60 protein-coding genes (2 of these 60 cut by a window edge) are annotated in these 54489 nt (G+C 66.3%); 28 read left to right on the top strand and 32 right to left on the bottom strand.

The features are described from left to right. On the top strand, nucleotides 1-948 hold the 3' portion of the coding sequence (locus ACIBCN_RS04330; protein ID WP_396990011.1) for a hypothetical protein. It extends 186 nt beyond the left edge of the window; only the last 948 of its 1134 coding nucleotides appear in the window; the start codon falls outside the window, past its left edge; the stop codon is at nucleotides 946-948. A gap of 9 nt (nucleotides 949-957) precedes the next feature. Here ACIBCN_RS04330 and ACIBCN_RS04325 read toward each other — a convergent pair whose 3' ends face one another. Beyond that, nucleotides 958-1908, bottom strand: coding sequence for an AEC family transporter (locus ACIBCN_RS04325; protein ID WP_396990010.1), 951 nt, complete (start codon nucleotides 1906-1908; stop codon nucleotides 958-960). A gap of 3 nt (nucleotides 1909-1911) precedes the next feature. Beyond that, entirely contained in the window at nucleotides 1912-2601 is a 690-nt protein-coding gene (locus ACIBCN_RS04320; RefSeq protein ID WP_396990009.1) for a TetR/AcrR family transcriptional regulator, read from the bottom strand. A gap of 99 nt (nucleotides 2602-2700) precedes the next feature. Here ACIBCN_RS04320 and ACIBCN_RS04315 point away from each other — a divergent pair, with 99 nt between their 5' ends. The 3 genes from ACIBCN_RS04315 to ACIBCN_RS04305 all read left to right on the top strand — a co-directional run bounded on the left by ACIBCN_RS04315 (nucleotide 2701) and on the right by ACIBCN_RS04305 (nucleotide 6572). Continuing rightward, on the top strand, nucleotides 2701-3378 hold the full coding sequence (locus ACIBCN_RS04315) for an NAD(P)-dependent oxidoreductase (protein ID WP_396990008.1): 678 nt from the start codon (nucleotides 2701-2703) through the stop codon (nucleotides 3376-3378). A 93-nt stretch (nucleotides 3379-3471) separates the two neighbouring features. Beyond that, nucleotides 3472-4119, top strand: coding sequence for a hypothetical protein (locus ACIBCN_RS04310; protein WP_396990007.1), 648 nt, complete (start codon nucleotides 3472-3474; stop codon nucleotides 4117-4119). A gap of 242 nt (nucleotides 4120-4361) precedes the next feature. Then, nucleotides 4362-6572: an MMPL family transporter gene (locus tag ACIBCN_RS04305; RefSeq protein WP_396990006.1), complete on the top strand. Its 2211-nt coding sequence runs from the start codon at nucleotides 4362-4364 to the stop codon at nucleotides 6570-6572. Here ACIBCN_RS04305 and ACIBCN_RS04300 read toward each other — a convergent pair. Both ACIBCN_RS04300 and rpsA read right to left on the bottom strand, forming a co-directional pair. Continuing rightward, the gene (locus ACIBCN_RS04300; RefSeq protein ID WP_396990005.1) at nucleotides 6559-7131 is read right to left on the bottom strand and encodes a TetR/AcrR family transcriptional regulator; all 573 of its coding nucleotides are present in this window, start codon (nucleotides 7129-7131) and stop codon (nucleotides 6559-6561) included. The genes ACIBCN_RS04305 and ACIBCN_RS04300 overlap by 14 nt on opposite strands. Before the next feature lie 163 nt (nucleotides 7132-7294). After that, complete coding sequence (rpsA, locus tag ACIBCN_RS04295; RefSeq protein ID WP_396990004.1) at nucleotides 7295-8773, bottom strand: 30S ribosomal protein S1; 1479 nt, start codon at nucleotides 8771-8773, stop codon at nucleotides 7295-7297. 245 nt (nucleotides 8774-9018) lie between these two features. Here rpsA and ACIBCN_RS04290 point away from each other — a divergent pair, with 245 nt between their 5' ends. After that, nucleotides 9019-9867 carry a class I SAM-dependent methyltransferase gene (locus tag ACIBCN_RS04290; RefSeq protein ID WP_396990003.1) on the top strand — a complete coding sequence of 283 codons (849 nt, stop codon included), beginning with the start codon at nucleotides 9019-9021 and terminating at the stop codon, nucleotides 9865-9867. A 7-nt stretch (nucleotides 9868-9874) separates the two neighbouring features. On the opposite strand, the gene ACIBCN_RS04285 is transcribed toward ACIBCN_RS04290, so the two are convergent. From ACIBCN_RS04285 to ACIBCN_RS04270, 4 genes are all read right to left on the bottom strand, one after another. Then, nucleotides 9875-10474 carry a hypothetical protein gene (locus ACIBCN_RS04285; protein WP_396990002.1) on the bottom strand — a complete coding sequence of 200 codons (600 nt, stop codon included), beginning with the start codon at nucleotides 10472-10474 and terminating at the stop codon, nucleotides 9875-9877. A gap of 102 nt (nucleotides 10475-10576) precedes the next feature. After that, nucleotides 10577-10729 (bottom strand): toxin-antitoxin system HicB family antitoxin, encoded by a 153-nt coding sequence (locus tag ACIBCN_RS04280; protein WP_150407577.1) that lies wholly within the window; start codon nucleotides 10727-10729, stop codon nucleotides 10577-10579. Nucleotides 10730-10734: 5 nt separating this feature from the next. Then, nucleotides 10735-11619, bottom strand: coding sequence for an SPFH domain-containing protein (locus ACIBCN_RS04275; RefSeq protein ID WP_396990001.1), 885 nt, complete (start codon nucleotides 11617-11619; stop codon nucleotides 10735-10737). A 114-nt stretch (nucleotides 11620-11733) separates the two neighbouring features. Then, nucleotides 11734-13089, bottom strand: coding sequence for an FAD-binding oxidoreductase (locus tag ACIBCN_RS04270; protein WP_396990000.1), 1356 nt, complete (start codon nucleotides 13087-13089; stop codon nucleotides 11734-11736). 71 nt (nucleotides 13090-13160) lie between these two features. Between ACIBCN_RS04270 and ACIBCN_RS04265 the strand changes: the two genes are divergently transcribed. Beyond that, the gene (locus tag ACIBCN_RS04265; RefSeq protein WP_396989999.1) at nucleotides 13161-14081 is read left to right on the top strand and encodes a LysR family transcriptional regulator; all 921 of its coding nucleotides are present in this window, start codon (nucleotides 13161-13163) and stop codon (nucleotides 14079-14081) included. A 121-nt stretch (nucleotides 14082-14202) separates the two neighbouring features. On the opposite strand, the gene ACIBCN_RS04260 is transcribed toward ACIBCN_RS04265, so the two are convergent. The 4 genes from ACIBCN_RS04260 to ACIBCN_RS04245 all read right to left on the bottom strand — a co-directional run bounded on the left by ACIBCN_RS04260 (nucleotide 14203) and on the right by ACIBCN_RS04245 (nucleotide 18064). Then, entirely contained in the window at nucleotides 14203-14955 is a 753-nt protein-coding gene (locus tag ACIBCN_RS04260; protein ID WP_396990191.1) for an amino acid ABC transporter ATP-binding protein, read from the bottom strand. A gap of 29 nt (nucleotides 14956-14984) precedes the next feature. Beyond that, nucleotides 14985-15944, bottom strand: a complete 960-nt coding sequence (locus tag ACIBCN_RS04255) for an amino acid ABC transporter permease (RefSeq protein ID WP_396989998.1) — start codon at nucleotides 15942-15944, stop codon at nucleotides 14985-14987. 3 nt (nucleotides 15945-15947) lie between these two features. Then, the gene (locus tag ACIBCN_RS04250) at nucleotides 15948-16808 is read right to left on the bottom strand and encodes an ABC transporter substrate-binding protein (protein WP_396990190.1); all 861 of its coding nucleotides are present in this window, start codon (nucleotides 16806-16808) and stop codon (nucleotides 15948-15950) included. A gap of 182 nt (nucleotides 16809-16990) precedes the next feature. Then, a complete protein-coding gene (locus tag ACIBCN_RS04245) occupies nucleotides 16991-18064 on the bottom strand; it encodes an isocitrate/isopropylmalate dehydrogenase family protein (protein ID WP_396989997.1) in 1074 nt (357 codons plus the stop codon). A 329-nt stretch (nucleotides 18065-18393) separates the two neighbouring features. Here ACIBCN_RS04245 and trxA point away from each other — a divergent pair, with 329 nt between their 5' ends. Further along, a complete protein-coding gene (gene trxA, locus ACIBCN_RS04240) occupies nucleotides 18394-18768 on the top strand; it encodes a thioredoxin (protein WP_357391371.1) in 375 nt (124 codons plus the stop codon). 55 nt (nucleotides 18769-18823) lie between these two features. Here the strand turns inward: trxA and ACIBCN_RS04235 are convergent, their stop codons facing one another. The 6 genes from ACIBCN_RS04235 to ACIBCN_RS04210 form a co-directional block, all read right to left on the bottom strand. Beyond that, complete coding sequence (locus ACIBCN_RS04235; protein ID WP_396989996.1) at nucleotides 18824-19255, bottom strand: 2-keto-3-deoxygluconate kinase; 432 nt, start codon at nucleotides 19253-19255, stop codon at nucleotides 18824-18826. Between the two features lie 499 nt (nucleotides 19256-19754). Next, entirely contained in the window at nucleotides 19755-20249 is a 495-nt protein-coding gene (locus ACIBCN_RS04230) for a beta-class carbonic anhydrase (RefSeq protein WP_396989995.1), read from the bottom strand. Nucleotides 20250-20471: 222 nt separating this feature from the next. Then, a complete protein-coding gene (locus ACIBCN_RS04225) occupies nucleotides 20472-20780 on the bottom strand; it encodes a hypothetical protein (protein WP_396989994.1) in 309 nt (102 codons plus the stop codon). Nucleotides 20781-20809: 29 nt separating this feature from the next. Then, the gene (locus ACIBCN_RS04220; protein ID WP_396989993.1) at nucleotides 20810-21610 is read right to left on the bottom strand and encodes a hypothetical protein; all 801 of its coding nucleotides are present in this window, start codon (nucleotides 21608-21610) and stop codon (nucleotides 20810-20812) included. A gap of 54 nt (nucleotides 21611-21664) precedes the next feature. Further along, complete coding sequence (locus tag ACIBCN_RS04215) at nucleotides 21665-22504, bottom strand: SGNH/GDSL hydrolase family protein (RefSeq protein ID WP_396989992.1); 840 nt, start codon at nucleotides 22502-22504, stop codon at nucleotides 21665-21667. A gap of 245 nt (nucleotides 22505-22749) precedes the next feature. Further along, nucleotides 22750-23337, bottom strand: a complete 588-nt coding sequence (locus tag ACIBCN_RS04210; protein ID WP_396989991.1) for a TetR/AcrR family transcriptional regulator — start codon at nucleotides 23335-23337, stop codon at nucleotides 22750-22752. Nucleotides 23338-23414: 77 nt separating this feature from the next. Between ACIBCN_RS04210 and ACIBCN_RS04205 the strand changes: the two genes are divergently transcribed. The 3 genes from ACIBCN_RS04205 (at nucleotide 23415) to ACIBCN_RS04195 (ending at nucleotide 25316) form a co-directional block, all read left to right on the top strand. Beyond that, nucleotides 23415-24068, top strand: a complete 654-nt coding sequence (locus ACIBCN_RS04205; protein WP_396989990.1) for an O-methyltransferase — start codon at nucleotides 23415-23417, stop codon at nucleotides 24066-24068. 53 nt (nucleotides 24069-24121) lie between these two features. Beyond that, on the top strand, nucleotides 24122-24583 hold the full coding sequence (locus ACIBCN_RS04200) for a GNAT family N-acetyltransferase (RefSeq protein ID WP_396989989.1): 462 nt from the start codon (nucleotides 24122-24124) through the stop codon (nucleotides 24581-24583). Nucleotides 24584-24959: 376 nt separating this feature from the next. Next, nucleotides 24960-25316 (top strand): hypothetical protein, encoded by a 357-nt coding sequence (locus ACIBCN_RS04195; protein WP_396989988.1) that lies wholly within the window; start codon nucleotides 24960-24962, stop codon nucleotides 25314-25316. A gap of 467 nt (nucleotides 25317-25783) precedes the next feature. Here the strand turns inward: ACIBCN_RS04195 and ACIBCN_RS04190 are convergent, their stop codons facing one another. Next, complete coding sequence (locus ACIBCN_RS04190; protein WP_396989987.1) at nucleotides 25784-26785, bottom strand: helix-turn-helix domain-containing protein; 1002 nt, start codon at nucleotides 26783-26785, stop codon at nucleotides 25784-25786. A gap of 166 nt (nucleotides 26786-26951) precedes the next feature. Here ACIBCN_RS04190 and ACIBCN_RS04185 point away from each other — a divergent pair, with 166 nt between their 5' ends. Further along, a complete protein-coding gene (locus ACIBCN_RS04185; protein ID WP_396989986.1) occupies nucleotides 26952-28313 on the top strand; it encodes an FAD-binding oxidoreductase in 1362 nt (453 codons plus the stop codon). 119 nt (nucleotides 28314-28432) lie between these two features. Further along, complete coding sequence (locus ACIBCN_RS04180) at nucleotides 28433-29167, top strand: SDR family NAD(P)-dependent oxidoreductase (protein WP_396989985.1); 735 nt, start codon at nucleotides 28433-28435, stop codon at nucleotides 29165-29167. Nucleotides 29168-29458: 291 nt separating this feature from the next. Here the strand turns inward: ACIBCN_RS04180 and ACIBCN_RS04175 are convergent, their stop codons facing one another. Together ACIBCN_RS04175 and ACIBCN_RS04170 are read right to left on the bottom strand one after the other, a co-directional pair. Beyond that, nucleotides 29459-29740: a hypothetical protein gene (locus tag ACIBCN_RS04175; RefSeq protein WP_396989984.1), complete on the bottom strand. Its 282-nt coding sequence runs from the start codon at nucleotides 29738-29740 to the stop codon at nucleotides 29459-29461. Then, nucleotides 29737-30084 (bottom strand): hypothetical protein, encoded by a 348-nt coding sequence (locus ACIBCN_RS04170; protein WP_396989983.1) that lies wholly within the window; start codon nucleotides 30082-30084, stop codon nucleotides 29737-29739. The genes ACIBCN_RS04175 and ACIBCN_RS04170 overlap by 4 nt, the downstream gene beginning before the upstream one ends. Before the next feature lie 620 nt (nucleotides 30085-30704). On the opposite strand from ACIBCN_RS04170, the gene ACIBCN_RS04165 reads away from it, so the two are divergent. The 4 genes from ACIBCN_RS04165 to arfB all read left to right on the top strand — a co-directional run bounded on the left by ACIBCN_RS04165 (nucleotide 30705) and on the right by arfB (nucleotide 35229). Beyond that, complete coding sequence (locus ACIBCN_RS04165) at nucleotides 30705-32063, top strand: transposase (RefSeq protein ID WP_396989982.1); 1359 nt, start codon at nucleotides 30705-30707, stop codon at nucleotides 32061-32063. A gap of 59 nt (nucleotides 32064-32122) precedes the next feature. Next, nucleotides 32123-33892 (top strand): helix-turn-helix domain-containing protein, encoded by a 1770-nt coding sequence (locus tag ACIBCN_RS04160; protein WP_396989981.1) that lies wholly within the window; start codon nucleotides 32123-32125, stop codon nucleotides 33890-33892. A 134-nt stretch (nucleotides 33893-34026) separates the two neighbouring features. Then, the gene (locus ACIBCN_RS04155; RefSeq protein WP_396989980.1) at nucleotides 34027-34443 is read left to right on the top strand and encodes a hypothetical protein; all 417 of its coding nucleotides are present in this window, start codon (nucleotides 34027-34029) and stop codon (nucleotides 34441-34443) included. Nucleotides 34444-34800: 357 nt separating this feature from the next. Beyond that, a complete protein-coding gene (gene arfB / locus ACIBCN_RS04150; protein WP_396989979.1) occupies nucleotides 34801-35229 on the top strand; it encodes an alternative ribosome rescue aminoacyl-tRNA hydrolase ArfB in 429 nt (142 codons plus the stop codon). Between the two features lie 31 nt (nucleotides 35230-35260). On the opposite strand, the gene ACIBCN_RS04145 is transcribed toward arfB, so the two are convergent. Beyond that, entirely contained in the window at nucleotides 35261-36064 is an 804-nt protein-coding gene (locus ACIBCN_RS04145) for a HEAT repeat domain-containing protein (protein ID WP_396989978.1), read from the bottom strand. 171 nt (nucleotides 36065-36235) lie between these two features. On the opposite strand from ACIBCN_RS04145, the gene ACIBCN_RS04140 reads away from it, so the two are divergent. Further along, a complete protein-coding gene (locus tag ACIBCN_RS04140) occupies nucleotides 36236-37159 on the top strand; it encodes an alpha/beta hydrolase (protein ID WP_396989977.1) in 924 nt (307 codons plus the stop codon). A 73-nt stretch (nucleotides 37160-37232) separates the two neighbouring features. Here ACIBCN_RS04140 and ACIBCN_RS04135 read toward each other — a convergent pair whose 3' ends face one another. Further along, complete coding sequence (locus tag ACIBCN_RS04135) at nucleotides 37233-37616, bottom strand: winged helix-turn-helix transcriptional regulator (protein WP_396989976.1); 384 nt, start codon at nucleotides 37614-37616, stop codon at nucleotides 37233-37235. 159 nt (nucleotides 37617-37775) lie between these two features. Here ACIBCN_RS04135 and ACIBCN_RS04130 point away from each other — a divergent pair, with 159 nt between their 5' ends. Next, complete coding sequence (locus ACIBCN_RS04130) at nucleotides 37776-38504, top strand: alpha/beta fold hydrolase (RefSeq protein ID WP_396989975.1); 729 nt, start codon at nucleotides 37776-37778, stop codon at nucleotides 38502-38504. A gap of 245 nt (nucleotides 38505-38749) precedes the next feature. Then, nucleotides 38750-40228, top strand: coding sequence for an amidase (locus ACIBCN_RS04125; protein ID WP_396989974.1), 1479 nt, complete (start codon nucleotides 38750-38752; stop codon nucleotides 40226-40228). Nucleotides 40229-40604: 376 nt separating this feature from the next. On the opposite strand, the gene ACIBCN_RS04120 is transcribed toward ACIBCN_RS04125, so the two are convergent. Further along, nucleotides 40605-41738 (bottom strand): FAD-dependent oxidoreductase, encoded by a 1134-nt coding sequence (locus tag ACIBCN_RS04120; protein WP_396989973.1) that lies wholly within the window; start codon nucleotides 41736-41738, stop codon nucleotides 40605-40607. A 290-nt stretch (nucleotides 41739-42028) separates the two neighbouring features. Next, nucleotides 42029-42418: a hypothetical protein gene (locus ACIBCN_RS04115; protein WP_396989972.1), complete on the bottom strand. Its 390-nt coding sequence runs from the start codon at nucleotides 42416-42418 to the stop codon at nucleotides 42029-42031. A 269-nt stretch (nucleotides 42419-42687) separates the two neighbouring features. Between ACIBCN_RS04115 and ACIBCN_RS04110 the strand changes: the two genes are divergently transcribed. The 3 genes from ACIBCN_RS04110 to ACIBCN_RS04100 all read left to right on the top strand — a co-directional run bounded on the left by ACIBCN_RS04110 (nucleotide 42688) and on the right by ACIBCN_RS04100 (nucleotide 44363). Beyond that, complete coding sequence (locus ACIBCN_RS04110) at nucleotides 42688-43107, top strand: hypothetical protein (RefSeq protein WP_396989971.1); 420 nt, start codon at nucleotides 42688-42690, stop codon at nucleotides 43105-43107. Between the two features lie 280 nt (nucleotides 43108-43387). Next, a complete protein-coding gene (locus tag ACIBCN_RS04105) occupies nucleotides 43388-43894 on the top strand; it encodes a DUF1772 domain-containing protein (protein WP_396989970.1) in 507 nt (168 codons plus the stop codon). Between the two features lie 70 nt (nucleotides 43895-43964). Beyond that, nucleotides 43965-44363 (top strand): PPOX class F420-dependent oxidoreductase, encoded by a 399-nt coding sequence (locus tag ACIBCN_RS04100; protein ID WP_396989969.1) that lies wholly within the window; start codon nucleotides 43965-43967, stop codon nucleotides 44361-44363. Between the two features lie 11 nt (nucleotides 44364-44374). Here the strand turns inward: ACIBCN_RS04100 and ACIBCN_RS04095 are convergent, their stop codons facing one another. The 5 genes from ACIBCN_RS04095 to ACIBCN_RS04075 form a co-directional block, all read right to left on the bottom strand. Further along, nucleotides 44375-44731 (bottom strand): DUF2834 domain-containing protein, encoded by a 357-nt coding sequence (locus tag ACIBCN_RS04095; RefSeq protein WP_396989968.1) that lies wholly within the window; start codon nucleotides 44729-44731, stop codon nucleotides 44375-44377. A 125-nt stretch (nucleotides 44732-44856) separates the two neighbouring features. Beyond that, nucleotides 44857-45675, bottom strand: a complete 819-nt coding sequence (locus ACIBCN_RS04090) for a YceI family protein (RefSeq protein ID WP_396989967.1) — start codon at nucleotides 45673-45675, stop codon at nucleotides 44857-44859. Next, nucleotides 45672-48269 (bottom strand): MFS transporter, encoded by a 2598-nt coding sequence (locus ACIBCN_RS04085; protein WP_396989966.1) that lies wholly within the window; start codon nucleotides 48267-48269, stop codon nucleotides 45672-45674. The genes ACIBCN_RS04090 and ACIBCN_RS04085 overlap by 4 nt, the downstream gene beginning before the upstream one ends. Before the next feature lie 10 nt (nucleotides 48270-48279). Then, nucleotides 48280-48774: a MarR family winged helix-turn-helix transcriptional regulator gene (locus ACIBCN_RS04080; RefSeq protein WP_396989965.1), complete on the bottom strand. Its 495-nt coding sequence runs from the start codon at nucleotides 48772-48774 to the stop codon at nucleotides 48280-48282. Between the two features lie 194 nt (nucleotides 48775-48968). Continuing rightward, the gene (locus tag ACIBCN_RS04075; RefSeq protein ID WP_396989964.1) at nucleotides 48969-49775 is read right to left on the bottom strand and encodes a helix-turn-helix domain-containing protein; all 807 of its coding nucleotides are present in this window, start codon (nucleotides 49773-49775) and stop codon (nucleotides 48969-48971) included. 113 nt (nucleotides 49776-49888) lie between these two features. Between ACIBCN_RS04075 and ACIBCN_RS04070 the strand changes: the two genes are divergently transcribed. Next, nucleotides 49889-50743, top strand: coding sequence for an oxidoreductase (locus ACIBCN_RS04070; RefSeq protein ID WP_396989963.1), 855 nt, complete (start codon nucleotides 49889-49891; stop codon nucleotides 50741-50743). Further along, a complete protein-coding gene (locus ACIBCN_RS04065) occupies nucleotides 50740-51438 on the top strand; it encodes an SDR family NAD(P)-dependent oxidoreductase (protein ID WP_396989962.1) in 699 nt (232 codons plus the stop codon). Before ACIBCN_RS04070 ends, ACIBCN_RS04065 begins: the two co-directional genes overlap by 4 nt. A 65-nt stretch (nucleotides 51439-51503) precedes the next feature. Here the strand turns inward: ACIBCN_RS04065 and ACIBCN_RS04060 are convergent, their stop codons facing one another. Beyond that, on the bottom strand, nucleotides 51504-52217 hold the full coding sequence (locus tag ACIBCN_RS04060) for a TetR/AcrR family transcriptional regulator (RefSeq protein ID WP_396989961.1): 714 nt from the start codon (nucleotides 52215-52217) through the stop codon (nucleotides 51504-51506). Nucleotides 52218-52327: 110 nt separating this feature from the next. On the opposite strand from ACIBCN_RS04060, the gene ACIBCN_RS04055 reads away from it, so the two are divergent. From ACIBCN_RS04055 to ACIBCN_RS04045, 3 genes are all read left to right on the top strand, one after another. Continuing rightward, on the top strand, nucleotides 52328-53065 hold the full coding sequence (locus ACIBCN_RS04055) for a hypothetical protein (RefSeq protein ID WP_396989960.1): 738 nt from the start codon (nucleotides 52328-52330) through the stop codon (nucleotides 53063-53065). 127 nt (nucleotides 53066-53192) lie between these two features. Further along, nucleotides 53193-53387 carry a hypothetical protein gene (locus ACIBCN_RS04050; protein ID WP_396989959.1) on the top strand — a complete coding sequence of 65 codons (195 nt, stop codon included), beginning with the start codon at nucleotides 53193-53195 and terminating at the stop codon, nucleotides 53385-53387. A gap of 40 nt (nucleotides 53388-53427) precedes the next feature. Then, complete coding sequence (locus ACIBCN_RS04045) at nucleotides 53428-53631, top strand: hypothetical protein (protein ID WP_396989958.1); 204 nt, start codon at nucleotides 53428-53430, stop codon at nucleotides 53629-53631. A gap of 175 nt (nucleotides 53632-53806) precedes the next feature. Here ACIBCN_RS04045 and ACIBCN_RS04040 read toward each other — a convergent pair whose 3' ends face one another. Then, nucleotides 53807-54157 (bottom strand): hypothetical protein, encoded by a 351-nt coding sequence (locus tag ACIBCN_RS04040; RefSeq protein ID WP_396989957.1) that lies wholly within the window; start codon nucleotides 54155-54157, stop codon nucleotides 53807-53809. A 61-nt stretch (nucleotides 54158-54218) separates the two neighbouring features. On the opposite strand from ACIBCN_RS04040, the gene ACIBCN_RS04035 reads away from it, so the two are divergent. Beyond that, nucleotides 54219-54489, top strand: partial view of a MarR family winged helix-turn-helix transcriptional regulator gene (locus ACIBCN_RS04035; RefSeq protein ID WP_396989956.1) — the 5' portion only. 182 nt of this gene lie beyond the right edge of the window; only the first 271 of its 453 coding nucleotides appear in the window; the start codon lies at nucleotides 54219-54221; the stop codon falls past the right edge of the window.

Genomic DNA, 54489 nt, shown 5'->3' with positions numbered 1-54489 from the left:
GCTGTGACGCCGCACCTTCCGCGGGATCAGGTGGTGCCCCGGTTGTCTACCGGCGTGCTGGTGAACTCGCTGCAGTTCGTCAACGCGCACAACATCAAGGCCACCGGGCACATCTGGCAACACGTACCCGCCGACTTTCCGGCGGATATCGAACTCGGCGTCCAGCTACTCGAGGCCGAGGATCCGCATTGCCCGAAAAAGGTCTTCGAGTACCCGCTCGGCGAGTGGCGGGTGATCGTCTGGTCGTTTTCCACGGTCATCCGGCAGCAGTTCAACTACGAGGACTATCCGCTGGATCACCAGGACATCTGGCTGCGCATGCGCCCGGTCGACATGATTCATCAGGTCCAGCTGGTGCCCTCGTTCGAATCGTTTCCGCCGTGGGACGCGCACGCGCTCGACGGCCTCGATCCCGGCCTGGTCTTCGGCGACTGGGAACCGGATTACACGGTGTGGAGCCTGAATCATCAGGACTACAGCATGCTCGCGCACCCCGGTCTGGCCAATACCGACGAGTTGTATTTCAATGTCGGCGTCAGCCGCAGCCTGCTCGGCCCGCTGCTCGGGCGGATAGTTCCGGTGCTGCTGCTCGCCGTGCTGATGTTCCTGTCGCTGTTCGTGATCACCACCGACCCCGACCGGCGGCCGATCTCGGGCTTCACCGCCTTCGCGATCATCACCTTCTCCGTATCCACCGTGCTCGTCGTCGCGGTGAACGACAACGCGGCCCGGTCGGAGATCGGCGCCTCTGGCATCTCCTACATCGAATACTGGTACTTCACGCTGTATGTGATGACGCTGCTCGTCGCCCTCAACGCCACCATGCTGTTGCACGGCACCTTCGGCAAAGCCATCTCCTGGCGCGACAACCTGCTGCCGAAGATCCTGTTCTGGCCGCTGTTCACCGGCATCATGTTCGCGGCGACGGTGGGCTACCTCGGGTTGTGAGTCACCCCGTTACCGGACGACCAGCAACCACACAGGCAACAGCAGCAGCGCCAGCAGCGAGGTCTTGGCGACCACCGACGCGGCCAGATCCACGTCGGTGTCGTAGCGCTGAGCGAAGATGAACAGGTTCTGCGGCGCGGGCATGGCGGCGATCAGCACCAGGTACGTCAGCCAGGTGCCGTGCACACCGAAGAGGTACTTGCAGATCAGCAGGGCGAGCAGGGGGAACGCCAGGCATTTGACCGCGATCAGCGCGTATTCGTCGCGCAGCGTGCCGCGTAATCGCAAGCCCGTTCCGCCCAGGTGCAGGCCGAGCGCGAACAGGGCGACGGGAGCGGCGGCGTTGCCCGCGAAGGACAGCGCGTCCAGCAGCCAGCGCGGCACCGGCACCCCGGCCAGGTTCGCGCCGATCCCCAGGTAGCAGGCCACCACGATCGGCGTCGCCAATGCCGCAAGCACCCCGCGCAGCACCGCACCGCTCGCGGGTTTGTCCGGATCCTCCTGTCCGGCACCGAATTCCATCACCGCGATGACGACGACGGTGAGCACACAGACCTGCAGCAGAATGATCGGGAAGATCGGCGCCGCATCGCCGAAGAGCAGCACGAACACCGGGATCGCGAAGTAGGTCGTATTGACCTGCACGCCGGCCATGATCCGCAGCGCGACGCCCCTGGCGTCGGCCCCGGTCACCCGCCGCGACCAGAACCCGACGGCCACCATGCCTAGCAGCGCGGTCACCAGATACGCGGCGATGGCTCGCGGATCGAACAGCTTGCTCAGATCGCTCGAATAGAGCGAGCCGACCAGATAGCACGGAATCGCGAAGAGAAAGGCGAACTCGGAGAACGCCTTCGACACCTCGGACCCGATGATCTTGCGCCGCGCGAAGACCACTCCGGCACCGAACACCAGCGCCACCGGGGCCAGTTTCCCGGCGGTGGTAACGAGATCGCTCACCGGCTACAACCCGAGCGAACGGACCAGGTCCAGCATTTCGGTATGGAAAAGCTTTGCGGGATCACGGGATTGGGGTATCAGATGGCCGTAGACCTCGAGCGCGACCAGGCCGTGCATGCGGCCCCACATCCGCAGCGCGAGGCCGAGCGCGGCGGGTGGCAGTTCGGGAAAAACCGCGCGGACGTGTGCGACGAGATCGGCGTCGAACTCGGACCACGTTGTGTCGCCGATGGTTTGGTGACTTTCCGCGTGCGGCCACGCGGCGGCGGTCAAGCCGACGAGGCCGGTGCAGGCGCGCATCTCGGCGGCGACGGCGGGTCCGCCCGGCGGCGGCTGGTAGCCGGGCACCGGGTCGCCGTAGATGAGGCGAAATTCCGCGGGATGGGCGATCGCCCAGTCGCGTACGGCTTCGCCCCACGCCACGATGCGCCCGGCCGGATCCTCGACGGAGATCGCGTCGCGCGCCGCCTCGACCTGGTCGACCAGAGCCGTGTAGACGTCGGAGATCAGCGTGGTGATCAGGTCGTCGCGGGTCGCGTAGTAGCCGTAGATGGCGCCCGCGGTCATGCCCATGTCGCGGGCGATCCCGCGCAAGGAGACCGCGTCGGGGCCGCCCTCGGCCAATAACCGCAGCGCGATGGCCTTGATTTCCTCGGACGTCTGCTCGCGCATGCGCTCTCTGCGACTCTTCACGACCTCCACCACGGTTGACACTCTACAGCGTTTGGCTACTATCTACCGTGCTGTTACTGAACGGCGTGTAGTAAATGCACAGCGCATAGGGAGTGGCTCGTGGATATCGGGATTTTCGGCGCGACGGGCGTCATCGGCAGTCGGGCCGTTGCCGAGGCAACACAGCGAGGACATCGGGTGACCGCGTTCAGCCGGGACGCCGCTCGATTCCCCGGCGACTGGGGGAAGGTGGCCTGGCAGGTCGCCGATTGGCTCGATGCCGACAGCATCGCGGCCGCGATCGCCGGTGTCGATGTGGTGATCAGCGCGGTCAACGCCGGGCACGGGATCGCCGACACCATCGCCAAGGCCGGGGATTTCGTCGTCGGGGCGCAGGCGATGGTCAGTGCGCTCGAGCAGCATCCGCGGGTCCGGGTGATCGCCGTGGGCGGTGCGGGCAGCTTGGAGATCGCACCCGGTCGGCAACTGGTCGATACCGGTGCGGCGTTCATCCGCACCCTCACCGACGATCTCGAGGTGCCTGCCGAATACATCGAAGTGGTGCGGGCGCTGCGGTCCGCGTTGAACGTCTATCGGCTGTCCAATCGCCATTGGACCTACCTCAGCCCGTCGTCGGGGCGGGTCGTCCCGGGTGCGCGCACCGGTCGTTTCCGGGTCGGCGGCGATCAGGTGCTCGGCGGCGACGGCGATATCTCGGCCGAGGATCTCGCCGTCGCGCTGCTCGACGAGGTCGAGCAGCCGCGCTTCATCCAGCGCCGGTTCACCGTCGGCTACTGAAACCTGTCGTACCCCGCTGCCACACTAGATAGCAGGTCGGACGTCGATCGAGTTGTTGCCCAACGTAACTGGCAACTCGACCGAGGAGGCACAATGCCTGACGTCCCAGCTTCGATGCCCGACCCGCGTGACCCGATGTCCATCGACGTCGACCAGCTGGTTGAGCTGGCGGCTGAGATCGAACGGCATCGGCACCTGCTGCGCTCCGCCGCCGAGGGATATCGGTGGCGGGTCGCCCAGCGGGTGGAATACCTCGACCCGCCGGATCGAGACATGCAACTCGCGCATGCCGAACGGCTGATCGAGGCCTTGATGATCGATCCGGTTCGACACAACGATCTAGACCTCGACGCCTACCGAGCCGTGCGCGATGGTGCGCCGATCGACTTCGACGCCGAGCGCAGAACCTACGTCCTGCACAGGCCGGAGCGCGAACCACTGCCGATCCGACCGGGCCTGCCGGAACATCGCCTCGGCGTGATCGCCCGGCTCGCCGGACTCGGCCTCCGCTTGGAGCAGATCCAGGTCGTCGCCCTGACCACGGTGCAAGCCGTCGCCCCGCCCAAGCCACCGGCCACCACGCCACAGGTGAACCGCGGCACGACCAAATCCTCACGCCGTCTCGGCCAGGCGAGCCAGCAGGAGCGAAAGCACCAATCTGCGACCGCACAGGCGACCTCTGCACATACCGCTTCGTCGCGACCAGAGCAGCAACCACCGCCGCAGACGCACACCTTTTGACATACACACACGCGTGTCAGCACGGCGACGACGAGGCCGTGTGCGGCGAATCAGAAGGTGTGCGGCGGATACAGCGTTCGCTCGGCTGGCAGGGTGGTGACCGTTTGCCGTCCGGGTGGGGTTGCGCTGCCTGGTCGATCGGCGTCGATATCTGACAGTCCCTTGCTAACTTTCCCGCAGTATTCGTATGCTTGCCCACAGAACCTGATAGTGACTATCAGATAATGGAGTCTGGAGGGGCGATGGCGACGATCCTTGAACGGCCGGAACCGCCGACGCGGCGGTGGGGGGCGGCCGGGCGGTGGGGCGTCGCGATGGCCAGGCATCGCAAGGTTGTGCTGGGGGTGTGGCTGTTGCTCGTGGTGGTGTGCGGGGCGGCGTACCCGGCGCTGCACGCACGGCTCGGGACGCCCGATTACTCCGTGCCAGGGTCCGATTCGGTGGCGGTCGATCGGCTTGTCGCCGAACACTTCTCCCAGTTCGGGATCGAGCAGGATCTGATCGTCTTCCACTCGGCACGGGGCACCGTCGATACACCGGAATACCGGGCGACGATCGATCGGACCATCGGCATCGCCAAGCAGACCTCGGGCATCGCCGGGGCGATCGGTCCCTTCGACGGCAACGCCGCCCAGATATCCGCCGATCGGCACACCGCCTTCGGCATCGTCGGCGTGGACGGTGACATCTCGGAACGAGTGCGGGTCGTGCAGGGATTGCGAACGGCCGTCGAGACCGGGTCCGGTGACGACACCCAGGTCATGCTCACCGGGTACGCCCCCATTCAAGCCGAGATGATGCAGATCGAGACGGCCGATCTGCAGCGCGCCGAAACGCTCGGCATCCCGGTGGCGACGGTGCTGCTGGTGCTGGCCCTCGGCGCGCTGGCCGCGGCACTGCTGCCGATCACCGTGACCGCGGCGGGCATTGCGATAGCGGTCGGCGCACTCTTCGGCCTGACCACCTTCCTCGCCTTCGACTCCCTGGTGCTTTCGGTGGCGACGATGATCGCCACCGGTACCGCGATCGACTACGCGATGTTCATCGTCAGCCGCTTCAACGAGGAGTTGACCCAGCGCGGCGTCCGAAACCGCCAGGATCGCAACGCGATTGAGCAGGCGGTCGGTGCGGCGATGGACACCACCGGACGGACGGTCCTCGCGTCCGGGCTCATCGTGATGATCTCGCTGTGTTCGCTGGCCGTTGTCGGGTTGCCGATGTTGAACGGGATCGCCGTCGGCGTGGTCACCGCGGTGATCGCGACCATGACCGGCGCGTTCACGTTGCTGCCCGCACTGCTCGCCGCGCTGGGTCCGGCGGTGAATCGTGGCGCCCTCCCGGAGCGGTTGCGTCCCGCGGAGGTTCGGTCGACGACGGCGTCCAGCGCTTGGGCGCGCTGGGCGCACACCGTGATGGCGCGGCCCGTGCTGTTCGGCGCGATCGGCGTCGCGCTCTTGCTGGCCGCGGCGGCCCCGCTCACCGGTCTGCGCTACGGCGTCGACGTCGGGACCGAGGCACTCGCCGATCGCCCGTCCGGACAGGCGATCTCGCTGGTCGAACAGAACTTCACCCCTGGCCTGCTCGCCCCGATCGAGGTGGTCGCGACCGGCGCGGACGCGTCGCCGTTGACCAGCGACGCCCGCGCGGAAGCCGACCGCTTCCTCGGCCAGCTCGCGCACGATGACCGGATCGCGACCGTGCTCCCGCAGTACGCGGACGGGCGGATGTTCGCGGCCGTCATACCCCGCGCCGCGTTCGGATCGACCGCCGCCACCGACCTGGTTACCGATCTGCGGTCCCGCGCGGCGTCACTCGGCGATGCCGAGATCAAGATCGGCGGCACCACGGCCTTGTTCGCCGATGTGTCCCAACGGATTACCGGCCGATTCCCGTGGGTGATCGCTCTCGTCCTCGCGGTCTCGCTGACCTTCCTGGTCGTCGCGTTCCGCAGTATTGTGCTGGCACTCAAGGCGATTCTGCTGAATCTACTGGCCACCGGTGCGGCACTTGGCATTACGGTCGCGGTGTTCCAGCACGGCGTCGGCGAGTCCGCGCTGGGGTTCCACAGCACCGGCTTTCTCCAGATCTATCTGCCGATGCTGGTTTTCGCGGTGCTGTTCGGGCTGTCCATGGATTACGAGGTGTTCCTCATCCGCCGGATGAAGGAACACTGGGATGTCCACCACGACAATGCGGCGGCAGTCGCCGACGGGCTCCAGCGCACGGCACGCCCGATCACCGCGGCCGCCGCGATCATGGTCGCCGTCTTCGCCAGCTTCGTGACCGCGAATGTGTTGGAACTCAAGCAGATCGGCTTCGCGCTCGCCGTCGCCATCGCGATCGACGCGCTGCTGGTCCGGCTGGTGCTGGTGCCCGCGTTCATGCGCCTGTTCGGCCGCTGGAACTGGTGGCTACCGAAGCTGCGGACGAGCCGCGCGACTAGCGGAACATGATCTCGATCTGATCGATGATCGATCCGATGGCCTCGGTGTAGACGTCCTTCAACCGTCCGGCGAAATCCCTGCCTGCCCAATGGTCCAGGGCTGCCACACAGCCCCAGACCCCGGTGGCCGCGGCCATCCGGACCCGTAAATCGTTGGGGTCGAAGCCGGTTCGTTCGGCGAACAGCGTCCGGAACTGATCTTCCAGGTCACGCATCTGCTTGGTCTGGCCGACCTTGATCTCGGGGACCGCCGCCGTATATTGCAGCCGCTGGCGGATCCGATGCTCCGACTCCTCGGTCAGCAGCGATTCGGTCAACAACGGGAGCAGCATCCGCGCGACGGCGATCAGGCCGGCGGGTTCGACGGTGGCTTCGCCGCCCGCAGTGCGTACCGCGTCCAGGATCTTCGGGTCCGCCTCGTCGTACAGGACGAGCATTTCCTTGGTGCCGAAGTAGCGGTAAACCGAGCTCGGTGACACCCCGGCCGCGGCGGCGACCCGTTCGATCGTCACGTTCCGGTACCCGTGCGCGTCGAAGAGATCCAGCGCGACCCGCTGAATCCGGCTCATCGACTCGATCTTCCTGCGCTCCCAGGAAGTCGACGGAAGCTCAATAGCGGCATCGGACATCACCGTTCAGAATACCGGGAGCCAACTCCGGAATCGGCCAACTCGCCACCGAATGGGCGAAGGCCCCGGTCCAGTGGACCGGGGCCTTCGTCACACGTACCTATCAGGCGTTGCCGGAGAGCTTCTCCCGCAGAGCCGCCAGCTGCGCGTCGCTGGCCAGCGAACCGCCGGCCGACTCGGACGAGCTGGAGGTCGAGGAGGACGCTGCCTGCGAGCCACTCTCGGAGGAGTAGTTCGACGAGCCGCCACCGTTCGCGGCCTCGGCCGCGGCGTCGGCCGCCATCTTCTCCATCTGAGCGGTGTGCATCTTGTGGCGACGCTCGGCCTCGGCGTACCGGCCTTCCCACTCTTCGCGCACCTTGTCGGAGCCCTCGAGCCACTCGTTGGTGTCGGGGTCGAAGCCCTCGGGGAAGATGTAGTTGCCCTGGTCGTCGTAGCTGTCGGCCATGCCGTACTTCGACGGGTCGAACTCGGCGTGGTAGTCCTCGTTCGCCTGCTTCAGCGACAGCGAGATCCGGCGACGCTCGAGGTCGATGTCGATGACCTTGACCATCGCGTCGTCGCCGACGGCGACAACCTGGTCCGGCACCTCCACGTGGCGCTCGGCCAGCTCGGAGATGTGCACGAGGCCCTCGATGCCCTCTTCGACGCGCACGAACGCACCGAACGGAACCAGCTTGGTGACCTTGCCCGGCACGATCTGGCCGATCGCGTGGGTCCGGGCGAACTGACGCCACGGGTCTTCCTGAGTCGCCTTGAGCGACAGCGAAACCCGCTCGCGATCCAGGTCGACGTCGAGCACCTCGACGGTGACCTCGGTGCCGACCTCGACAACCTCGGACGGGTGGTCGATGTGCTTCCAGGACAGCTCGGAGACGTGCACCAGGCCGTCGACGCCACCCAGGTCCACGAAGGCACCGAAGTTGACGATCGAGGAGACCACACCCTTGCGGACCTGGCCCTTCTGCAGCTGGTGCAGGAACTCGCTGCGGACCTCGGACTGGGTCTGCTCGAGCCATGCGCGGCGGGACAGAACCACGTTGTTGCGGTTCTTGTCCAGCTCGATGATCTTGGCCTCGATCTCCTTGCCGACGTACGGCTGGAGGTCGCGGACACGACGCATCTCGACGAGCGAGGCAGGCAGGAAGCCGCGGAGGCCGATGTCGAGGATCAGGCCGCCCTTGACGACCTCGATGACGGTGCCCTTGACGGCCTCGTCCTTCTCCTTGAGCTCCTCGATCGTGCCCCACGCGCGCTCGTACTGAGCCCGCTTCTTCGACAGGATCAGGCGGCCTTCCTTGTCCTCCTTGGTGAGAACAAGAGCCTCGACCTCATCACCCACGGAAACGACCTCATTCGGGTCGACATCGTGCTTGATGGAGAGTTCGCGGGAAGGGATGACGCCTTCGGTCTTGTAACCGATGTCGAGCAGAACCTCGTCGCGGTCGACCTTGACGATGGTTCCTTCGACGATGTCGCCGTCATTGAAGTACTTGATCGTGGCGTCGATGGCGGCGAGGAAATCCTCGGCGGAGCCGATGTCGTTGACGGCTACCTGCGGCGAGGTGACGGTGGTGGGCATATGTCGGTTTGCTCCGGACGGATTGTGGTCGGTTGCGGACATTGGAACTTTCGGTACGCTGGCGAATTCACCGCGGTGGTGTGAAGACGGACACTAGGAACGTACCGCACGTAACGCACGTGAAACTCAGCACGGGTGGTTGACTCCGGTACGGCTGTACCTAAGGCACTCGCGCGTTCAGCGTACGCGACCTTGGTCCGGGCGGGCAAACCGGTCCGGCCGCCACGCCGGGATACGCTGACGGCGTGTCGGAAGATCGTCATGCAGAGGCAAACACACTGCTCGGAACCGCGGGCACCGCGCGCACCCGAATCGGCTCCGCCGCTAGTCAACAGGCCAGCCGCCGGTGGTGGGACGCCGACGCGGGCCAATACCACCAGACGCACGCCGATTTCCTGGGTGTCGATTCCCCAGATGGCGAATTCGTCTGGTGCCCGGAGGGGCTGCACGAGGGCGATATGCGATTCCTCGGCGAGGTGGCCGGAAAACGGATCTTGGAGATCGGCTGCGGCTCGGCGCCTTGCGCGCGCTGGCTCGCCGGACAGGGTGCGCATCCGGTCGGGCTCGATCTGTCGATGGGGATGCTGGCGCGCGGGCGGGCCGCGATGGAACGTGGCGGGCCGCAGGTGCCGCTGATCCAGGCGGGCGCGGAGACGCTGCCCTTCGCCGATGCATCCTTCGACCTTGCTTGCTCGGCTTTCGGCGCGATTCCGTTCGTCGCCGATTCCGCCCAGGTGATGCGCGAGGTGGCTCGGGTGCTGCGGCCCGGCGGGCGCTGGGTGTTCTCGGTGAACCATCCGATGCGCTGGATCTTCCCCGACGACCCCGGCCCGGCGGGGCTCACCGCGGCTATCCCCTACTTCGATCGGACGCCCTATGTAGAGGTCGACAGCGGAGGCGAGCCGACCTACGTCGAACACCATCGCACGGTCGGCGACCGAGTCCGAGAGATCGTCGGGGCCGGGCTGCTGCTGGTGGACATCGTCGAACCGGACTGGCCGGAGTGGCTCGACCGCGAATGGGGCCAGTGGAGCCCCTTGCGCGGCGAGATCTTCCCCGGCACCGCCATCTTCATCACCCAGAAACCGACCTAGGTCCTTGTCAGGTTCGCAATGGGCCGGCGAACGGAGGCAGGGCCGCGAAGCCTGGAGCCAGTCGGGCGGTTGGGACGGTGCGGGCTACCCAGCGGCGGGCGCGAGTCAGCGGATGGTCGGGAAACTGGTCGTCCCAGCGCATTTCGTCGGCGGCGTTGTAGGGCAGCCTGCCGCTGAGACCCGGCGCGTACGGGTGCGGCGGGAACATATTCTCGTAGCCGATCTGCGACATCAGGACCGCTTCGCGGACACCGGTGGTGCCGGTCTCCGGGCAGAGGATCTGGAATACCGCACTGCACCGATCTTTCGGCACGATGATCGACGCGGCGAAAACCAGGCCGCTCGGCTGGTTCGGTAGCGGAAACTTCTCCATGCGCAGCAGTGCGGGCTCTCGGTCGACCCAGACGATGAACGCCTCTATCAGACAACCTGATTCGGCAGACCTCTCCGCCAGCCCACGACGCAGCACGTCCACGTCGTCCAGCGGCGCGGGTAGGTCCGGAACCAGGTCGAAGTAGGTCATCGTGACGATGTCACCGGTACTCGGATCCCCCCACGAGTTGCTATCGATCGGCTGAAGCCCACCCACATCAAACGAAATTGGCACGCCGCCACGCTAACCGCCCGGCGGTGCGCACGATCATGGGGAACTGGTGTCGGCATCGCCCGAGAGCGCTCCGACACCAGTTCCCCATGATCTTGTCGCGGCCTATTTCGGTTTGCGGCCCGCCTGTTCGAGGGCGAGGCGCAGGGCGTATTCGATTTGGGCGTTGATGCTGCGCAGGTCGTCGGCCGCCCACTTGGCGATGGCCTCATGGATGGCCGGGTCGAGCCGTAGCAGCAGCTTCTTGCGCTCGGCCATGACGCTCAGTTGTAGAGGGAGCCGGTGTTCACGACGGGCTGGATGGCTCGATCACCGCAGAGCACCACCAAGAGGTTCGACACCATGGTGGCGCGGCGCTCCTCGTCCAGTTCCACCACGCCCTGCTCGGTGAGCTTGTCGAGCGCGAGGCCGACCATGCCGACCGCGCCCTCGACGATCTGAGTGCGCGCGGCGACCACCTGGGCGGCCTGCTGGCGGACCAGCATGGCCTGGGCGATCTCCGGGGCGTAGGCGAGGTGGGTGATGCGGGCTTCGAGCACCTCGATGCCGGCGAGCAGGGTACGGTCGCGCAGTTCGACGGTGAGTTCCTCGGCCACCTCGGCGCCGTCACGCAGGCTGGTGCGGCTGTCGTCGTGCGAATCATAAGGGTGCGTGGTGGCGAGGTGGCGGACCGCCGCCTCGGACTGAGTCTGCACGTACTCCTCGTAGTCGTCGACGGCGAAGGCGGCCTTGAAGCTGTCGACGACGCGGTAGACCACTACGGCGGCGATCTCGACCGGGTTGCCGTCGGCGTCGTTGACCTTCAGCTTCTGCGTCTCGAAGTTACGCACGCGCAACGAGATTCGCTTGCGGTCGGTCAGCGGCAGCACGGAGAAGAAGCCCGGTTCGCTCACCGAACCGACATAGCGGCCGAAGAACTGGACGACCTGCGCCTCGTTCGGATTCACCACGATGAGCCCGGTCGCGGACAGCAGCAGCACCAGCACCAGGAAGCTCGCGACGATCGCGCCGACCAGCGCGGGCACGTTGTGATGCTGCGCCATCGCGACGTAGCCGAGCGCGGCGGCACCACCGAACACAAGGGTGAGCACTAGCCACGCCACCAGCACCAAAAAGCCGTTGACGTGTAATGCGGGCCGAAGCTTCATGACATCCTCCAGGTATCAAAGTGATATCACGAAGATAGCAGACGCCGGGCGTGGCGGCACTACCGAAAACCCCGGGAATCTCTGGAGCAGAGGTTCCCGGGGCACGGCGGCGGATCAGTTCGCGGTGGGGCGGATATTGCGGTTGAAGCGGAACATGTTGTGCGGGTCGTACTTTGCCTTCAGATCCGCGAGGTGCTGATAGGTGCCGATGGCGTAACCGGCCCGGGTCTGAGCTTCGTCGGCGTCGGCGCCCGCACCGTAGAGGAAGTTGAGGCTGTGACCGATGGTCCACGGGGCGAGTGCGGTGCGGATCTTGTCCTTGGCCGCGGTCTCGTCGTCGGGGTCGGTGATGACCCGGACGATGTAGGCGGCGTCGCGGTGATCGACGACGGTGCCGGTCTTGCTCGGGCCGCGCAGCGCGCCGCCGAGGTGGCGGATGTCGATGACCGCGTCGGCACCGGAGTCCGGCCCTGCCGCGGATAGCAAGGCGGCCAACGTTTCTCCGCTCAGTTCGCTGAGCAGCGCGTTGGTCGCGGCGTAGGCGTGGGGGTGATCGGGGTCGCTGTGGATGGTGTGCGATTCGGTGTAGGGCATCGTGCGCAGGTCGTCCTTCAGGCGCTCGCCCACCGCGCGCAGCGGCGCGACCAGCCGCTCGCCCTCCTCGGCGGAACCGGTGAAGGCGATGCGGAACGAGGCAACGTAGCGACCGCGCAGCGGGGCGGGAACCTGCGGGATGTCGGGGAAGGTCAGCATGGCCACCGTGGAGGTCAGCTCGTCGGGAACCGTTGCGGTCCACTGCTTCCAGACCTCGAGGGCCTGCTCGACCAGCGGGGTGTCGAACATGAGCTGGCCGCCGTAGACCTCGGTGACGGGCAGCAGGTTCAGTTCGAGCGCGGTGACCACGCCGAAGTTGCCGCCGCTGCCCAGGACCGCGCCGAACAGTTCGTCGCCGGGGACCAACCTGCGCACGCGGCCGTCGGCGGTGACCAGCTCGATGGCCCGTACGTGGTCGGCGGCGTAACCGAATTCCCGTGCCAGCAGACCGATTCCACCACCAAGGAGGTAGCCGACCACGCCGACCGACGGGGAGGAACCGTTCAGCGGTGCGAGGCCATGCGCGGCGGCGGCCTCGACCAGGGCCCCGGCGCGCACCCCGGCGCCGACGCGCGCGGCGTTGGCGGCGGGGTCGATCTCGAGGGTGGTCATCCGGCGGGTGCTGATCAGCACTCCCCCGTCGGCCGCGACCGACAGCCCGTGGCCGGTCGCCTGCACCGCGACGGGAAGACCTTGCCGCGCGGCGTATTCCACCGCGGCGCGGACATCCTCGGCGTGCACCGCGCCGACGACGAGCGCGGGCCGGTGCGTGTAGGCGGTCTGGAAGCCGGCGAGCTCCTCGTCGTATCCGGCCTCGCCCGGACGGAAGACCGGGCCGGTGAAGGTGTCTGCGGTGTGCTCTGCGTTGTTTCCCATGTGATCGACGATGCTCGTCGCGGAGCGAGAAGTACAACAGATAGATCATATAGAAGCTAGAATTATCAGTTATGGAACTTCGTCAGCTCCGCTACTTCGTCACCGTGGTGGAGGAAGCGAATTTCACCCGCGCCGCGGCCCGCCTGCACCTGGCCCAGCCAGGGCTGAGCGCGCAGATCCGGCAGCTGGAACGCGAGCTCGGCCAGCAGTTGCTCGACCGTGGCCGCACGGTGACGCCGACCGAAATCGGGACGGCGGTGCTCGAACACGCCCGCACCGCGCTCGCCGCGACCGAACGCATCACCGAGACGGTGGACGAGTTCGCCGGCCTGCTGCGCGGCCACGTGCGCGTCGGCCTGATCTCCGGCGCCGCGACCGAGGAGCTCAATGTCGCCACCGTCCTGGCGGACTTCCACGACGACCATCCCGAGGTCGGCATCAGCCTCACCGAGGACACCTCGGAACGCATGCTCGCCGCGCTCGGCCGCGGCGAACTGGACGTCGCGTTGATCGGAATGACGGGCGCGGCAATGGATTCCGGCATCGGGGTGGACGTGGTGCTGGAGACCGCCGTCGTCGCCGCGGTAGCCGCCGACGACCGCACGCACGGCGACGATATCCCCCTCAACGACCTACGCGATTACCCCTTGATCTGCCTACCGCGCGGCACCGGCCTGCGCGGCGTCTTCGAACGCTCCTGCGCAGCAGCCGGATTCGAGCCGAACGTCGCCTTCGAGGCCGCCGCTCCCCCACTCTTGCTCCAACTCGCCGCCCACGGATTGGGCATCGCCGTCGTCCCGGGCTTGACCCCCGAGGAAGCCGCAGCCTTCGGCGTCCGCACAGTCCGCATCACCGAACCCGAACTACGCGGCCGACTCGCCCTGGTGTGGCGCACCGACCGCCCCGCCAGCCCCGCCGCCAAAGTGCTACTGGGCCAACTACGTATCGCACTGGGCGGCAAGGCGAAGCCACCGCGAAGCACTGCCCCCTGAACGCGCTCGCGCAACAGCGCACCGGAGACGCACAGAGCGCCCGTACGTTTCACAAGGGTTTGAACACCCTGTGGACCGTACGGACGCTCTGTGAGACGTATAGGACCCCGGAAGGGGCGGTCTAGAGGAGCCGGGAGAGGAACGCTTGGGTGCGTTCGTGTTTGGGGTTGGCCAGCAGCTCGCGGGGGGCGCCTGCTTCGACGATGACGCCGCCGTCCATGAAGACCAGTTTGTCGGCTACCTCACGGGCGAAACCCATTTCGTGGGTGACCACGACCATGGTCATGCCGGACTGGGCCAGCTCGCGCATGACCTGGAGTACCTCGCCGACCAGTTCGGGGTCGAGCGCCGAGGTGGGCTCGTCGAACAGCATCAGCTTCGGGTCCATGGCCAGCGCACGGGCGATGGCCACCCGCTGCTGCTGCCCGCCGGACAGCTGCGCCGGATAGGCGTTCGCCTTCTCCGCCAAGCCGACTCGGTCGAGCAGCTCCTGTGCCTTGGCCACCGCTTCGGCCTTGGGGACCTTCTTGACCTGGGTCGGCGCCTCGATCACGTTCTCCAGCACCGTGCGATGCGGGAACAGATTGAAATGCTGGAACACCATGCCGATTTCGCGGCGCTGCCTGGCCGCCTCGCGCGGATGCAGCTCGTAGAGTTTGCCGTTCTTCTCCTGGTAGCCGACGAGCTCGCCGTCCACGTAGAGCCGACCCGCGTTCACCTCTTCGAGATGGTTGATGCAGCGCAGGAAGGTGGACTTGCCGGAGCCGGAAGGCCCGATCACACACAGCACTTCGCCGTGGCCGATCTCCAGCGAAACGCCCTTGAGCACCTGCAGCGCGCCGAAGTTCTTGCAGACCCGATCGGCGACGATCATGGGTTGAGCGTCTTTGACGCTGTCCGTGGTCATTTCGCCTTCACAATCGTCTGGGCATCGGCGAGGTCTTGCAGCTGCTTGCCGGTCAACTGCCGGGACAGGCCGCGCGAGTAGTAGCGCTCCAGGTAGAACTGCCCGACCATCAGCACGCTGGTGATCGCGAGATACCAAGTCGCGGTGACCAACAGCAGCGGGATCGGCTGGAAGTTCACGCCGTAGATTTCGCGGGCGCGGCCGTAGAGGTCGGTGCTCAGCGGGAGCGCGGTGACCAGCGAGGTGGTCTTCAGCATGCCGATGAGCTCGTTGCCGGTCGGCGGGATGATCACCCGCATGGCCTGTGGCAGCACCGTCCTGCGCATGGTCATGCTCCAGGACATACCGAGCGCGGTCGACGCCTCGCGCTGCCCCTCGCCGACGGAATTGATTCCGGCGCGCACGATTTCGGCCATGTAGGCGGCCTCGTTGAGGCCGAGGCCGATCACCGCGAAGGTGAACGCCGCCTGCATGCTCTGCACGTCGAGGTCGATCAGATGCGGGCCCCACGGCACGCCGAGCACGATGTGTTTGTACAGCGACGGGAACAGGCCCCAGAACACCAACTGCACGAAAACCGGTGTGCCGCGGAAGATCCAGAGATACACCCAGGCCGCGGCGCGCAGCACCGGGTTCGGTGACAGCCGCATCACCGCGAGCACGGTGCCCAGCGAGACCGCGATCGCCATCGCGAGCACGGTCAGTTCGAGGGTGACCACCGCACCGGAGACAATCCTGTTGTCGAACAGGTACTTCCGGTAGGTCCCCCACTGGTAGGCGTCGTTCGTCGCGGCGCCGTAGATGAAGAGTCCGACGAGTACCAGGATGACCGCGGCGGCGATCCACCGGCCGGGCCTGCGCAGCGGAACCGCTTTGATCGGTTCCGGCTCCTGGGATAGGTCTGCCGCGCCGGGCCCGGGGTCACCGGGCGCCGGCATGGTTTCGTTCGAGGTCATCGATCAGCCCGCGGCGCCGTTGACGACCGACTTGGTGAGTGCGCCTTCCTCGACGCCCCAGTTCTTGGCGATCTCCAGGTACTTGCCGTTGTCGATGAGGCTCTGCACGGCCGTCTGCAGCACGCCGGCCAGCGGCGAGCCCTTCGGCGTGGCCCAACCGTAGAGCGCGGCACCGTACGCGGCGCCGGCCTTCTCGATCTTGCCGTCGCTCTTCTGGATCGCGTACACCGTCACCGGCAGGTCGGCGGCCATGCCGTCGACCTGGCCGAGCATCAGCGCGTTGGTCGCGGCGCTCTGCTCCTCGAAGGACTTGATGTCGATGGCGGGCTTGCCCTCGGCGAGGCACTTCTTGTTCTTGTCCGGAAGCTCGTCGGTGTCCTGAATGGTGGTGGCCTGCACCGCCACTCGCTTACCGCAGGCGTTGTCCGGGTCGATCGGCTTGCCCTTTTGCTGCGCCCACTGGGTGCGCACGTTGAAGTAGGTCGCGAAGTCGACCTGCGCTTCGCGCTCCTTGGTGTCGGTGATCGAGGACATGCCCACGTCGTAGGTGCCCGCCTGGATCGTCGGGATGATCTTCTCGAAGGCGGACTCGAGGTACTCGGCCTTCACACCAAGGGTGGCCGCGACGGCATCCATCAAATCGACGTCATAGCCGACGATCTTGCCGCTCGGGTCTTTGTACTCGTTGGGCTGGTAGGGCAGGTTCACGCCGACAACCAACTTGCCGGACTGCTTGATCTTGTCGGGGAGCTGCGCCGCGATGGAGTCGACCTTGTCGACCTTCACCTTCGCCACGGCCGGTCCGGAGTCTTCGGAATTACTACAGCCCGTCAGCACCAGTGCGCCACAACCGAGCACACACATCGCTTGCAGGGCGCGCCTGCCAAGAACCGATCGAACAGACACAGCAGCCCTCCACATTTCGGATTCAAGAAACCCGGGTGTCACCACCCGTTGGCAATCTAAGCGACCGAGACGCTTCGTGCTGGACAGTAACGGAAGATTCATCCGTTCCTTGCTGAACACTCCGGGCTACCACACTCTGACTACCGGCGGTGGACCCTAGCACAAACTTGTTCGGTGAACTCGCTGGTCGACGCCAGTCCGCCCAGGTCCGCGGTGGCGATGCCCGCTTCGAACGTGGCCGCAACCGCTCGTTCGACCCGCTCAGCGGCGTGCAGCAGTGTGCTTTCGCTATCGCGAGTCCCCAACCAACGCAACAGCATTGCCGAGGACAGTTGCAGCGACGCCGGGTTCGCGCGGTTGCGCCCGGCGATGGTGGGCGCCGCGCCGTGCACCGCCTGCGCCATGGCGTGGGTGGTCGAGCAGTTGAGCGAGGCGGCCAGCCCGAGCGAGCCGCTCAGCTCACCGGCGAGGTCGGAGAGGATGTCGCCGAACAGGTTTTCGGTCACCAGGACGTCGTAGTCGGCGGCGGCGCGCACGAGGTGGGCGGCCGTCGCGTCGACGTGTTCGTCGGTGACCTCGACGCCGGGATAGGCGTGGGCAATTTCATAGCAGACGTCGCGAAACAGGCCCATGGTCATCGGCAGCACATTGGCCTTGTGCACGATGGTCAGCCGCTTGCGGCGAGCCGCGGCGAGCCGGAATGCCTCGTGCGCGATCCGCTCGCAGGCCTGCCTGGTTACCACGCCGACCATCATGGCGACGTCCTCGGTCGGCCGGAACTCCCCGGACCCGGCGAACATATTGCGGTCGGCGTAGAAGCCTTCGCTGTTCTCCCGGACGATCACCAGGTCGATGTCCGGTGCCGTCGCCCGGACACCGGCGAACGCGCGGGCCGGGCGGATGTTGGCGTAGAGGCCGAACCGCTTGCGAATGGCGCCGCCCGGCGCGACCGCGGTGCGATGTTCGGCCGGGTAGGAGGCGTTGTCGTGCGGGCCGAGAATCCAGGCGTCGACGCTGTCCAGCGCGGTCAGGGTCTTTTCCGGCAGCGGATCGCCGTGTTCTTCGATGGCGCGGTGACCCATGAGCAGCGGCACCCATTCGATCGGCGCCGCACCCGCCGCCGACACCGCCTCGTCGACGACCTGTCGCGCGGCACGCACCACTTCCGGTCCGATGCCGTCGCCATCGATCAGCCCGAGCCGCAGCGTCCTCACGACAGTGCCCCGTCGGCGCTCGTCGCAGTATTTATAGGTCGTTCGCCACGCTGTGTCACGGCATCATCCTTGCGCCGCGCATCCCCTGTCGACGAACCGACCCACCGGCAACCGCTATTTTCTGGAGATCGTGCGGTGGGTCGAAATCATCGGGTGTCAGGGGGCCCCTGCGGGGGAAGAACCCTACTGAGGACAACTCAACGACAGCGAGGAACACCGAGCCGGTCGACTGCCGCGGGTACGCGTCATCCGTGCGCCGCCGATTTGTCCGTGGAAGATATAGACAACTGTCGGCGTTGTAGCTGGCACACCGAATACGAGAGGACGTCATGGCCACCCAGACGCTGACCCAGCAGAATTTTGATGAGGTAGTCACCGGAAACGACGTGGTACTCGTCGATTTCTGGGCTGAGTGGTGCGGCCCGTGCAAGAGCTTCGCGCCGACTTTCGAGGCCTCCTCGGAGAAGCACGCCGATGTGGTGCACGCCAAGGTCGACACCGAATCCGAGCAGGGGCTCGCGGCCGCCGCCAACATCCGCTCCATCCCGACCATCATGGCCTTCCGCGAGGGCGTGCTGGTGTTCGCGCAGCCCGGCGCATTGCCGCCCGCCGCGCTGGAGGACCTGGTCACCCAGGTGAAGGAGCTGGACATGGACGAGGTGCGCAAGCAGCTCGCCGAGCAGCAGGCCGGCGCCGAGCAGTAAAATACGCCGAACCAAAGGGCCGTTCCGCTCAGCGGAACGGCCCTTTAGTTGTTGGTCAGCCGAGCTTGTTGACTCCGGCAATCATCGCGCGAACCGTCGATTCGGCGCTGTCGTCGGCCATCGCCGCGCCCCAGCCGCGCCTGCCGTTGCACTCGCACTGCACGAAGGTAGCGGTGCCGTCGCCGGTGCGGCGCTGGTGGAACTGCAGGATCTCGACGTGATAGCCCTCCTCGTAGAGGGCCGAGGTCATCGCCGCGACGAGGCTGCCGGAGGCGACGACCGTGCGCAGATGGTCGGTGAACTCCAGCGTGACCGCGAAATCGGCGCTGCGGCTACTTGCGGGCGACCATTCGCCGAGCTTGATCGGCCCGGCGTGTTCGCAGTAGCGGTCGTGGAATTGCGCCGGGGTGAGGTCGGCGCTTTCGTGGCGCAGACCCTTGGGCGCGGCGGCATGGAACGTGTGGGTATCGAGAGTGAGGATTGTCATTTGAAAGTAGGTCTTCCCGAGGAATGTCGTGGCTCAGTTGACAGAGGGGACCAGCACTAACAAGTCGTTCAGCCCGCAGCGAGGGGGCCGGTCCGAATCAGACCCCGCTACGGCGGGTTACTACGAGGAGAAGTCGCCGCTGCGCCACCATCGCGGTAAGCGGAATTAGCCCAGCGCTGTCGCGGTCTGCGACGTTGAGCGCTGCGCTGTGGCGGTCGGCGGGATTCGGCACGCGCTTGAGGATAGGGACATCTCGGCGCAATAGCAACCATATTTGATGCCCGATTTGTCTACTGGCCGGTAGCGTTCGCGCAGCTCAGAGGCGCTCGGCGGCGTTGCGGCCGATCATGGGGGTGCCGCGCGGCACATGTTCAGCCGCACGTCATCTTCGCGACATATGGGAGGGCGTGTCGGGCCGGTGTGTCGGGTGCCTCGACGCGACGAGATCCGGGCCCGCGGACCCGGATCTCGTGACGTATCAGTCGGTGTCGTTCTTACCTCAGTCCGCGAGGACCTCGTTCAGCTTGCCAGTGGCCACGTCGAAGATGAACCCGCGGATCGAATCCTTGTGCGGCACGAACGGACTGGCGACGATGCGCGCAATGGATTGACGCACATCGGTTTCCAGGTCGGCGAACGCCTCCGCCGCCCACTCCGGCTTGATGCCGACGTCCTGCTGGATGGACGACTTGAAGTCGTCGTCGGTGAAAGTGAGCATGCCGCAATCGGTGTGGTGGATCAGGATGATCTCGCGGGTGCCGAGCAGGCGCTGGCTGATCGCGAGCGACCGGATCTCGTCGGCGGTGATCACGCCGCCCGCGTTGCGGATGACGTGCGACTCCCCCTCGTTGATACCAAGCGCGCCATAGACATTCAGCCTGGCGTCCATGCACGCGACCACCGCGACGTGCTTGGCGGGCGGCAACGGCAGCGGTCCGGTGAAGGTGCTCGCGTAGGCAGCGTTGTTCTGCAGGTACTCATCGGTCACAGTCATGGGAGGTCCCCTGCGGTCGGCATGCGTGGATACGTATGCGCTTATGTGTGGCGTGGCTCACCATAGGCTCGCTCTGGCACGCTGGGGCCGGTCCTGCTCACCGTGATTCGTTTACTGGCGCGGCGGGAGCGACACATGCTCACCTCACATTGCGCGCATTACCGTGTCTACGTAAGTCCGGCCTCGAGGTGCTAGGCAGCCCCCGAGGCCAGACCTCACCGCTCAGCAGGGCACAGCCTGCCACTCTTGATCAATATATTTCGAGAACAAGGCGACAGTTTCGTTCGGACCCACCCACTTGCAATCCGTGTCCATGTTCCAGGTATACAGATGCGCTTTGACGTTGACTACGTCGGAGCAAACGTTTCGGACGAAGTACGCCCACGTGAACCCGGAGTCCGACGGGCCCTGTACCGAAACCGCACAGCGTCCGGGATCTGCCTGGGCGATGCCCGGCGACGCCACCACACCGGTTCCGGCGAGGGCGATTGCCACTGCCGCCAGGCCGGCCGCATTCTTGATACTCTTCATTTGTTTTCCTTTGCGAACGATTGGCGATTTCAGCAGGCCAGTGCTTGCCAGGTACTGTCACCGACCGGATCCCAGAAGGTCGCGGTGTCATGGGGATTGATCCACTGGCACGTCTGGCCGTGCGGGGCCTGCGCGTCGCGCTCGATCGTGTACTGATAGACACGGAAATTGAGCGATACCGAGCAGTCATTACGGACGAGATAGATGAAGCTCCCCTTACCGCCGTCTTCGTCTCGACTAGAGGTGACTCCGACTCCGCAGCGTCCGGGATCCGCGGATGCCGCCGCGGTGGGAAATCCTAATGTTATGGCTGAGGCAGCAATTACCGTGGCGGCCATAGCCAGACGTCTAACTTTGATTTTCATATAAACCCTCCCGGTGATTCGCGACAACTGCGGAAATCCGCAGATCCTTCGCGACGAATGGACCGTAACACGACGGTTTTCATTCGTCACTGCCACATTCATTCGGGATAGGTGTGCGGCTACGGTCAGCGCGGCGTTGTCGTCCATGGTGTGGTCGGTCGTCAACAATTCGAGCAGCTCGCCACGCAATCGGTACAACCGAGAGTCCCCGATCTGCACGAGCCAATGGCAGTGCGGCGTCGCCACTATGGCAGTCAGCGTGCAGCCTGCCAAACTCCGCAATTCCCGGCCGATCTGGGCTACCCGGGCGTCGGCGGCTGCCACCGCACTGCCCGCGCCATCCCCCATACCGTCGGCCACCACTGCCAGCAGCGGTTCCGCACGGAGGTAGGTGACATCGAAATTCGCCGAATAGCGTCTGCCGATGTCACTACCCACAGCGACTTCGAGCACGGGATTGCGCACCCGCGAATTCTGACATGCCCGCTCTCGGCCGCAGAGCCGAACGCGGGCAGGCGGTTACGACCCGCCCGACGCTACCGGGTCAAGGCTTTGCTGCCCGGTGGCCGAGTTCAGCGTGGGCAGGTAGGCACGGGCGTGACCGTCCACGTCGGGGTGATAGGACTCGACCGGATGGGCGATGTCCAGTTGGTTGATCCACGGATCTCGGGCGCAGATTCCGTGTCCGGCGAAGCGGGAGGTCGGGTTGGCGAAGGCGAATCCGGCGGACTGGGCGCGGCCGGCGGTGACCCGATTGAGTTCGTCGGCACCGTGATTGAGGGAATCGCGTTTGTGCAGGCTGAAGCTCAGCGGGCACACGTCGCGCTCGAAGAGCCGGGGATAACCCAGGACAACAACTTTGGCCTTGGGCGCCTTGGCTCTGATTTCCCGGTAGAGCCCGTCGAGGCGGCCGGGCAATGTGCGGCTGGCGTAATCGATGCCCGCGTTTACCGCCGCGTCGCAGCTGGCGTCACTGGCCGGGAATACGCACGAGCTGAGGATGGCGCCGAAGCCTGCGTCGTTCCCGCCGGCGGTGATGGTGACGAGGCCGGTCCGGTCGTTCAGCGGTCCGAGTTGTTTGTCGCGCACATCCTGGGTAGTGGCGCCGCCGCAGGCTGTGAAGGCAAAGGACCCGGCGGTATGGGATTTCGCCCATAGTGCGGGGTAGGCGGCGTCGCTGCGAAGGCAGTTGCCGCTGTCGGGCCGGTAGTTGCCGGTGCCGACACCCGAGGAATACGAGTCGCCAAGTGCGACATAGTCGATGGGTGCCGGCGCGGGCGCGGCAACGGCGGCTGCGGCGGGCAGCAGGGTGGTCACCAGGGCGGCGAAGGTCGCTTGCAATGCACGGGCGCGAATCATTTTTGCTCCAGGGGAGGCGGCGCGGAAGCATAGAAACACTGTCGTTTACCAGAAACGGCTAGGTGTTGTGGCGAGTAAAAAACGGGAGGCAAAATCACCATACGAACTATTCGACTGCACAACGAAATCCGTTGTTCCCCAATGTTTGACGTGCGGCAATGCGCAACTGGGGAATTCGCGAGGTCGACGCCCCCGAGGACAGCACGCTCCTCAAGTTCGACGCTGAAAGCGATCGCCGTCGACGGCTAGCGCAGTATTCGAGCAACGAGCCGGTCGGTGAACTCCTTCGGGACGGGCTCGCCGGTCACCAGCACGCGGTAGTAGATCGGACCGACCAACTGGTCCACCAGGAAGTCGACGTCGGTGTCCGGCGGCAGCGCGCCGCGGTCGAGAGCGCGCTGTATGGGCAGGCGATCGCGATCGCGCTGCTTGCCGAGATGGTCCGTGCGTAGCTTGGCCGCGACCTCCGGGTCGTGCTGCGCCTGTCCGGCGAGGGCGCGGAAGACGGCTCCGGCGTCCGAGGTCGTCAGGAATTCGGCGAGGTTCCGCAGGTGCCGGCGCAGGTCTTCGCCGAGGTCGCCGCTGTCGGGCGGCGTCAGGTGCTGGGCGGCGTCGTCGGTGAAGGTGTCGAGCAGGATCTCGGTCTTGGACGGCCACCAGCGATAGATGGTCTGCTTGGCGACGCCGGCCCTGGCCGCGATCCCTTCGATCGTGAGCCCGGCGAACCCGCGCTCGACCAGCAGGTCGTCCGTCGCTTCGAGCACCGCTCGGCGGGCTTCCTCGCTGCGCCGATGCCGGTTTCCGTGGTGGGCGCGGCCGGTCTCGCCTGCCATTCGAGATCTCCTCTTCGGGTGCTGGAGCGAGCATATTCGATCTAGTCACAACGCAACGTTGCGTCTACTCTAGCGGTATGACCAACACCTTGCAGAGCGAATCAGTGCTGACCGTCCTCGACCGTTTGTTCGCCGAGGCCGCCGCCGACGACGAAACCCCACCCCGGTGGCCCGCAGGCCGTTCCTTCGCCGACACCTCTGCGCAGGAGCGCGCGGATGTACTCGGAGACGTCCTCATGCCGATCTCCGCGCGCGGCGGCACGCTGCTCTACACGCTGGTCCGGGCCGCCCGCCCGGCGACGATCGTCGAGTTCGGCACCTCGTTCGGGATCTCGACCATCTACCTCGCCGCAGCGGTCGCCGACAACGGCGTAGGCCACGTGCTGAGCACCGAGCTCAGCGTGGCGAAAGTCGCCGCCGCACAGGCGAATCTGGCCGAGGTGGGGGTGGCCGACGCGGTGACGATCCTGCCCGGCGACGCACTGGCCACCCTGGCCGAAGTCCCCGGCCCGATCGGCCTCGTGCTCCTCGACGGCTGGAAAGACCTGTGCCTCCCCGTCCTTCGCCTCCTGGAAGACCGGCTCGCACCCGGCGCCCTCGTAGTCGCCGACGACACCACCTTCCCCACGATGGGCGACTACCTGAACTACGTCCGCGACCCGGCCAACGGCTATGCCTCAGTCGACTACCCCGTGGAGGACGGTATGGAAATCAGCTGCCGCACCGCCTGACCGGGAGTCTCCGTCGGCCGAGGCCGCTGAGCACTGCCTGACCGTCGGGCAGTATGGATTCCGTGGTGGACATCAGCCTGCTGACCGGATCCGATCGTGCCTGCTGGGAAGCGTTGGCTCGCGGTAAAGACGCATACTTCGAGGTCGAACGCAGCGACGACGACTATGAACGGACATGGCGGCGCCTGCTCGATGACGAGCAGCTACGCGGGATCGCGGCCCGGTTGGACGGCAAGATGGTCGCCATCGCGCACTACGTGTTCCACGCCAGTGTCTGGTACTCCAGGAAGTGTTATCTGGCCGACGTATTCGTCGATGCGGAAGTCCGGCGGCGCGGTGTCGCGACGGCAGTAATCGAGTGGGTGGCCCAGGACGCCAAAGAACACGACTACCCGGGCCTCTACTGGAACACCCTCGAAGACGCCCCAGCTCGCGCCCTGTACGACAAGATAGGCAAGTTCCAGAAGGGGCTGATCCACTACACCTACCGGCGCGACGCGAACCAAAACCCTTGAACCCCCGGGCCTTCGATCGCAGCTAATAGCATCCGGAATGTACTGCTGGACAAGTGATCACGGGGAACTGGTGACTCAGCCCTCTCGACCGATACCTGCACCGATTCCTCGTGATCGCCCGACCAACAGCTCGGACGGTTCACGAACCCGACGCGCGTGAGCGGCTGGCCGACAGCTGGACCCACGCCGTCGCCCAGCTGACCAAGATGACTCCACCCATCTACCCCCTTCTTATGGCAGCCTTCAAGTTCTCGGAAGTGCTGCCAGCCAACCAGTTCGGCCGCCAAGCAACCATCCACTCGGAACGCGCGGGTCGCGGCTATGAGAGTGCGCTCGCGCTGCGGACTGTCGGTCGCTCGAGGCAAGATCACGGCCCATGAGCTATGACCTCAAAATCTGGGAAGGCGAGAAGCCGAGCAGCGATGCCGGACTTCGCCGGGTGCTGGACAGGATCAGCGAGGATATGGAGCGTCGAGTCGTCGCAGGGGAACCACCCGCTCCGCCCAGCCCAGCGGTCGCCGACTTCGTACAGTCCCTGCTCCGGCGCTGGCCCGACTGCGGCGAGGAAGGCAGCCCCTGGTCTGCCGGTGGAACCGGTGATGCAGATGGCTCGTCTCTGACCGTGTTGATTCAGTGGGGCAGAGAGGCCGAAGTGTCGGAGTTTGCGGCGGGGCTTGCCCAGGTGCACGGTCTGGTCTGCTACGACTGCCAATCGGACCGACTACGACCGTGAACGACGTCGCACCCAGTACATGCCGTGATGGCATCGGCTGGTCGGCAGATGCGCGGACGGCACCCGAAGTCCAGGAGCTCGCTGATGACCTGTCGAAGATCCTCGCCTTGCGGGCGGGGCTCTGTATGCGGGCACAGCCGTCGGTGACCGCGTCCATAATGCCGACATCTTCCATGGCCCGCACAAGTAGGCCAGCTTCGATGTATCCATTTAGCGGCGTTCCGATCGTGCGATACGAGCGGGCGGTCTGGAGTAGAAACCTCAGCAGGACTTGTGATCCCCAGGAGATCCGCCGGACTCCGTCGTCATTCTGGTGTATGCCTTCGAAGAAGATGTGATGCACGTCGATGCCGCCGTACCACTGCGACTGGTGGCGGGTGCGACGTTCCGTTTCGGCACGGGGCGCACGGTTCGCTGAGGCCGCCGCCCGCGATTCGGCGTGTTCGAACCGCTTGGCGAGGAACGGATCACGCTCTGCGGGACGGGTTTGCGTCTGGTTCATCGCCGGTATCTGTCCGGGCGAACTCGGCGGGGGTGCGGCCGTACCGGCTCTTGAAGGCGCGGATGAAATGGCTGCTGTCGGCGAACTGCCAGTGGGCGGCCAGTTCCGAGACGCTCGGTCGACCCACTGGGCTGAGGAGTTCGAGGCTGGCCTGTTCGAGCCTGCGGCGGCGGATGTAACCGGCGACGCTGTCCTCGACCGCTGTGAATGCCCGGTACAGCGTGCGCACGGAGACGCCGAGTTCGCGGGCCAGCATCGAGGGCGCGAGGTCCGGATCGGCGAGCCGGCTGTCCGCGAGGTCTTTCGCCGCCTGAGCCAGGGCGGGGCCGAGACCGGGCTCGGTGCCGTCCGCTTGTTGCCGCAGCACCCCCTCGACCAGCGCGAGCAGGGCGTTGCGAGCGGCCAGCGCACCGCCCGGGGTGAGGTCTTGGGCGCTCTGCTGGACCAACTGCATCTGCCCCAGCAGCAGCCGCATCTCGGCCGAGGATGCCGGTCCGGTGATCAGCCGGTCCCGGATCAGCCGGGCCAGGGGTGCTGTGGGCACGATCAGGACCGTCGCCGCGGTGCGCCGCGCGTGCTCGAAGGTGGGTGGACCCATGCGTTGGAGCATGAAATGCCCTGCGGGGACGGTGTGCTCACCCTCGCGCGGTCGGGCGAATCGCCAGGCGTTGCGGCGGACCACGTGCATCAGCACCTGTTCGTCGCCTTGGCGAGGTGGGCTGGTGTAGGTGCTGATGAGGAACTCGCTGCGGACATCGGCGATCACCGCGTCGTGCGCCGTGACGGCACGGGCGCTCATCTGGAAGTCATCGGTGCTGCCCGGTGTGAAGTGCGGGGTCGGCTGCTTCTTACCCAGCTGTGCTTCCCACCCGCGCCAGAAACGGCCGAAACGCGCTGCCGCGGTGCCGGGCGCGGTGGCCTCTGCGGCGAACGTCGCGCTGGATCCGGGCGCGTTCGGGACCGTCATGCTCTTCCCACTTCCTCCATGGCACGGATCTTCCATCGATATGGCACTGCCGTCCACGCCTGGACCACACCGTACCTTCTAGTCTGTAACAGCCGAACAGTCTGCGGCTGAACAGCATTCGGCGTTGTGATGCCGCCATCACTACGACACCATCGGGAAGGATCCCATGTGTTCCGCGAATGCGATCGATGAACTGGCCCATCGTCTCGGGGAGCGGGTGCGTGCCGACCGCGTCTTCGGTCCGGGTGATCCGGCCTATGCCGAGGCCGTGACGTTATGGAACGGCGCGGTGACCACTCGCCCTGCCCTGGTCGTGCGGCCCCGCGGCAGCGCCGAGGTCGCCACGGCCGTCACCGCGGCGCGGGAATTCGGTCTCGGGGTGTCGGTGCGCGGCGGAGGTCACGACTGGGCCGGGCGGGCATTGCGCGACGGCGGATTGGTGATCGACCTCGGTGCGATGCGCGACGTACGGATCGTCGGGGCCGACGCGGTAGCCGGCGGGGGAAGCCTGGCCGGTGATGTGGTGGCAGCTGTCGCGAGGCACGGCGCGAATGTCGCCACGGGGACCGCCGGGGTGGTCGGCATGGCCGGTCTGACCCTGGGCGGTGGCTACGGTCTGCTGCTCGGCACGGCCGGACTCGCCGCCGACAACCTGCTCGGCGCACAGGTCGTACTCGCCGACGGCCAACTCGTCTCGACCGAGGATGATCCCGAACTGCTCTGGGCGTTGCGGGGCGGCGGCGGGAATTTCGGTGTCGTCACCGAAATGCGCATCCGTACCCACCCCGACCGCGGACTCATCGGCGGCATCATCCTGTTCCCCTGGGAACAAGCGGCGACGGTGTCGGCCCGGTACGCCGAACTAGTCGCGGACGCTCCCGAGGGCTTGACCGTCTTGCTGGAATTCACCTTCGTCCCCGATCTCGGTCCGTGTCTGCTCGCGGTACCCGTCTGGTCCGGCGAACCACAGCACGCCGAAACCGCTATCGCCGAGGTCATGCGGCTCGGTACCCCGATCACCAGCACCGTCGGCCCGGCCACGCAGAAAGATCTGCTGACGCAGTTCGACCAGGCTGTCCCCACCGGATTGCATTGGGACCTGCGCACGCGTACCGTCGCGACGCTGACGCCCGGCATCCTCGATCTCCTCATCGGCTTGGCGGAGCAGCGCCCCGGGCCGGGAGCGGGAATCGGATTGCAGCAGTTCCACGGCGCCGCCACCCGCGTCGGCGCCGACGACACCGCCTTCGGCTTGCGCACCGACCATGTCGTCATCGAGATCTCCGCCGGACGCGGACCCGGCGATGACGCCGATGCGTACCGAAACTGGGCCGAAACCGTCTGGACCGCACTGGAACCGCATGCTCTGCCTGGCGGCTACCCCAACTTCCTGCTGCCAGAACAGCACGATCAGGTCGCCAACGCCTACGGCTCGCACGCGGCACGCGTGATCGCCGCAAAACGACGTTATGACCCCCAGCACGTCTTCACCGCCACCCCGCTGCCCGACCACGCACCCTGCCTGTGAGAGCCGCTCTCCGCCATTGGTGAGTTGAAAGGTGTTGCCCGCGTCGTTGTGTCGCTGCACCTCCGACAGCGGCAAAAGCAACATCACAGCGCATTCCGAATCAACGATAGGACCCACCCGTGGACTTCCAAGGAAAGACGGCTCTGATCACCGGCTCCGGCGCCATCGGCGGCCTCGGGCACACAGTGGCCACCATCCTCGTGGCCGGCGGCGCGGACGTGGTGATCACCGGACGCGACCCGCAGCGCGGTGCCCAGGTCGTCGACGACCTCGCTGGCCACGCTCGGTTCATCCAGGCCGACCTGGCCGACACTCGAGAGGTGCGCCAACTCGCCGACGAGGCCGGACTCGTCGACATCCTGATCAACAACGCGGCCATCGTGCCGAACGGCCCGACCGCCGAGCAGGACTTGGACGTGTACGAACAGACCTTCGCCATCAACGTGCGTGCGCCCTTCATCCTCACCGCCGCCTTGGCACCGAAGATGGCCGCCAACGGCGGCGGCAGCATCGTCAACATCACCTCGACAGCCGCTGGGATCGGTATGGCCGGCGTGGCCCTCTACGGCGCGACCAAGGCGGCGCTGGAATCCCTGACTCGCGCCTGGGCCCCGGAATTCGCTCCCATGAAGGTACGCGTCAACGCCGTTTCGCCCGGCCCGATGCGCTCCTCGAAGATGATCGCCGTGGTGAGCCCGGACGCCATCCGCGCCCTGGGTGACGCGGTGCCCATGGCCCGCACGGCCGACCCGATCGAGGTCGCCGAAGTGGTCGCCTTCTTGGCCGGTGACCGCGCCAGCTACATGACCGGCGCAATCGTCCCCGTCGACGGAGGCTGGACCGCCGCCGGATGACCGCTGGCCGGCCGCTGCCAACCGGTCGACCAGACCGACGAGCCGGATGCCCGCAGGATCTCGAACGAAGCCACACGGTGTCGAGAAATCGTGTCGAGAACGCGAGGTGTCCGAGATATCGGATTGACCAATTCTTGGAAAACGCCTTGGGGATACACGCTCATCGGCATTTGGCTGCGCGGCCCAGCCGAGAGGATCTCCGCCAGTTGATCTTTCGGGCAACCGTCGGCCGCCTCGGACCGCGTGCCATGCGGCATGAGCGGATGCTTATCGGACGGCTGGTCGGAACGATTACCGGGGTGTTAGTCGTTTGCGGGGACGGCTCAGTCGAGAGGCTTTCCGTGGTGGCGGGCCGTCGGAGCCGGTGGCGCGACCCGACTCGCGAAGCTCAGCGGTCGCCTGGGCCATGAGCTGGGAGAGGGTGGCGTCCGGCTCGGCTAGCCAGCGGGGCATGGCGCGGCGGTGGATCGCCAGCACCACGTCGATGATGAAGCGTGCCTTGCCGGGCTCGACGCCGCAGCGCTCGATCGCTGCGGTGTCGAGGAATCGGTGCCGGGCTCGAGAACGGCTCAACCCATGCGTACTAAGCGGGCGATTGTTTTCCGCGACCTGGGCAACAACAACGGGCGCAACCGCTTGCCGCCGGTGAGGAACTCCCGCAACAGCCCGACGAACTGCACCACTTCAGCACTGGCAGCACCAGATTCCTTGGCCTGCAAGAACTCCGCCAACAGCGCATCGACCGCCGCCCGGTCCGAGACCGCCAACTTGCCGTCCTGCGCCGCCCTGCCCAGGATCCCCGCGCAGGCAACCGGCAACGGCTCTCGAGTATCGGGACCAAGCATGGACCGGCCGATCGTCACGGTTGCCTCTCTCACGGATCGGGCGACAGCACCCGCGTGCGGCTGCATCGCCATGGCGGATCCCACAGTTGGTTTTACTGTCAGTAAAGTGGTTTGATCAAAAGTCAAACACAGGCGCTCGCTGTCGTCAATCGCCCGCGTAGCAGCACCGCGTGGCCGACCGTGGAGCATCCCCTGGTCTGAGCATCCCGGCGCACCAGTGCGCACCCCTGGACCCTATGCCCGCTCCGGAACTCGCGCAGGGTGATACCTGGCGTCCTACCGATGCAACTCCCGGTGCGGCAGCGCATGCCTTCTACTGCTCGCCCCGGCTTGCCAACGTTGATCTTTCGGCCAGACCGGCTTGCCACTTCGGACCGCGCCACACGACAACACCGCGCGTATCGCTGACAACCGCCGAAATACACTGTTGGACAGGCGATCAGGAGGAACTGGTGCAACAAGCTACTCGGCCGATACCAGCACCGATTCCCCCTGATCGCCTGTCCAAGGTGATCGGTGACCGCTCGTTGGCACCGAATGGATGTTCGGTGCCACAGCGCATCTCGCCCTGCCAACCGCGCGGTAAGCGGCATAGAAAGACGTTTGGTGCGTCGGTTTCCTGGACGTGGGGAACGTCCTCCTGATGCGCTTGTCGGGCTTGGTGTCCCATCGCAAGAGCAGGAGGACGTTCCATGGGTAACGGTAGCGGTGTGTCCCGGGGTGATCGCAACCGCAACATGCGTTTGAGCAGGCTGCGGGGGTTGGTGCCGCTAGAGAATGCGCTGGTCGGGATCGATCTGGCCGACCGCAAACAGATGGTCGTGGTGTGTGATCATGACTCGAAAGTGCTTGCCCGCAAGACGTTCCGGTGCCGTGCCTGGGATATGGGTGTCGCGTTGGACTGGGCTGGGCAACGCGCCGTCGCGGCGGGGTTCACCGGGGTGACGGTGGCGTGTGAGCCGACCGGGCATCGGTGGCGGGTGCTGGGACAGCTGGCCGCGGATCGGGGCATGTTGTTCGTGTGTGTGCAGCCGGCGATGACGGCCTGGTCGCGTCGTGCCGAGGATCTGACCACGGACAAGACCGACGAGAAGGACGCGGTGTTGATCGCGCGGTTGACTGCGCAGTTGCGTTGTTATGCGCCCGAACCGGTCGATGAAACCTGGGGTCGGTTGCGGCATCTGGGTGCCCGCCGGGAACGACTGCTGGTCGAGGTGGTCTCCCAGATCCAGCAGATCCGCGCGCTGCTCGAATGTGTGTGGCCGGCCGCGCTCGAGGCCGCCGCGCAACCATTCAAATCTCGGACCTGGATGGCAGCATTGCGAGTGATCTGTGGCCGCGACGGCGGCGATTTCGCGCGCACCCGCCGGTTGGGCCGAGACCGGCTCGAACGCCTGGTCCGTGGCGAGGTCACTCGTGGCGGTGCGAAGCGGGCGTGCTTTCGGATCACCGGGAAACTGTTTGCGGCACTCGATGATCGCGCCGGAGTGCTCGCTCACCGGCGCGGCGCCCTGGAACGGGTGCACCTGCTGCTCGAAGACTGGGCCGAGGCCAAGCGACGCCTGGTCGACACCGAAACCCGCATGGTCGGCGTGCTCGATGAGCTCCGGCTCACCGGGTTGGTCACCTCGATCGTCGGACTGTCCGCGGTCGGGGCGGCGGCGATCCTGGCCGAAACCGGCGATCCTGCACGGTTTCCCACCGCCCGAGCAGTGGTCAAACACGCTGGCCTCGCACCCCGGGAAAAGAAATCCGGTGCTTTCACCGGCCGCGCCCGCCTCACCGGAGCTGGGCGCCCCGGCCTGCGGCTGGCTGCCTGGCGCGGGGTCTGGGGCACCCAACGCGCCAACCCCGTCTATGCCGCCCGCTACCAGCACCTGACCACCCGAGACACCAACCGGCTCACCCCCACTCAAGCCCAGGCCGTGATCGCCGCAGCGATCCTGCGTCAACTCCACGCGGTCGTCACGACCCGAAAACCCTGGAACCCACACATCGCCACCCACGGCACGGCAGCGGCGAAGCCCGCCATGATCTCGACTGCCGCCTGACCGGCGCGCTGTCGAGCAGAAAGGTCGGGGCGAGCCCCACGCGGCATCGAGACACCCACGTGATCTCGCCGGAAATCATGGGCAGCCCCGCCCTGTCGTCACACAACCCGATTACACGCTGCCGGGCATCACCCCATTACCGCTATGCCGGGACGACGACAGACGGGGCACCGACCGAACTACTTGACACAAAACGACTTACGCTGATTTCCGGATGTGTCATTGAGGCTGGGCTCCGCATGCGTCGGAGCAGCTGGGTAGCGAGCGAACTGGGCGGAGTCGATGCCTGGCCTGTGATCGTGTTGCACGTTCTGCTTGAAAAGCGTGATGGTCTAGTCGTCCTGCCCGTGGCCTTGCCGATAGCGTCGAGTGTTACGACGGGTCAACCCGTCGATCGTGATCGATCTTGCAAGTGTGCTGGGAAGGTCAATGTTATGGGGGACGGTCGACACCGCAGTTCCTGCGGACGGCGCCTGGCGCGAAAGATTATGGCTACGGGCGGTTTCGAGGGCGACGCTGCGTTTGCCGTCCACCGGCACTGTGGTGTTTCGCTGTTGCGGGCACATCGCATCGCCCGCGGGTACACGCTGGTGGGCGTGGTCGAGATGGTGAAGGAGATCCTGCGTTCGCGTGGAGTTCCGTCCGAAGGTCTTGCACACCAGCAACTCTCGCGCTGGGAGAACGGGCGAGACACGCCGTCACCGCGCTATCTCGATGCGTTGTGCGCTCTGTACGGCACCCGGTGCGACCGGCTCGGCTTCGGGAACGACTACTCCGATGCGTGGGCGATCCCGCTGGGCGGTGAGGAGACCGTAGACCGCAGAATGCCCTCGAATCCGGCGGTGATCGGTGCGGAGTTCACGCCGTTATCGATGATCGAGCTGTTGAGCAGTAATGGTGGCGTTCCCGATAGGGGTAGTACGGCGGTGGCGTATGTTGACCAGCTCGAGGCACGCACCGAGCGGGCCGGGTACGTGCTGTACGCCGCGGTGCCGACCGAGTTCGTCCCGACGCGCATGGCAGATCTGGCACAGATCAAGGCGGCTCTGATGTCGGTGCAGTCAGCGGAGATACGGCGGCGGCTGTATCGTCTTGTCGCCAAGAACGCCGGGTTTATCGGTATCCGGATCATGGACGTTGCGGGCCTGGACGATGCCCTCGAATGGCTCGGTCTCGCTCGCCGCGCCAGCCGGTTAGCCGAAGATCCCGGTGTGGAGGCGTGGATTGCCGGACATATTTGCACGTCGTGCGCCTGGTACGGCCGGTTTCTCGATTTCGGCCTCGCGGCCGCGCACCTGGCCCAATCGGCTGGAGGTAGTCGCCCGAACGCCGCGGCTGTGTTCGGCTATCTGGCCGAGGCGGGCATACAAGCCAGGATGGCTTGCCGCCGAGAGACTATGGCAGCCATCCGCGAGGCCGATCGGATGTTCGCCGTTCTTCCCGAGGCCGAGGCAGTAGCCGATGGATGCCACATCATCGAATACTTTCTGCGTTGGCATCAATCCGCCGCCCTGACCGCGCTCGGCGCGACAACCGACGCCGGGGTACTGCGGACACGAGCTCTCGAGCTGCCGTTCAGCAGACAGGACCCGGTCGGGGCATTGGCCCTGCGTTTGGACGATGCCGCCTCGAAAGCTGCGGAGGGAGAACTGGATTGGGCCTGCCGTGTAATTGCCGATGTGTGGGACCGTACGCCATCGGAGTATCGAATCGGCCAAATCCCGCGCCGCGCGTTGCAGATCCTCGACAACATAGCGCCCGCCAACGCCGCCAGCAGTCAGGTCCGCGCGGTACGTGATCTGCTGGTTAGTCCCAGACCTTCGTCGTGAACGCACGCTCATCGGCAGTAGCGGACGTTCGCGAGATCAACTGTGGGCCATGGCTCGTTCTCGAGCGAACGCCCGCACGGCGGCATTTGTGGATGTGCTCTCCGGGCACGGTGGCGCGGTGGTTCAATCGCTCGATGCGTGGTGACGAGATCATCGGTCAGTGGAGTGTGGAGGCTGGGTATCACAGCTCGATGGAGGATGAGCAGTTCGTCTTCTGGGGTGATGGTGTGGGGTTGGTGGAGTACGCGCGGCCGGGGGCGAGCGAGTGCGTGCTGTTCCGATGGGCGCGGACGGCGATTCGGACGGTGCGGCTCGAACCGCATCGGTGCGTCCGGCGCGACGGCGGTGCGGTGGTGGATGATGATGATGATGTGCCCGAGGTGGTCGAGATCGGTTACCGGATCACGCGGGAGCAGCGGCCGTTGATCGGTGAGGTGCTGCCGGTGCTGTACCTGCCCGCTCCGTTCGCGGCGATTCCGGACGGCGGGTACGGGCTGATCACGCGGGAACCGGCGGTGTATTTCACGAAGATGCGGCGCGCGAGTTCGTAAATCGAGGCATCGTCAAAAGTCTGTGCGCACCATGCTTACATCCGCATGGCCTACTTGCCGACACGCTCAGAGACTATGCGACCGTTCCGAAACCTGGATTCCGAACGGCCGCAACCATTTCCGCCGAGAGCAATAGGCGGTCCCTGCGCCTTGGGGGCGCGCGCCGACGCTCGGTATCCGGCAGTAGTGGACGTTCGCCGACCGGTTCGGACGGCGCGAGCCGCGGCAGGTGCGGACGGCCTGCTTGTTACCCGTCGGCGAGGTCGTCGCTATCGTGAACGGCGAGGTCACCATCGAGTCGTAACTAGGCCGCCGTGGCCTAGTCGACTCGCGGATCGGAGAGAGCGGCGTCGGATCATGGCAGAGGATTTGGCGGTTACTCGGGGGCTGGTGATACCCGCGTCCGAGTTGCGGGAGCGGTTCTCGCGGTCGTCTGGTCCGGGAGGGCAGCATGTCAACACCACCGACAGCCGGGTAGAGCTGTCGTTCGACCTTGCCAACTCGCCTTCGGTGCCGGAGTGGCTGCGTAGCCGGATGCTCGATCGCCTGGCTACCCGCCTGGTCAACGGGGTGCTCACGATCGCCGCGTCGGAGCAACGCGCACAGCTGCAGAACCGCGCGGCCGCGCGCGATCGCCTGGCCTCGTTACTGCGGGAGGCCGCTGCCGCCCCGCCACCCGTTCGCCGCGCCACCAAACCCTCGCGCGGAGCAAAGGAACGTCGCATCTCCGCGAAGAAGCGGCGCGGCGTCACCAAACGCAACCGCCGCGCCTCCCCCGACGACTAGCCGACGGGCAGCGCCTGCGGCAGTGACACTTTCAGGATTCGCGGGCAGCGATTGCGGCTTGGATTCGTCGTAGCGTGCGTAGGCCCTTCTTCGCGGCGACGCTCACCATGCCGTCGAAAACCGTTGCGCCACGGTCGTTGGCCATCAGCCGTTCCAGCGTTGGCACGGCGCGATCGTCGCCGGTCGAACCGAGCGCGACGGCGGCCCAGTATCGCTTGTCCGGGTCGTCACCGTCGGCGGCCTCGCACAACCTCGGGATGACGTCCGGCGCGAATGTGGCCAGCGCGCTGGCGATATAGCCGATGCGGTAGTGGCGGCGGTTCTCGAATTCGTCCCACAGTGCGGCCAGTGCCGCGTCGCCGCCGATCATGCCGAGGGCCTCGGCGGCGCGTTCACGCATTCCGCTGATCGAGTCCCGCAGCACGGGTGCGAGCGCCGGGACGACCGATTCGTCGCCGAGGGTGCCCAGCGCGATCACCGCTTGCTCTCGCGCCATCTGCTGGGAATGGTCCAGCATCGCGACCAAACCGGGGACCGCGTCTCGGAAGCCGAGCGCCGCGCAACCCATCGCCGCCCACGCCTGGCAGTTGTACCGAGTGTCGGCCAAGGACGCGAGCAGCGGTGCCCGTAGGGTGTCGTCGCCGAAGACCGCAGCCCGGTTCAACGCCCGGCTGTACAGCGACCGGTGGTAATCGGGATAGTCGCGGACGAGCGCGCACAACGTTTCCTTGGCGGATGCGTCGCCGTCAGCGGCTCGCACGAGCAGCAGCCGCAGATTGTCCTCACGGGTCTCGAGATCGCCGTCTTTGAGGGATCGCGCATCAGCTGGGTTCACCGCTCAACGGTACCTGGCGATGATCTTCGTCCTCCGGCCACGTTTCGGGTGGTCAGCGCGGTTGATTCAGCGCCGCATCGCCAACCGGGGCCAGACTTGGCCGACTGTCGCAGTGCGGTCGCGACAGTACTGCGCAAGATCCATGCCAGCACGATCACCGATCCTCGATGCATGAGCGACCGCGCTTTCCCCGCGCCATCCACGATCAGCGAACAAGCACAGAAGTGGCTTGCCCTGCGCGGCGACGCGCTGACATATCCGGCTGCCGACGACACCGACGCCTGGCTCGCGATGGCCGAGCAGGCGAACAAGTCCACCGCCCAACGGTTTCCGGTCGACGAGCTGCCCGTCACCGTTGCGGACCTCGACCTGGACGGCGTCACCGTGTATGCGGCCGAGCCGCATGAGAGCGAAGGCGACGCGCTCTACCTCTGGATGCATCCGGGCGGACTACTCGTCGGCGGCGGGGCCGCGTGCCGTGCGACCACGAGCAGAACCGCAACGGAGAGTGGCATTCTCACGTGGGGCGTGGACTACCGCACGCCGCCTCTGCACCCCTACCCGGCCGCGCTAGACGACGCGATGACCATTTACCGAACCGCGCTGAAGGACTGCGACCCCGCGCGGATCGTCGTGGGCGGTGACTCCGCCGGAGGGAACATCGCCGCCGCAATTCTCTTGCGCGCCAAGGACGACGGGCTCCCGATGCCCGCGGCCCTGGTGCTCAACACGCCGCAGGTCGACCTCACCGAATCAGGCGATACCTTCCAGACCCTGGCCGGCGTGGACAACGTAGTCAGCAGCCTGCGCGAGACCAACGCACTCTACGCGGCGGGCGCCAGCCTGGCCGACCCCTACCTGTCCCCCGTCTTCGGTGATCTGTCCGGCTTCCCGCCCACCTTCCTGCAAAGCGGCACCCGAGATCTGTTCCTCTCCAACGCAGTACGGATGCACCGCAAACTATGCGCCACGGGCGTAGACGCCGAACTACACGTCTTCGAGGCCATGCCGCACGGCGGATTCGGCGGGGACACCCCCGAAGACCGCGACCGCGCCACAGCACAGCGCCGATTCATCGCGAAACACGTCCTCTGACAGCAGAATCGGGCCCAAACGCGCCAGAGGCATTGGCAGTCAACCGATCCGCGGGCGGACGCCGAGAACCGTTCTAGGCGGGTGGAGTCTCGGCGCGCCCGTCGTATTCGGCGCGGGCTGCGTCGATCCGCGTCAGATGCGCGATGCTCCACTCCAATAGCGGCGCGGTGGCTTCGCGCAGCGTCTTGCCCATCGGGGTGAGCTCGTAGCTGACGTGCGGCGGCATGACGTTGTACACGGTGCGAGTGAGGATTCCGTCGCGTTCCAGGCTGCGCAGGGTGACGGTGAGCATGCGCTGGCTGATCCCGTCGATGTCGCGCTTGAGTTCGGTGAAGCGGCGCGGCCCGTGCCGGAGATTGCGCACGACCAGCAGTGACCACTTGTCCCCGACGATGCCGAGCACTACCCGGGCCCGGCACGCGTTGTCCTGCTGCGGCTCGCTGTCGGTCGTGGTCATGGTTACCTCCAAGGAACCCCAGCACCGAAATGTGCCTTATTGCCTGCGGTGTGACGAGTGATCATGATGGTTGTGGTTCTCCAACCATACCGAGTTACTGATAGTAACGATAGATTCTGCGCGCGCCACCGCGCCTCGAACAGGAAGATCTTCACAACCATGTCAACATTTGTGCTGGTACACGGCGCTTGGCACAGCGGACGCTGCTGGGAGCGGGTGACGCCTCTGCTGGAGTCGGACGGACATCGAGTGCTCGCGCCGTCGCTGACCGGCTACGGCGACAAGGCGCATCTGCTCAGCCCCGAGGTAGGACTCGAAACACACGTCGACGACATCGTCACGCTGATCGAGGAGCAGGACCTCACCGAGGTGGTCCTGGTGGGTCATAGCTATGCGGGACTGGTCATTTCATCGGTGGCGAACCAGATTCCGGACCGGATCGGGCATCTGGTCTACCTCGATGCGATGGTTCCGGAGGACGGAGAGACCGCGGTCGACGTTCAACCCATGAGCCAGCACCTGATCGACCTCGCCGCGACGTCCGGCGGCGGCTGGCGCGTTCCGCCGCTGCCGGAGCAACCGCCACCCTTCGGCCTGTTCGGGGTCACCGACCCGGCGGATGTGATCTGGCTGCGTACGATGCTGTCCGACCAACCGGTGCGCTGCCTTCAGCAACCGGTCCGGCTGAACAATCCTGCCGCGCAAGCGATCCCGCGCGCACACATGCACTGCGTCGGCGCCACCCCGGCAGGCATCACCCGCAGGCCCGTCCCCGCGATACAGCCCAACGGTTCGCCGGCGCGGGTGCGGGAACTGGAGACCGGCCACGACTGCATGATCACCATGCCCGTCGAGTTGAGCAAACTACTGCTCGAGCTCAGCAGATAGCAGCGCTGCCACCCAGCTGTTCGGCGCTGGTCAGAGTGACGCCGGTCCGCGCGCCGCACAGGGCAACCAGCCGGGTGGCGGAATAACTCCGCCGACCGGCTTATTCGATCCCGCCGATCAGGCGAAAACAGCCCGGCGAACACGATGTGAAACGTTCGGGGTGCATGATGGCGGTGCGCGAAACCCCGAACTCGTCCGCGATGTCGCCTTACCGCCGCCGGTGGTTACGGCGGAAAGGAACGTTTATGCGGTATGACGAATACCGGACCTATGATGCGGTCGGTCTGGCTGAGTTGGTGGCCAAAGGGGAAATACTTCCGACCGAGCTGTTGGAGATCGCGTCGGCCCGCCGCGACCAGGTCGACCCCGCGATCAACGCGATCAGCCTGCGGATGGACGAGGCCGGGCGGGCGGGCGCCGCACAACCGCTCGAGGGGCCGTTCGCCGGCGTGCCGTTCTTGCTCAAGGATCTCGGACAGGATTTCGCGGGCTATCCGACGGCGTCGGGCACCGGTCCCTTGCGAAAAGTGAAGGCCGACAAGAACAGCACGGTGGTGCAGCGGTGGATCGACGCCGGTCTGGTGATCTTCGGTAAGACCACCACGCCCGAGTTCGGCGCCGTCGCGGTCACCGAAACCCGGACCTACGGCGCGACGCGCAACCCGTGGAATCTCGACCGCACGCCGGGTGGTTCGTCCGGGGGCTCGGCGGCCGCGGTCGCGGCGGGGATCGTGCCGATGGCCGGTGCCAGTGACGGTGGCGGCTCTATCCGCATCCCGGCGGCATGCACCGGTCTGTTCGGTCTCAAGGCCGGGCGCGGACTGATCCCGGCGGGTCCCGACTTCGCCGAGCACATCCTCGGCGCCGCCACCGCCGGTGTGCTGTCGCGCGGCGTCCGCGATTCGGCGGTGATGCTCGACCTCCTCAGCGAACCCGATCCCGGCGGCCCCTACCTGTCGGGCCGGTCCGCCCAGTCCTACGCCGCGGCGGTGGATACGCCACCGCGCCGCCTGCGCATCGGATTCACCCATGAATCCCCCTTGGGCACACCGATGCACGCCGAGGCCGTGCGCGCGGTCGAGGTGGCCGCGGCGCTGCTGGAACAGCTGGGCCATCACGTCGAGCTCGCCGAGCCGCGGCTGGACAGCAAGCAGATGGCGCACGACTTCATGACGGTGTGGACCGCCAACCTGGCCGCCCGGCTCGCCGAGGCCCGAAAGCTCAGCGGCGCAAGCGACTCCGACTTCGACCTCACCACCCGCGTGGTCGCCGCCGCCGGACGCGCGCATTCCGCCACGACATTGATCGAGGCCCACGGCCGGTGGAACACCTACACGCGCGCGCTCGCCGAATTCCACGAAACCTACGATCTGCTGCTCACACCGACACTCGCCGAGCCGCCATTGCGCATCGGCCAGACGAAACCGCCTGCGGCCGTGGAGAAGATCATGGGCTTACTCCTGGAACTCCGTGCGGGCACGGCGATCACGCGTACCCCGATCTACCGCGACCTCGTCCTGACCAACCTAGCCCCGGTCCCCTTCACCCAACTCGCCAACATCACCGGCCGCCCCGCCATGAGCGTGCCCCTGCACCGCACCGCCGACGGTCTCCCCCTCGGCACTCAATTCGTCGGCCCCCTCGGCTCCGAATTCCTACTCCTGCAACTGGCCGCCCAACTCGAACAAGCCCAACCTTGGAGCCATCTCGAACCCTCGCTCTAGCAAGAAGATTCGCGGCCGTAGGCTGTAGCACCGACCGGGACTGCAACGGACGGGAAGCGAGCATGCGGTAGCACGTGCTCGCCGACGACGTGGCGCGGCCACTCGGCGCCGGGGCGGAACGCGCGCCGCTGCTGACAGATCCGGCCCCGCAGGTCGATTCCGATGCCATCGACCGCATCGGCGCGCGCGTGCACGCAGTCGCCGATCACCGGTGGATGATCCTATGCCGTCCACTGAGTGGACGGCATCGGTATCTCGTCGATCATGCGGCAGGCGAGCACCTTTGGGCACCGCACCGGATACGCTGGAACAGGTACACCAACGAGCCCTGACGTTTGCGTGGGATATCAGTCTGTCTCAGCGACCATAGGCAACCTCAGACCGGCAGCAGGTCCTGCCCCAGGTATTGGTGCCCGTTCATTGCGGACTCGCGCACGGCGGCGAACCCGTGGGCGATCATGGCCTCCTCGTAAGCGGCGATCGCATCGTTGGCAACAGCCCCGTCCGGCCCCTCGCGCAACGCCGCAGCCAGTGCGGCTCCGTCACGTAGCGCGGCGTTCGCCCCCGCCCCGGCCGCCGGACTCATCGCGTGGACCGCGTCGCCGAGCAACGTCACCCGGCTCGACGCCCATGGCGCGAAGGGCACGCTCGTCCGAATCACCAGCGGGAACACGGTTTCCAGCGCCCAGCTCGACACCATCGCCCGCACGCGCGGATGCCATCGGTCCACCTGCCGCAGCGCGAGCTCCCGCAGCCGCTCGCCCGAGAGCCCGGCCAGTTCCTCGTCGGACAGACCGATCGCCTCCCGCCGCAAGCCGACCGAACAGGTCATGAACGGCTCCGGGTGCGCCACCGGCGCCACGCCGACCATCGTGTGGCCAGGCCCAAGGATCATGCTGTACACGGCGTGCATTTCGTCGTCGAACAGCGGCCGGGTCTGCTCGTTCAGCGAGATCTTGCCGTACAGCTGCCGCAGCCCGGTGTCCTCGATCCGCGCGTGCGGCAGATACTGGCGCCGGACCGGTGAGTTGACTCCGTCCGCGCCGACGAGCACGCCGCCGCGCGCTGTGCTGCCGTCGGCGAAGTACGCCGTGACCCCGTCGGCGTCGCTGTCGTAGCGGGTGAGCCGTTTTCCGAAGTGGACAGCGTCGAGTCCGCTGAGCAGGATGCGCCGCAACGACATTCGGTTCACGTTCACCCCGGGCTCCGGGAACCGTGCCACGGACTGCAACGCGAGCTGGTCGTCATAGCGCATGACAGTGGGCCGCGGCCGCAACGATGTTGCCTCGAACCGCGCGTACAAATCGTCCGGCAGCACCTCTCGCACTGCGCGAATGCCCGTCACATCGATGTGCAGCCGATATCCCTGGAGCCGCGACTCCGGCGTCTCATCCCGTTCGTAGACGGCGCAGGGAATTCCAGCGCGCTTCAGCCCCTGCGCGAGGCACAGCCCGCCGATCCCAGCCCCGACCACGAGAACGCCGTCCTCCGGCCGTCGCCGTTGCGGCACAGCACTTCCCGACGCAACATTGTTCGATGACGCAGCATTGATCGACACAGCAAAGCCCCTTCACAGACGTATCGACTGAAAGGGACGCACAGGTTCCCGCGCCGCCGACGACGGCCGCGAGATGCTGGGCGAATCTTCCGGACTAACCCGTACCGGAATAAGTCTTCGCGCGTCCTCCATCCCGAAACTACCAGATTCGATCATTGCCTCGCCAGCGCGCGTCGGTGCTCGAATCCCTTGCCCGACAAGCCAGCTGGAGCACCGCAGCCGCGGCAGCACAGGTACTGCCGCTACGGGCAGGAACCGGTGAGAGCGTCGCGCGAACCGTCGAGGTAGGCGTTCCGATCTTCCGGTGAGCGGTCTTCCCATCGGGGTGAGCTCTGCGCTTTGCTGATCAATCCCTCGACGAACTTCCCTGGGGTCCAGGTGGAGTCGGCCTTGTTGAGTGCGGCGTCAGCGGCGATAAGGCCCAATACCTGTTCGCATGTCATGTGACGCAGCTGTGTGGGTACGGCGGCCGTCGTCGTCGTGGCCGCCGGTGTTGTCGCAGCCGCCGCGGCGGAGGCGGACAGAATCTGCTGTACGGTAGCGCGCTCCGAGTCGCCATCGAGCGAGCAGCTGGTGAGGGCGGCGGCGGCGAAGAGAGCGGCCGCGGCCATACCGACCTTGGACAGAGACATCGTGAGTTAGTCCTCGATAGTCGTGATAGTGCGCATGTTTTATCAGTATCGAGACAGGCTGAGGGACAGACTGTTTCCGATCTACGACCGACCGTACCGCCAATTGTTCGTTGTGCGGCTCGGTAAATGTGGAGCTGTTGTGGAGCTCCTGTGTAGGTCTCCGAGCCAGGCTGCGCGCGTTGCTATGTTGCCTCCGTCGCGTCGAGCTGTGACGCGATCGAGGGTCGCACCGTTTCGATTGGTGCACACGACAACTGGAGTTCTCGACGATGCGTACTCATCCCACGGTCGCAACCCTCTGCCGCGGCGCGTGCCACGGACTCGCGCTCGGTGCGCTCGGCGCGCTCGGTCTGGTCGGCATGGCCTCGCTGTACTTCTACGATGGCGGGTCCGAGGATCATACGTATCTACGGGTCGGCGACTGCTGGGACTACAGCACCAGGTTCGACGAGCGTGTGCACCTGAAGCCTTGTTATGGACCGCATTTCGGCGAAGTGATCCTCGACGCACCATGGCCTGGCACCACTGTGCGTGCGGACTTCTGCGAACAGCGGCTGACCGCGATCCTGTCGAAGAACAGCGGTCTGCTCCCCTACACCATCCCGACCAGCACCATCCTCTGCGCGGTGACCTCCGCTGCGCACACCGACACCCGCACCGGACGCCTGACCGGCAGAGCCGATCGGTGACCCTTGATCCCGCTCTGCGGCCGTGCGCAGCGCACGGCGACCAGATTCCAGCAATCCGGCGCATGCGTCGTAACCGGCTACCCCAGAGCGAGATCGGCCGCCTGCCATCACTTGTCCCTGATCAAGCGCGCGGTTCGCGGCAGATGAGTGCGTTTCCGTAGGGCCTCTATGCGTGGCCGCAATGGACTGGCCCGAGCGCGATCGCACGGTCAGCGAGCCGAAATCTAGCAACGCTAGACAAGCTAGTGGGTAGATGTTACCGTTGCTCTAGTTTCTAGCGGTGCTAGAATTCATCGAAAGGGAAACCGAAATGCTCGTTGTCACCGGCCAGATCATTGCCGCCGTCGCCGTTCTCGCCAATGCCGTCGTCTATGGCACCGATGTCTGCGGGGCCGTGATCATGCGGTCGGTGTACCGCAAGCTCGATGATGCGACCGTGACGGTGAGTGCGGGATGGGGTCACTATTACGGCGATAGGCGCATGCCGGTTGTCGGTGCGGGCGGCGTGGTCACCGCGGTGCTCACATTGCTGATCGCACTGCTGGCCGGGCAGATCGGCGCCGCCGTCGCGGCGGGGATCACGGTGGCGGCGCTGCTGACCTGGCTCGCTTTCTACGTCCGCATCGCCAAGCCGATCAATACCCAGCAGACCGCCGCCGCGCAGAGCGGCATCATTCCGGCCAATGCCCGTGCGCTGCAAGATAAGTGGGACAGCATTCTGAAGTACCGGGTCGCCCTGCAGTTCATCGCCATCGCCGGACTGTGCGCCGCGCTGATCCTGTTCTGATCTCACCCAGCGACTTCCGGCTGATCGCCGGGGGCACACCTGATATCGAATTCACCGAGGAGAACCCGACATGACCTTCACCACCAACGAGCAGCAGTTCCTCGCCGAGGCCGGGATCGGCCGGCTGGCCACAGTGTCGCCCGACGGCGTCGTGCAGAACAACCCGACCAGCTATCGAGTCAACGCCGACGGCACGATCGACATCGGGGGCATGCGCATGCGCACCAGTCGAAAGTACCGCAATGTCGAGTCGGGCAGCCGGGTGTCGTTCGTCATCGACCAACAGGTTTCCTTGGAGCCCTATGTGATTCGCGGCATCGAGGTGCGCGGCACGGCCGAGGCGCTCGAGGACGAGGAGCCACCGTTCCCGCCGCAGGAACACGCGGTCATCCGCATTCACCCCGATCGAGTCATCTCCTGGGGCATCGACGGCAAATCCTTCGACTTCACCAGCCGCGGCGCCGAGTAGTCAGCGGCGACTCATTCCGCCTTGTCGACCGTAAAGTCGCGGACCAGCAGGAAGAACGGTATCGCGGTGGCGATACCCACCGCGAAGGTCAGTACGAACGAGATGGCCCACCACCGCACGATGCCCAGCCGCCGCGCTTCGGAAAAGGCCCAGGTGTGGAAGCCGAGCACCACGAACGCGAGGTCGGCCATGGCGAAGCGGCCGGGCACCGTCTTGTTGATGTCGCCGACGAAGAAATCCAGCGCCGACTTCGGCCCGTTGCGCCGCACGTAGGGCAGCGCGATCGAGTTCTGGGTGATGAACGCGGCGACGAGCGTCGCGATGAGGGTGGGTCGTCGCCAGGACGAACCCGCAATACCGTCGGACATGGCAGTCTCCTGAAGTCGTGACGCGAGGTCGTTGGCCTCGGCGACCGTCCGGCAACCAAAGCCACGGAAATAACCGCTACCTATCGTTACATACAATTGGAGGCCGGCGAGTGAGTGGCTCGGATCTACATCTGCGGCAACTGCTCGCCCTGCACCACTTCGATATCGAGGTCGATCTTGACGGTGGTGCCGACGGCCGCGACACCCGCGCGGACGAGGACGTTGTAGTCGATGGCGAAATCGTTGCGGTGCAACAGAGTTTCGGCGTGGAAGGCGGCGCGGACGCCGCCCCACGGGTCGGGGCCGCAGCCGCCGTAGGTGACATCGAGGTCGATCGGGTGGACCTGCCCGTGCAGGGTGAGTTCGCCTGCCATTATCCAGGTGTCGCCGCCGGTTCGGCGAAAACTATTGCCGGTGAAGCTGATTACCGGGTATCGCTCGGCATCGAGAAAGTCCGGGGAGCGCAGGTGGTCGTCGCGCATGCCGATGCCGGTGTCGATGCTCGCGGCCTTGATTTCGGCGAAACCGGTGGACTTGTCGAAAGTCTCGGCGATGTCCAGTCGGCCGTTCACCTCGGCGAAGCGGGCCTTGATGCTGGCGATGCCCAGGTGGCGTGCGGTGACGATCACGGTCGAGTGCACCGGATCGATGGTCCACGGCCCAGGCGGCGGGGTAGCGACCACACCCGCCTCCGGTTCCATGGTGATCTCCAACCGGCCCCCGCCGTCGCGGGCGGCGCGAACCATCTGTGCTACCGGCCGGAACCCGGGAGCGGTCACGACGGCGGTGTACGTGTCAGGAGGCAGCGGCTCGGTGCGCGCCGTCCCGGCCGCATCGGTGGCCGCCCGCGCGATCTGGCGGCCGCTCATATCGGTCACCGTCAACACCGCATCCGGCACCGGCCAGCCGTCCGCGGTGTGAATACGGGCTGTCAGCCCGCTCATGGCCGAGCTGTCTCTGAGAGACCCGGGTCCTGCGTGGTCACGTCGGCTGCCTCCGCATCCTCGTAGCCGAACCGCACATCGTGCGTGATCTCGTCACCGGCAAGGGTGATCTGGCTGGTCACGGGCGGATAGCCGCGGGCGACCACGGTGTATTGCCCCTCGGGTAGGTCGCGCAGGACGTACTGGCCGTTCTCGTCGGTGCGGGTGGCGGCGATCGGTTCGCCGGTCGCGTCGAGCACGGTGACGTAGGCGTCCGGCACCACCCGCCCGTTGGCCGATGCCGATCCGGCCAGCACCGACATCGGCGAAAGTTCGATGTCGTGGTGCAGCAGGCCGCTGTCGGGCACGGTGAGCGTGATCGCGCTGGGCCGCATGCGTTCGGCGGCGGCCACCAGGGTGTAGGTGCCCGACAGCACGCCGTGGCAGAGGTAGGCGCCATCCGCGCCGGTGACCGCCGCGCCGACGACCTCGCCGCGCATATCGGTGAGGGTGACGGTTGCGGCGGGAACGGGTTCGTGGCGTCCGGCCGTGCGCACCACGCCGGATAGTTCACCGGATCCGAGCAGTGTGAGGTCGAGCGCTTGCGGCTGCTCGCCGACGGTGACGTTCACCGCCGCGGGTTGCAGCCCGCTCGCCGCCACGATCAGCACATATCTGCCCGCGGCAGGGGCGTCGATGCGGTATTCGCCGTCGGAACCGCCGCTCGCGCGCGAAACCTGATGTCCGCATTGGTCGATCAGTGTCAGCGCGGCACCGGTGACCGCGCGGCCGTCCTCGCGGTGGATGCGGCCGCCGATCGAACCGGCTCCGCCGGTGGGAGCGGAGAATCCGGCGGCCGAATGCACCGCGGCCAGTTGCGTCACCGCCACCGAGTTCGACTGTGCCCGGCTGCCGTTGCTGCGCCCGAGCGCGCCGGCCAGCACCGGTTCGGGTTCGCTGAGCGCCTGGGCGGCGCCCTCCCACACCTGCGTCTCGTCCCACGACTCGGCGCTCGGCGCGGCTTCCTTACTCGGCTCAGGAGCCGGCGCCCCGGCGTCTTGCAGCGGAATCTCCTTCATGAAAAGCAGTACCACACAGGCCAATAGCGCCACCGCGGCAGCGGAGTAGAAGACACCGTGCAGCGAGTTGGTGAAGCCGATCAGGATCGGCTCCTTGACCAGGTCGGGCAGTGCGGCGATACCACTCGTATTGCTCTGCAGGCTGTCGAGCTGGGCGGGCGCGAATCCGGGCGGCAACTGCCCGCCGAACGCGTCGATGATCTTGTGCGGCAACAAGTTGAACATGATCGTCAGGAACACCGCGACGCCGAGCGTACCGCCCATCTGGCGGAAGAAGGTCGCCGATGCGGTGGACACCCCCATATCGGAGGGCGGTCCGGCGTTCTGTGCCGCGATGATCAGCGTCTGCATACAGCCACCGAGACCGAACCCGATGATGCCGCTGTACAGCAGCGGCTGCCACACCGGGCTGTCGAACTGCACCTGCGCGTACAGCGCCGCGCCGCACGCGATGACGAAAGTGCCGACCACCGGCAGGAACTTGTATCGACCGGTGATCTTGGTGACCCGTCCGGCGATCTGCGAGCCGACCATGATGCCCGCCACCAGCGGCAGCATCAGCAGACCCGCCTTCGTCGGCGAATAGCCGCGCACCACTTGCCAATACAGCGGCACCATGGACAGCGCGCCGAACATCCCGACGCCGACGATGAAGCCACCGGCGATGGTGACGCTGAACGTCGAATTCTTGAACAGCCGCAACGGAATCAGCGCCGCGTCCTTCATCAGATACTCGATGACGAGGAACAGCAGCAGTCCGACTCCCCCGACCGCGTAGCAGATGATCGAGCGACTCGACCCCCAACCCCAGCCGCGCCCCTGCTCGGCGACGATCAGCAGCGGCACCACACAGATCGCCAGCGCCACCGCCCCGAGCCAGTCGACCCGGTGATTCTGTCGCTGATGTGGCGTATTGAGCACCCGGAAGACCACGGCCAGCGCGATCACGCCGATCGGCACGTTGACCAGGAACACCCAGCGCCAGCCGTCGATCCCGCCGAGACTGTCGTAGCTGGACAACCAGCCGCCGAGTACCGGGCCGAGCACCGTCGCGCTGCCGAAGACCATCATGAAGTAGCCCTGATAGCGCACCCGTTCGCGGGGCGGCACGATGTCGCCGATGATGGTGAACGCCAACGACATCAGGCCACCCGCGCCGAGACCTTGGAAGCCGCGGAAGCCGGCGAGCTCGTACATCGACGTCGCGAACGTGCACGCGGCCGAGCCGAGCACGAAGATCCCGATCGCGGTGAGGTAGAACGGCTTTCGCCCATAGATATCGGCGAGTTTGCCGTACAGCGGGGTGCTGATGGTCGCGGTGATGAGGTAGGCCGTGGTGGCCCAGGCTTGTTCGTTGAAACCGTGCAGGCTGTTGGCGATTCGCACGATCGCCACGCTCACGATGTTCTGATCCAGCGCGGCCAAGAACATGCCGAGCAGCAGGCCGGACAGGATCGTCATGATCTGCCGGTGCGAGAGTGCCGCTCGCACACCGGCAGCCAAGTCCGGCGGTGCCTGAGTGGTCGGATTCGTCATATTTCAAGACCTATTGGGGTTCGGCAATACGGGGCGGGGTGGTTTCGATCGCGGTGTTGAACCGGTCGAGCAGGTCGATCAGCACGGATCGTTCCTCGACGGGCCAGTCGGCCAGGAGTTCGGCCATCCAGAGGTTGCGGTGCCTGCGGTTCCGCTCGAAGACTCGCACGCCCTCCGCGGTGGCCGCGAGCACGCACGCGCGGCCGTCGATCGGATCGGCCCGGCGCTCGATAAGGCCATGCTCCACTAGGGATCTGGTCTGCCTGCTGATCGTGGATATCTCCGAGTGCAGGTGCTCGGCGAGCTTGCCGGTCCGTTGCGGCCCATCGTGCACGAGACAGAACAGCACCGAGTAGGCGAGCCGCTCCAAGCCGTCCGGTCCGTGTTTGACCAGTTGAGTTTTCGTCCGGTTGATCAGTCGCACGAACCGGACCAGCTGCGTGCCGAGCCGATCGGCGTCGTCGAACGCACCGGCGGCAGCCGTGGGATCGAGACCGGCGGTCATCGCGCTTCACCTTCTTGCACCTACAGGATTTGCTTAGCACCTTTAACTAGTTGCTTCTGCCAACTATACATTCGGCTCGGCCCGACACGCCATGGCCGATACGAGATCGGCTGCCCCGGTACCGGATACGCGCGAGTGACGGAATGTGATGACGAGCAGCCGACGACGCGCGACGCGCGACTTTCCGGCCTGGCTCAGACGAGGGTGCGCAGTGCTTCGTCGTCGTCGCTGCCGGGCTGGGGGAAATACACGTACAGCACGTGGCCCTCGTGACCGGCGAGCGCGAAGGTTTCGAAGCTGAGGGTGAGGATCCCGATGCCGTCGACGCGCAGTCGTTTGTCGCCCATCACGCGGGCGTATACGTCGTGGGAATCCCACAGTGCGCGGAACGTTTCGCTGCGCTCACGCATGCTCGCGACGAACGGGGCGAGTTCCGCGGTGCGGGCGGCCGCGGTGGCACGCAGGCCGGCGACGGCTTGCCGACTGATGTCGTCCCAGTCCGGGTAGACCTGTGGCGCGCGCGGGTCGAGGAAGGTGAACTCGATCAGGTTGTGCCCGGGGCTCCACGCCGGGTTGACCCGGGCGGCGAGCGCGGTGCCTGCCAGCACGTCGCGGTTGGGGCCGACGACGAACGCGGGCAGATCAACCCACCGCTCCAGCAGGTGCAACACACCAGGCCGCACGGTGTGCGCTGGAACAGCGCGGCTGTCGACCGGGGCCAGCGGCGGCGTCGCGAGGGACCACAGGTAGGCCCGCTCGGCGTCGTCCAACCGCAGCGCGCGGGCCAGAGCTTCGAGGATCTCGCGGGACGGATTCCGGTCGCGCCCTTGCTCGATCCGAATGTAGTAGGACGGGCTGACCCCAGCGAGCAGTGCCAGTTCCTCGCGGCGTAACCCGGTGACCCGCCGTCGGGTGGTGTCAACGACCCCGGCGGAGGCGGCATCGACTTTCTCCCGGCGAGTACGCAGAAAGGAGCCGAGCTGGTTGTCGTCGAGTGCCATCCAGAACGACCTTACCGGCGCCCACCAGCTCGATCACTCGCGGAAGCTACCCCTGCGAGAGCCAGCCTCGAGGGGGTGTGGCACCTCGTCGGACGCGCTGGTGCCATGGAGGCATGTCGAACGAAACACTCGAACTGCCGGTGTGGCTGATCACCGGATGCTCCAGCGGTCTCGGCCGCGCCCTGGCCGAATACGTCCTCGACCGAGGTGACCGGGTCGCGGTCACCGCCCGCGACCGTGCGACCGTGACCGATCTCGCCGACCGGCACGGCGACCGGGCGCTGGCCTTAGAGCTCGACGTCACCGATCCCGCGTCGGTGACCGCGGCCGTTCAGGCTTGCGAGGAAACATTCGGACGCGTCGACGTCCTGGTGAACAACGCCGGATACGGCTACCTGGCCGCCATCGAAGAGGGCGAGGACACCGAAGTTCGCGCGCTGTATGACACCAACGTGCACGGGGTGGTGACCGTCCTCAAGGCGGTGCTGCCCGGCATGCGGGCCCGCCGCTCGGGGCGGATCGTCAACGTCTCGTCGTTCGGTGGCCTGGCGGCCTTCGCCGCGACCGGCTACTACCACGCCACGAAGTTCGCGCTGGAGGGTCTGTCGGAGTCGCTGGCCGCTGAGCTCGCGCCGCTCGGCATCGCGGTGACGATCGCCGAGCCGGGTGGCCTGCGCACCGAGTGGGCGGGAACCTCGATGCGCCAATCCCCCACCCGCCTCGACGATTACGAGCCGACCGCGGGCAAGCGCCGCAGCTCCACGCTGGCCGTTTCCGGCCGCCAGCCCGGCGACCCGGCACGGGCGGCCGCGGCGATCGCGACAGTCGTGGACGCCGAAACGCCGCCCCTGCGCCTGCTACTCGGCTCCGACGCGCTCGCCGGAGCCCGCGCCCGCCTGGACCGGACGCGACGCGAAATCGACGCCAATGAGACATTGACCCAGAGCGCGGACCTGGTGGAGGCATGAGCGAACACCGGAACCGGGCGCAGCAAGGTGAGAGCATAAGCGGCACAGGCGCTTTCGTCGTCATCGGCGCCGGGCCGGGGCTGGGCGCAGCGGCGGCTCGCCGATTCGGCCATTCGGGGCATCCCGTCGGGCTGATCGCGCGCGGCTCCGAGCGCCTGGCAGCCATCGCCGCCGAGTTGGCCGCCGAGGGCCTGACGTCGGCGACCGAAACCGCGGACATCACCGGCGCGCAGGCACTCGAGGTGGCGCTCATCGCATTGCGCGAACGGCTCGGCCCGATCGAGGCGGTGCTGTTCAGCCCGCGACCGAGCCTCGGGTGGATCAAGCCGGTGCTCGACACCGAGCCGTCGGACGTCGCGAACGCGCTGGCGCTGAGCGTGCTCGCCGCTGTGGCGGCCGTCCGCACGGTCCTGCCGGACATGCGCCACCGGGGACGCGGCACCCTGCTGTTCACCACCGGCGGCGCCGCCGTCGAGCCGCACCGCGACCGCGCGGTGTCCGGCATCGCCTACGCGGCCGAGTCGGTCTACGTGCGGATGCTGCACGACACACTCGCCGATGAGGGCGTGCACGCTGCACAGGTCACGGTCGTCGGCCCGATCGGCCCCGGGGCCCGGCATGAACCGGACGCGGTGGCCGAGGAGCTGTGGCGGCTGCACACCGAACGCGACCAGCCGCTGGTCGTCCTACGCTGACCCCGGCGGGCACCGGAGCCCGGCGCCGAACCGAGGACTCCAGCAACGATCTCCTCGGCGATCCGTCATGGCCGATCGCCGAGGAGATCACCCAACGTCTCACCGGCACTGAGGTTTCCGCGTCCCGGACGCCACGCATCGCCGTGCGCGGCCGACGCCGTGATCAGCGCGCGTATGCCCCAGCAGATCAGTCGCACGCTACGCACGAACTGCTCGTCTTGCTCGTACGCTGCCGCTCCGGATGTGGTGAGCGGATAGCGCGCCCGCAAACCGGCCACCACTGACGCGTCTACGGGCAGGGGGTGCGGTTCGATTTGTTCCTGCAGCACGAAGCCGGTGACATGACTCAACATCGTGTCCGCGGCGACGATGGCATCGCTCGTGGGCACCCCGCCGTCGACCAACGTGCCCAAGAGTCGTTCCATCAGCGAAAGCGCGCTGTCACTAAGCGATTTCGGGCTTTCGGCCAATAAGAGGGCGCCGCCGGGATGATGCAGGATGCTCTGCCGCAACGCCACGATTTGCGCCTCCACCCGCGCGCTCCAGTCCGCCTCGGCAGGCAACCGCGCCAGCGCGGAGGAGCCTGCCTGATAACCCCCTCGGGCAACTCTTTCCGCCATGAGGCGCAACAGGCTCTCTTTGTTCTTGACGTGGTAGTAGAGGCTTCCGGCGTGCACGTCGAGCCGCTCGGCAACCTGGCGCATGGATAGCCCCTGATAGCCGACCTCGGTGAACGTAGCCATCCCCGCGTCGACGATCCGTTCGATGGTCAGCTTCATCGGCTCCCACTCTAGCGGTTTTCGAACAACGTTTGAATTGCACCCTATGCATGGGCTACGGTCGTCAGCGACGGATTCGAACACTGTTTGAAAAGGAGGTGGGGCCGCACATGGACTCGGTGCTGTACAACCTGACCACCGCGGCTCTGTTCGTGCTGCTGTTCGCCGCCGGCCGCACCGCGGTGCGGCCGGAAACCATCCCGCACCGTCGAATTCCCTGGGCGGCAACCGCATTGACGGTGATCGCGATCGCCGCAGTGCTCACCCAACTGCTGTGGTCCGGGGCGATGGGCACGCTGGACGGCGACCCGGGCAAATCCGGCTGGTGGCGTCCGCTCACCTCGGTGTTCATGCAGAACGGCGGCGTGAGCGGCGCGATATGGAACCTCGTCACGCTCGCGGTGATCGCGGCGCTCGCCGAATGGATCTGGGGCGCAGCCGTCATGCTCGCACTGTTCCTTGTCGGCGCGCTCGTGCCCGGTCATCTCGACGCCCTCTTCGGCCTGAGCAGCGTCAGTGTCGATCCCCGCAATTTCGCCGGAAGCTCCGGCACGACATATTTTCTCGGCGCCACCGCCGCGGCCGTCCTCCTGCTCCGCGCAAGCTCGTTGCCCGAACGCCTGCTCTCATTGGCCGCGCCGGCAGCGGGTATGTGCTTGTGGCTCGCCCAAGACAACGCGCACGGTCTGGTCGTCGTTTACGGATACGTCCTCGGCGTGGTGGCGTGGCTAGCGCTGCGTGCGGTACTGCCCGCGGAGCGCGACCGTCACCCTGGGTCCCGGAAATCGGTCGGCGACGTGCTCGCCCTGCTGCCCGGGAAGAAATCATCGGCGACTCGACAGGGGTAAACGCAGCGCCCGGCGAACGCATTGATCGACCTGCCCGCGTCATCCGCCGAGGCGCACCAGACATACAGACAACGGTGGCATCACGTCGGATCCACGCATCGCAATCACACACCGATAGGAGTTTTACATGCGCGTACTGCGTGCGCTCGGCACCGGAAGCCTGGTCGGCATTTCGATCCTTATCTGCCCCACACCGGCTCAGGCCGCACCACTTTCACTCGAAACGCCCGCGCCACTGTCCAGCGAACCGGTCGCCGGAGGATGGTGCGACCTGAATCCGTTGATCGGCGCGTGGTGCTTGATCGCCAGCCAGTCGGCATAAGAATCTTCCCGAAAACTATTACTGAAAAGGGCTTTTCACGATGAACCGAATTTCCGCACTCACCACGGGCGCCCTACTCTCGGCCGCCGTCCTGCTCCCCCTCGCCCCCGCACAGGCCGAGGCACCGCAGCCCGCGCTGGAGCAGGTGAGCACCGACGGCAGCAGTGGCTCGTCAATGCAGTCGCTCACGTGCACGATCCTGCGACTGATCCTGCTCAACCAAGGCCCCGCGTCGTGCGCCTAGCCGTGAAATCGGGACTATCGCGGCCGTCGCCGCAGTAGTCCCGACAACAGGAGAGCATGCCGACGCCGGCGACCGGGGGGTCGTCGGCGTCGGCATTTCCACCTTCGCCCAGACGCGCTCCGACACCCTGACGCACACGCGAAAAGGCGGGCGCCTACGGCGATTCGGTTCACAATCAGCGCAGCCAGGCCATCGTGCCCAGGTGCACGGCGGCGAGCCCCACACAGGTCACCGCCATGGGGATATTCCGTTGGCGCGCACCGACGATCGCGTCGCCGACCTGAGCAAGGCCCGCGATGGCGAGCACCGCCGCGATCGCCGGGGTGTCGCCGCTGGCGAGCATGAACAGTGTGACCACGCTGAGCGGCAGCGCACGGGCGGCATAGGCACCGAGGAAGAACGTCGACGCCGAGGTGATCTGCTCACCTTCGGCGAGAGCCATTGCGGGACGGGCCAATCCGACCAGGCAGGAGACACCCGATACAACGGCGACAGCGGCGTTGGCGACGGCAAGGACGATCATCATTCGCTTCTCCTCTCAAATCATTCTTACTGTGAATCATTTTGATAGAGATATACTTCCCGTCGTGGACGAAGTCAAGAACGGGGCCGCGGTCCCTGGCACAGTCGCCTTCAGGCTGGGCACGCTAGGCACGATCGCGACCGCCCGCTTCGCCGCGGCCGTCGAGCCGCTGGACCTCAAACCCAAACACGTCGGCGTCATGACCGCGCTCGATCTCGGCGTGGCCGCTTCTCAGCAGGACCTCGCCCTGCAGCTCGGGGTCGCACCCAGCCTCGTGGTCGCCCTCGCCGACCACCTCGAACACCTCGGAGCAATCCACCGGGACCGCGACCCGG

This window comes from Nocardia sp. NPDC051052, assembly GCF_044456045.1.
In the GTDB taxonomy this organism is placed as follows: Bacteria; Actinomycetota; Actinomycetes; order Mycobacteriales; family Mycobacteriaceae; genus Nocardia.
Note: the sequence above shows the minus strand (reverse complement) of the source record. Positions and strands in the feature narration are given on the sequence as shown.

Excerpts from the sequence above, each read along its gene's own strand:
- ACIBCN_RS04130 (WP_396989975.1), top strand. The coding sequence starts at position 37,776 with ATGTCAACATTTGTGCTGGTACACGGCGCTTGGCACAGCGGACGCTGC.
- ACIBCN_RS04195 (WP_396989988.1), top strand. The coding sequence starts at position 24,960 with ATGAGCTATGACCTCAAAATCTGGGAAGGCGAGAAGCCGAGCAGCGAT.
- ACIBCN_RS04065 (WP_396989962.1), top strand. The coding sequence starts at position 50,740 with ATGAGCGAACACCGGAACCGGGCGCAGCAAGGTGAGAGCATAAGCGGC.
- ACIBCN_RS04260 (WP_396990191.1), bottom strand. The coding sequence starts at position 14,955 with ATGATCGTCGCCGATCGGGTCTGCAAGAACTTCGGCGCGCTGCAGGTG.
- ACIBCN_RS04055 (WP_396989960.1), top strand. The coding sequence starts at position 52,328 with ATGGACTCGGTGCTGTACAACCTGACCACCGCGGCTCTGTTCGTGCTG.
- ACIBCN_RS04155 (WP_396989980.1), top strand. The coding sequence starts at position 34,027 with ATGCGTGGTGACGAGATCATCGGTCAGTGGAGTGTGGAGGCTGGGTAT.
- ACIBCN_RS04300 (WP_396990005.1), bottom strand. The coding sequence starts at position 7,131 with ATGAGCCGGATTCAGCGGGTCGCGCTGGATCTCTTCGACGCGCACGGG.
- trxA (WP_357391371.1), top strand. The coding sequence starts at position 18,394 with ATGGCCACCCAGACGCTGACCCAGCAGAATTTTGATGAGGTAGTCACC.
- ACIBCN_RS04045 (WP_396989958.1), top strand. The coding sequence starts at position 53,428 with ATGAACCGAATTTCCGCACTCACCACGGGCGCCCTACTCTCGGCCGCC.
- ACIBCN_RS04135 (WP_396989976.1), bottom strand. The coding sequence starts at position 37,616 with ATGACCACGACCGACAGCGAGCCGCAGCAGGACAACGCGTGCCGGGCC.
- ACIBCN_RS04125 (WP_396989974.1), top strand. The coding sequence starts at position 38,750 with ATGCGGTATGACGAATACCGGACCTATGATGCGGTCGGTCTGGCTGAG.
- ACIBCN_RS04050 (WP_396989959.1), top strand. The coding sequence starts at position 53,193 with ATGCGCGTACTGCGTGCGCTCGGCACCGGAAGCCTGGTCGGCATTTCG.
- ACIBCN_RS04230 (WP_396989995.1), bottom strand. The coding sequence starts at position 20,249 with ATGACTGTGACCGATGAGTACCTGCAGAACAACGCTGCCTACGCGAGC.
- ACIBCN_RS04110 (WP_396989971.1), top strand. The coding sequence starts at position 42,688 with ATGCGTACTCATCCCACGGTCGCAACCCTCTGCCGCGGCGCGTGCCAC.
- arfB (WP_396989979.1), top strand. The coding sequence starts at position 34,801 with ATGGCAGAGGATTTGGCGGTTACTCGGGGGCTGGTGATACCCGCGTCC.
- ACIBCN_RS04205 (WP_396989990.1), top strand. The coding sequence starts at position 23,415 with ATGACCAACACCTTGCAGAGCGAATCAGTGCTGACCGTCCTCGACCGT.
- ACIBCN_RS04210 (WP_396989991.1), bottom strand. The coding sequence starts at position 23,337 with ATGGCAGGCGAGACCGGCCGCGCCCACCACGGAAACCGGCATCGGCGC.
- ACIBCN_RS04095 (WP_396989968.1), bottom strand. The coding sequence starts at position 44,731 with ATGTCCGACGGTATTGCGGGTTCGTCCTGGCGACGACCCACCCTCATC.
- ACIBCN_RS04080 (WP_396989965.1), bottom strand. The coding sequence starts at position 48,774 with ATGACCGCCGGTCTCGATCCCACGGCTGCCGCCGGTGCGTTCGACGAC.
- ACIBCN_RS04100 (WP_396989969.1), top strand. The coding sequence starts at position 43,965 with ATGACCTTCACCACCAACGAGCAGCAGTTCCTCGCCGAGGCCGGGATC.
- ACIBCN_RS04085 (WP_396989966.1), bottom strand. The coding sequence starts at position 48,269 with ATGACGAATCCGACCACTCAGGCACCGCCGGACTTGGCTGCCGGTGTG.
- ACIBCN_RS04225 (WP_396989994.1), bottom strand. The coding sequence starts at position 20,780 with ATGAAGAGTATCAAGAATGCGGCCGGCCTGGCGGCAGTGGCAATCGCC.
- ACIBCN_RS04170 (WP_396989983.1), bottom strand. The coding sequence starts at position 30,084 with ATGGCGATGCAGCCGCACGCGGGTGCTGTCGCCCGATCCGTGAGAGAG.
- ACIBCN_RS04185 (WP_396989986.1), top strand. The coding sequence starts at position 26,952 with ATGTGTTCCGCGAATGCGATCGATGAACTGGCCCATCGTCTCGGGGAG.
- ACIBCN_RS04215 (WP_396989992.1), bottom strand. The coding sequence starts at position 22,504 with ATGATTCGCGCCCGTGCATTGCAAGCGACCTTCGCCGCCCTGGTGACC.
- ACIBCN_RS04070 (WP_396989963.1), top strand. The coding sequence starts at position 49,889 with ATGTCGAACGAAACACTCGAACTGCCGGTGTGGCTGATCACCGGATGC.
- ACIBCN_RS04235 (WP_396989996.1), bottom strand. The coding sequence starts at position 19,255 with ATGACAATCCTCACTCTCGATACCCACACGTTCCATGCCGCCGCGCCC.
- ACIBCN_RS04250 (WP_396990190.1), bottom strand. The coding sequence starts at position 16,808 with ATGTGTGTGCTCGGTTGTGGCGCACTGGTGCTGACGGGCTGTAGTAAT.
- ACIBCN_RS04305 (WP_396990006.1), top strand. The coding sequence starts at position 4,362 with ATGGCGACGATCCTTGAACGGCCGGAACCGCCGACGCGGCGGTGGGGG.
- ACIBCN_RS04090 (WP_396989967.1), bottom strand. The coding sequence starts at position 45,675 with ATGAGCGGGCTGACAGCCCGTATTCACACCGCGGACGGCTGGCCGGTG.
- ACIBCN_RS04265 (WP_396989999.1), top strand. The coding sequence starts at position 13,161 with ATGGAACTTCGTCAGCTCCGCTACTTCGTCACCGTGGTGGAGGAAGCG.
- ACIBCN_RS04255 (WP_396989998.1), bottom strand. The coding sequence starts at position 15,944 with ATGACCTCGAACGAAACCATGCCGGCGCCCGGTGACCCCGGGCCCGGC.
- ACIBCN_RS04115 (WP_396989972.1), bottom strand. The coding sequence starts at position 42,418 with ATGTCTCTGTCCAAGGTCGGTATGGCCGCGGCCGCTCTCTTCGCCGCC.
- ACIBCN_RS04280 (WP_150407577.1), bottom strand. The coding sequence starts at position 10,729 with ATGGCCGAGCGCAAGAAGCTGCTGCTACGGCTCGACCCGGCCATCCAT.
- ACIBCN_RS04165 (WP_396989982.1), top strand. The coding sequence starts at position 30,705 with ATGGGTAACGGTAGCGGTGTGTCCCGGGGTGATCGCAACCGCAACATG.
- ACIBCN_RS04140 (WP_396989977.1), top strand. The coding sequence starts at position 36,236 with ATGAGCGACCGCGCTTTCCCCGCGCCATCCACGATCAGCGAACAAGCA.
- ACIBCN_RS04190 (WP_396989987.1), bottom strand. The coding sequence starts at position 26,785 with ATGACGGTCCCGAACGCGCCCGGATCCAGCGCGACGTTCGCCGCAGAG.
- ACIBCN_RS04060 (WP_396989961.1), bottom strand. The coding sequence starts at position 52,217 with ATGAAGCTGACCATCGAACGGATCGTCGACGCGGGGATGGCTACGTTC.
- ACIBCN_RS04275 (WP_396990001.1), bottom strand. The coding sequence starts at position 11,619 with ATGAAGCTTCGGCCCGCATTACACGTCAACGGCTTTTTGGTGCTGGTG.
- ACIBCN_RS04310 (WP_396990007.1), top strand. The coding sequence starts at position 3,472 with ATGCCTGACGTCCCAGCTTCGATGCCCGACCCGCGTGACCCGATGTCC.
- ACIBCN_RS04270 (WP_396990000.1), bottom strand. The coding sequence starts at position 13,089 with ATGGGAAACAACGCAGAGCACACCGCAGACACCTTCACCGGCCCGGTC.
- ACIBCN_RS04075 (WP_396989964.1), bottom strand. The coding sequence starts at position 49,775 with ATGGCACTCGACGACAACCAGCTCGGCTCCTTTCTGCGTACTCGCCGG.
- ACIBCN_RS04200 (WP_396989989.1), top strand. The coding sequence starts at position 24,122 with ATGGATTCCGTGGTGGACATCAGCCTGCTGACCGGATCCGATCGTGCC.
- ACIBCN_RS04040 (WP_396989957.1), bottom strand. The coding sequence starts at position 54,157 with ATGATGATCGTCCTTGCCGTCGCCAACGCCGCTGTCGCCGTTGTATCG.
- rpsA (WP_396990004.1), bottom strand. The coding sequence starts at position 8,773 with ATGCCCACCACCGTCACCTCGCCGCAGGTAGCCGTCAACGACATCGGC.